At 46.5% G+C, this 57,671-nt stretch carries 46 protein-coding genes (2 of these 46 cut by a window edge); 9 read left to right on the top strand and 37 right to left on the bottom strand.

The genetic code is table 11. The features are described 5' to 3' along the window. Positions 1 to 89: the final stretch of a DegV family protein gene (locus PTQ21_RS14635; RefSeq protein WP_063564278.1), read on the top strand. It extends 760 nt beyond the left edge of the window; only the last 89 of its 849 coding nucleotides appear in the window; the start codon falls outside the window, past its left edge; the stop codon is at positions 87 to 89. A 135-nt stretch (positions 90 to 224) separates the two neighbouring features. Here PTQ21_RS14635 and pdaA read toward each other — a convergent pair whose 3' ends face one another. Further along, positions 225 to 1,004: a delta-lactam-biosynthetic de-N-acetylase gene (pdaA, locus tag PTQ21_RS14630; protein ID WP_072734009.1), complete on the bottom strand. Its 780-nt coding sequence runs from the start codon at positions 1,002 to 1,004 to the stop codon at positions 225 to 227. Positions 1,005 to 1,161: 157 nt separating this feature from the next. Further along, a complete protein-coding gene (locus PTQ21_RS14625) occupies positions 1,162 to 1,551 on the bottom strand; it encodes a hypothetical protein (protein ID WP_274570335.1) in 390 nt (129 codons plus the stop codon). 148 nt (positions 1,552 to 1,699) lie between these two features. On the opposite strand from PTQ21_RS14625, the gene cysC reads away from it, so the two are divergent. After that, positions 1,700 to 2,338 (top strand): adenylyl-sulfate kinase, encoded by a 639-nt coding sequence (gene cysC, locus PTQ21_RS14620; RefSeq protein ID WP_063564275.1) that lies wholly within the window; start codon positions 1,700 to 1,702, stop codon positions 2,336 to 2,338. Positions 2,339 to 2,447: 109 nt separating this feature from the next. Here the strand turns inward: cysC and PTQ21_RS14615 are convergent, their stop codons facing one another. From PTQ21_RS14615 to PTQ21_RS14575, 9 genes are all read right to left on the bottom strand, one after another. After that, positions 2,448 to 4,349, bottom strand: a complete 1,902-nt coding sequence (locus tag PTQ21_RS14615; protein WP_371121668.1) for an ABC transporter ATP-binding protein — start codon at positions 4,347 to 4,349, stop codon at positions 2,448 to 2,450. Between the two features lie 6 nt (positions 4,350 to 4,355). After that, complete coding sequence (locus tag PTQ21_RS14610) at positions 4,356 to 5,552, bottom strand: nucleotidyltransferase domain-containing protein (protein WP_269054985.1); 1,197 nt, start codon at positions 5,550 to 5,552, stop codon at positions 4,356 to 4,358. Next, positions 5,536 to 6,018, bottom strand: coding sequence for a lasso peptide biosynthesis B2 protein (locus PTQ21_RS14605; RefSeq protein WP_269054984.1), 483 nt, complete (start codon positions 6,016 to 6,018; stop codon positions 5,536 to 5,538). The genes PTQ21_RS14610 and PTQ21_RS14605 overlap by 17 nt, the downstream gene beginning before the upstream one ends. Positions 6,019 to 6,022: 4 nt before the next feature. Further along, on the bottom strand, positions 6,023 to 6,322 hold the full coding sequence (locus PTQ21_RS14600) for a lasso peptide biosynthesis PqqD family chaperone (RefSeq protein ID WP_269054983.1): 300 nt from the start codon (positions 6,320 to 6,322) through the stop codon (positions 6,023 to 6,025). Further along, positions 6,319 to 7,266 carry an aldolase gene (locus PTQ21_RS14595; RefSeq protein WP_274570334.1) on the bottom strand — a complete coding sequence of 316 codons (948 nt, stop codon included), beginning with the start codon at positions 7,264 to 7,266 and terminating at the stop codon, positions 6,319 to 6,321. Before PTQ21_RS14595 ends, PTQ21_RS14600 begins: the two co-directional genes overlap by 4 nt. 144 nt (positions 7,267 to 7,410) lie before the next feature. Then, entirely contained in the window at positions 7,411 to 7,548 is a 138-nt protein-coding gene (locus tag PTQ21_RS14590; RefSeq protein ID WP_175383968.1) for a paeninodin family lasso peptide, read from the bottom strand. Between the two features lie 77 nt (positions 7,549 to 7,625). After that, positions 7,626 to 9,557 carry an asparagine synthase-related protein gene (locus tag PTQ21_RS14585; protein ID WP_274570333.1) on the bottom strand — a complete coding sequence of 644 codons (1,932 nt, stop codon included), beginning with the start codon at positions 9,555 to 9,557 and terminating at the stop codon, positions 7,626 to 7,628. Continuing rightward, positions 9,554 to 10,822, bottom strand: a complete 1,269-nt coding sequence (locus tag PTQ21_RS14580) for a sulfotransferase family protein (protein ID WP_274570332.1) — start codon at positions 10,820 to 10,822, stop codon at positions 9,554 to 9,556. The genes PTQ21_RS14585 and PTQ21_RS14580 overlap by 4 nt, the downstream gene beginning before the upstream one ends. Positions 10,823 to 11,203: 381 nt before the next feature. Next, entirely contained in the window at positions 11,204 to 12,544 is a 1,341-nt protein-coding gene (locus PTQ21_RS14575) for an MFS transporter (protein ID WP_274570331.1), read from the bottom strand. A 263-nt stretch (positions 12,545 to 12,807) separates the two neighbouring features. On the opposite strand from PTQ21_RS14575, the gene yhbH reads away from it, so the two are divergent. After that, positions 12,808 to 13,974 (top strand): sporulation protein YhbH, encoded by a 1,167-nt coding sequence (yhbH, locus tag PTQ21_RS14570; RefSeq protein ID WP_053780501.1) that lies wholly within the window; start codon positions 12,808 to 12,810, stop codon positions 13,972 to 13,974. Continuing rightward, positions 13,971 to 15,410 (top strand): SpoVR family protein, encoded by a 1,440-nt coding sequence (locus PTQ21_RS14565; protein ID WP_063564267.1) that lies wholly within the window; start codon positions 13,971 to 13,973, stop codon positions 15,408 to 15,410. Before yhbH ends, PTQ21_RS14565 begins: the two co-directional genes overlap by 4 nt. 65 nt (positions 15,411 to 15,475) lie before the next feature. Here PTQ21_RS14565 and PTQ21_RS14560 read toward each other — a convergent pair whose 3' ends face one another. From PTQ21_RS14560 to PTQ21_RS14530, 7 genes are all read right to left on the bottom strand, one after another. Further along, positions 15,476 to 17,947 carry an EAL domain-containing protein gene (locus PTQ21_RS14560; protein WP_274570330.1) on the bottom strand — a complete coding sequence of 824 codons (2,472 nt, stop codon included), beginning with the start codon at positions 17,945 to 17,947 and terminating at the stop codon, positions 15,476 to 15,478. 299 nt (positions 17,948 to 18,246) lie between these two features. Next, on the bottom strand, positions 18,247 to 19,908 hold the full coding sequence (locus tag PTQ21_RS14555) for an ABC transporter substrate-binding protein (RefSeq protein ID WP_274570329.1): 1,662 nt from the start codon (positions 19,906 to 19,908) through the stop codon (positions 18,247 to 18,249). Positions 19,909 to 20,024: 116 nt separating this feature from the next. Beyond that, the gene (locus PTQ21_RS14550; RefSeq protein ID WP_338020320.1) at positions 20,025 to 21,794 is read right to left on the bottom strand and encodes a sensor histidine kinase; all 1,770 of its coding nucleotides are present in this window, start codon (positions 21,792 to 21,794) and stop codon (positions 20,025 to 20,027) included. Between the two features lie 12 nt (positions 21,795 to 21,806). After that, complete coding sequence (locus tag PTQ21_RS14545) at positions 21,807 to 23,417, bottom strand: response regulator (RefSeq protein ID WP_274570328.1); 1,611 nt, start codon at positions 23,415 to 23,417, stop codon at positions 21,807 to 21,809. 236 nt (positions 23,418 to 23,653) lie between these two features. Beyond that, positions 23,654 to 24,658: a LacI family DNA-binding transcriptional regulator gene (locus PTQ21_RS14540; RefSeq protein ID WP_064639398.1), complete on the bottom strand. Its 1,005-nt coding sequence runs from the start codon at positions 24,656 to 24,658 to the stop codon at positions 23,654 to 23,656. Positions 24,659 to 24,787: 129 nt separating this feature from the next. Continuing rightward, the gene (locus PTQ21_RS14535; protein WP_063564262.1) at positions 24,788 to 25,792 is read right to left on the bottom strand and encodes a globin-coupled sensor protein; all 1,005 of its coding nucleotides are present in this window, start codon (positions 25,790 to 25,792) and stop codon (positions 24,788 to 24,790) included. A 244-nt stretch (positions 25,793 to 26,036) separates the two neighbouring features. Continuing rightward, the gene (locus tag PTQ21_RS14530) at positions 26,037 to 27,932 is read right to left on the bottom strand and encodes a PrkA family serine protein kinase (protein ID WP_063564261.1); all 1,896 of its coding nucleotides are present in this window, start codon (positions 27,930 to 27,932) and stop codon (positions 26,037 to 26,039) included. 362 nt (positions 27,933 to 28,294) lie between these two features. Between PTQ21_RS14530 and PTQ21_RS14525 the strand changes: the two genes are divergently transcribed. Further along, on the top strand, positions 28,295 to 29,143 hold the full coding sequence (locus PTQ21_RS14525; protein ID WP_063564260.1) for a DUF2161 domain-containing phosphodiesterase: 849 nt from the start codon (positions 28,295 to 28,297) through the stop codon (positions 29,141 to 29,143). Positions 29,144 to 29,243: 100 nt separating this feature from the next. Here the strand turns inward: PTQ21_RS14525 and PTQ21_RS14520 are convergent, their stop codons facing one another. The 3 genes from PTQ21_RS14520 to PTQ21_RS14510 all read right to left on the bottom strand — a co-directional run bounded on the left by PTQ21_RS14520 (position 29,244) and on the right by PTQ21_RS14510 (position 32,131). Further along, the gene (locus PTQ21_RS14520) at positions 29,244 to 29,870 is read right to left on the bottom strand and encodes an FMN-dependent NADH-azoreductase (RefSeq protein WP_063564259.1); all 627 of its coding nucleotides are present in this window, start codon (positions 29,868 to 29,870) and stop codon (positions 29,244 to 29,246) included. A gap of 239 nt (positions 29,871 to 30,109) precedes the next feature. Beyond that, positions 30,110 to 31,333: an aminotransferase-like domain-containing protein gene (locus PTQ21_RS14515; protein ID WP_063564258.1), complete on the bottom strand. Its 1,224-nt coding sequence runs from the start codon at positions 31,331 to 31,333 to the stop codon at positions 30,110 to 30,112. Between the two features lie 141 nt (positions 31,334 to 31,474). Then, a complete protein-coding gene (locus PTQ21_RS14510) occupies positions 31,475 to 32,131 on the bottom strand; it encodes a response regulator transcription factor (RefSeq protein ID WP_063564257.1) in 657 nt (218 codons plus the stop codon). Positions 32,132 to 32,572: 441 nt separating this feature from the next. Here PTQ21_RS14510 and PTQ21_RS14505 point away from each other — a divergent pair, with 441 nt between their 5' ends. Both PTQ21_RS14505 and PTQ21_RS14500 read left to right on the top strand, forming a co-directional pair. Then, positions 32,573 to 32,983: a hypothetical protein gene (locus PTQ21_RS14505; RefSeq protein ID WP_063564256.1), complete on the top strand. Its 411-nt coding sequence runs from the start codon at positions 32,573 to 32,575 to the stop codon at positions 32,981 to 32,983. After that, entirely contained in the window at positions 32,980 to 34,044 is a 1,065-nt protein-coding gene (locus PTQ21_RS14500; protein ID WP_274570327.1) for a phosphodiester glycosidase family protein, read from the top strand. Before PTQ21_RS14505 ends, PTQ21_RS14500 begins: the two co-directional genes overlap by 4 nt. A gap of 346 nt (positions 34,045 to 34,390) precedes the next feature. Here the strand turns inward: PTQ21_RS14500 and PTQ21_RS14495 are convergent, their stop codons facing one another. The 7 genes from PTQ21_RS14495 to PTQ21_RS14465 form a co-directional block, all read right to left on the bottom strand. Beyond that, on the bottom strand, positions 34,391 to 35,407 hold the full coding sequence (locus PTQ21_RS14495; RefSeq protein ID WP_063564254.1) for a LacI family DNA-binding transcriptional regulator: 1,017 nt from the start codon (positions 35,405 to 35,407) through the stop codon (positions 34,391 to 34,393). 99 nt (positions 35,408 to 35,506) lie between these two features. Beyond that, positions 35,507 to 38,878 (bottom strand): GH36-type glycosyl hydrolase domain-containing protein, encoded by a 3,372-nt coding sequence (locus tag PTQ21_RS14490; protein WP_274570326.1) that lies wholly within the window; start codon positions 38,876 to 38,878, stop codon positions 35,507 to 35,509. 124 nt (positions 38,879 to 39,002) lie between these two features. Further along, positions 39,003 to 41,168: a beta-glucosidase BglX gene (bglX, locus tag PTQ21_RS14485; protein WP_274570325.1), complete on the bottom strand. Its 2,166-nt coding sequence runs from the start codon at positions 41,166 to 41,168 to the stop codon at positions 39,003 to 39,005. A gap of 134 nt (positions 41,169 to 41,302) precedes the next feature. Beyond that, positions 41,303 to 42,901: a type 2 periplasmic-binding domain-containing protein gene (locus PTQ21_RS14480; RefSeq protein WP_063564251.1), complete on the bottom strand. Its 1,599-nt coding sequence runs from the start codon at positions 42,899 to 42,901 to the stop codon at positions 41,303 to 41,305. Between the two features lie 54 nt (positions 42,902 to 42,955). Next, positions 42,956 to 43,858: a carbohydrate ABC transporter permease gene (locus PTQ21_RS14475; RefSeq protein ID WP_063564250.1), complete on the bottom strand. Its 903-nt coding sequence runs from the start codon at positions 43,856 to 43,858 to the stop codon at positions 42,956 to 42,958. 18 nt (positions 43,859 to 43,876) lie between these two features. Next, the gene (locus tag PTQ21_RS14470; protein ID WP_063564249.1) at positions 43,877 to 44,836 is read right to left on the bottom strand and encodes an ABC transporter permease; all 960 of its coding nucleotides are present in this window, start codon (positions 44,834 to 44,836) and stop codon (positions 43,877 to 43,879) included. Between the two features lie 11 nt (positions 44,837 to 44,847). After that, positions 44,848 to 45,612, bottom strand: a complete 765-nt coding sequence (locus PTQ21_RS14465) for an alpha/beta hydrolase (protein ID WP_274570322.1) — start codon at positions 45,610 to 45,612, stop codon at positions 44,848 to 44,850. Between the two features lie 464 nt (positions 45,613 to 46,076). Between PTQ21_RS14465 and PTQ21_RS14460 the strand changes: the two genes are divergently transcribed. Beyond that, complete coding sequence (locus tag PTQ21_RS14460; RefSeq protein WP_090808690.1) at positions 46,077 to 46,994, top strand: serine hydrolase domain-containing protein; 918 nt, start codon at positions 46,077 to 46,079, stop codon at positions 46,992 to 46,994. Then, the gene (locus PTQ21_RS14455) at positions 46,991 to 47,422 is read left to right on the top strand and encodes a GNAT family N-acetyltransferase (protein WP_274570321.1); all 432 of its coding nucleotides are present in this window, start codon (positions 46,991 to 46,993) and stop codon (positions 47,420 to 47,422) included. The genes PTQ21_RS14460 and PTQ21_RS14455 overlap by 4 nt, the downstream gene beginning before the upstream one ends. 94 nt (positions 47,423 to 47,516) lie before the next feature. Here PTQ21_RS14455 and PTQ21_RS14450 read toward each other — a convergent pair whose 3' ends face one another. The 9 genes from PTQ21_RS14450 to PTQ21_RS14410 form a co-directional block, all read right to left on the bottom strand. Further along, positions 47,517 to 47,771 carry an AbrB/MazE/SpoVT family DNA-binding domain-containing protein gene (locus tag PTQ21_RS14450; protein ID WP_024629045.1) on the bottom strand — a complete coding sequence of 85 codons (255 nt, stop codon included), beginning with the start codon at positions 47,769 to 47,771 and terminating at the stop codon, positions 47,517 to 47,519. 170 nt (positions 47,772 to 47,941) lie between these two features. After that, entirely contained in the window at positions 47,942 to 48,406 is a 465-nt protein-coding gene (gene trmL / locus PTQ21_RS14445) for a tRNA (uridine(34)/cytosine(34)/5-carboxymethylaminomethyluridine(34)-2'-O)-methyltransferase TrmL (RefSeq protein WP_064639422.1), read from the bottom strand. 137 nt (positions 48,407 to 48,543) lie between these two features. Further along, complete coding sequence (gene serC / locus PTQ21_RS14440) at positions 48,544 to 49,653, bottom strand: 3-phosphoserine/phosphohydroxythreonine transaminase (protein ID WP_170867852.1); 1,110 nt, start codon at positions 49,651 to 49,653, stop codon at positions 48,544 to 48,546. Between the two features lie 212 nt (positions 49,654 to 49,865). Further along, a complete protein-coding gene (glnA, locus tag PTQ21_RS14435; protein WP_063564243.1) occupies positions 49,866 to 51,290 on the bottom strand; it encodes a type I glutamate--ammonia ligase in 1,425 nt (474 codons plus the stop codon). 414 nt (positions 51,291 to 51,704) lie between these two features. Further along, positions 51,705 to 52,769 (bottom strand): 3-deoxy-7-phosphoheptulonate synthase, encoded by a 1,065-nt coding sequence (aroF, locus tag PTQ21_RS14430; protein WP_063564242.1) that lies wholly within the window; start codon positions 52,767 to 52,769, stop codon positions 51,705 to 51,707. Positions 52,770 to 53,001: 232 nt separating this feature from the next. Continuing rightward, positions 53,002 to 53,955: a 4-hydroxy-3-methylbut-2-enyl diphosphate reductase gene (locus tag PTQ21_RS14425; RefSeq protein ID WP_163759640.1), complete on the bottom strand. Its 954-nt coding sequence runs from the start codon at positions 53,953 to 53,955 to the stop codon at positions 53,002 to 53,004. Between the two features lie 68 nt (positions 53,956 to 54,023). Next, positions 54,024 to 55,484, bottom strand: a complete 1,461-nt coding sequence (locus PTQ21_RS14420) for a sensor histidine kinase (protein ID WP_274570319.1) — start codon at positions 55,482 to 55,484, stop codon at positions 54,024 to 54,026. Between the two features lies 1 nt (position 55,485). Beyond that, positions 55,486 to 56,175 carry a response regulator transcription factor gene (locus tag PTQ21_RS14415; RefSeq protein WP_063564239.1) on the bottom strand — a complete coding sequence of 230 codons (690 nt, stop codon included), beginning with the start codon at positions 56,173 to 56,175 and terminating at the stop codon, positions 55,486 to 55,488. Positions 56,176 to 56,370: 195 nt separating this feature from the next. Further along, positions 56,371 to 57,671, bottom strand: partial view of a S1C family serine protease gene (locus PTQ21_RS14410; protein ID WP_090808685.1) — the 3' portion only. 397 nt of this gene lie beyond the right edge of the window; only the last 1,301 of its 1,698 coding nucleotides appear in the window; its start codon lies beyond the right edge, outside the window — the gene reads right to left on this strand; it ends in the stop codon at positions 56,371 to 56,373.

The raw sequence follows: 57,671 nt of genomic DNA, 5'->3' as shown, positions 1-57,671 counted from the left end.
CACGAGTGGAATTAACTACGGCTGGTTGCGTTATATGTAGTCATTGTGGTCCCAAAACGATCGGTATCATTTACAACACGGTTTTATAAAAGGCCTCTCATCACACAGCATGTTTCCTTAATGATTAGAATCATGTCTGCTGAAACCATTAAAGACCAAGCCAGAAAGGGCATCCCAAGCTATCGTAGCTCAGGATGCCCTTTTTCTATTGTAAACATGTAACATTAATAACTTTTTGTTTTCAGGTCATTCAAACTTTTGAACGCATATCCTTGCTTACGTGCCTCATCAATGATGGAGGCTAGCGCCTCTGTGTTATCCTTCGACACAGAGTGAAGCAGAATGACTGCTCCCGGATGAAGCTGTTTCAAGACTTGCTGACGTGCATACTCTGTCCCACGTTGCACTTTGGTATCCCAATCTTTATAGGCAACGGACCAAAACACATTAACGTAACCTTGGGCGTGGCTCTCTGCAAGCGTCCGGTTGTTAAAAATGCCACGTGGTGGCCGCAAGAAGGTCGCTTGCTGTCCAGTTAACCGATTGATCTCAGAACGTACCTGATCAAGCTCTGTTCTTATTTTTTCATTGGAAACTCGGGTCATATCGGGATGGCTCCAGGAGTGGTTACCCACAATATGGCCTTCAGCCGACATTCGCTTCACCAATTCAGGCTGGTCTTTCAGATAATGTCCGGTGACAAAAAAAGCAGCTGGCACCTTTTTGTCGCGCAGAACATCCAATATAGCTGGCGTAAACCCATTTTCATAACCGTTATCAAACGTAAGATACAGCTCTTTCTGTTTTGTATCCCCCAGGAAAATGGCATCATTATGCTGCAATATCTCCTTAAATCCTTCCTGATCAATGGAAGGCAACTGGCCGTTTTGGCTCTTTTTGAAGCCAAAATGATAAGCTCCATTTATTGGCGATGCTTCAGTATGTGCCGGTAATGTACCGAACGTCAATACAGCCAGCAGCATGTAAAGAACCATTCGCTTCATTGCTATCCGCTCCTGTTCCTGAAAAATTCGGTTTGTCGTTTCCTATCACGAACACCTTCAGGTAATATGCCACAGGAACAGCTAATGTATGTAAATTTCGATTACAGATCGCATCACATACTTACACACCATGGAGCCCCGGTTCTCATTTCTCCGTTCAAAACCGTTTATTGTCTCGCTCGGGATGATGAAACAATTCAAGTAAGGTCTGAGGTTTTCCACTGGAAGCCAACCATTCTCTAACCATCTCTATTGCACGTGTCTGACCATCACCACTATCCCGCCAGGTTAGCAGCTCAATTACTTTAATAATCAGGGCAGACATATTATGATTATCATGCTCAGAGCGATCTGCGCGCAATTTATGATATAGAGCCTCCTGCTCCCAATCAAGTAAAATCTCGTCACCAATGGTAGGCTTCATTAATGTGTATGCTCTACCACACTCTGAACAGCGAACCGCACTCACCTGCTCTTGAGCAAAGATTGCCCGAATATCCTGATCGCAATCCGCGCACTGAAAATATACCTGTATGTTATTGTTCATGTTGGTCTTCCTCCTGCTATGTATGTACTACATCTATACCCGAATTGTCGTTGATTCACGCTAAATTCCGCCAAATTCAGAAGGTGCTATAATCTTGTAAATATGTTAAAATATTATACATGTCATAAGTAGGAAGAGGCGGATATTCATGTCAAAGGAAGAGCGTAATATTACTTGGCAGCAATCCAGCTTAAACAGGCAGGACAGGGAAAAACATAACGGTCATCGCAGTCGTGCCTTATGGTTCACCGGCTTATCCGGTGCAGGAAAATCCTCGCTTGCATTTGCCCTCGAGCAGTATCTGTACGAAAAAGGGGTTCATTGTTACGTACTTGATGGGGATAACGTACGTCATGGACTGAATCGGGATCTTGGGTTCACGGCCGAGGATCGGCAAGAAAATCTCCGCCGGATTGGTGAAGTATCCAAGCTAATGGTAGATGCCGGGTTATTTGTTCTTTCCGCCTTTATCTCGCCAGATGCACAAGACCGGAATATGGTTAAACAGCTCTTTGAAGCGGATGATTTCATTGAAATTTATGTTCGTTGTTCGATCGAAGAGTGCGAACGCCGTGATCCGAAGGGGCTTTACAAAAAGGCCCGCAGCGGCGCTATTCCACATTTCACAGGGATTTCTGCCCCTTATGATATTCCAGAAGATCCTACACTGATTATTGATACCGAAGAGCTGTCCATCGAAGAGGCCGTGCATGAAATTGTGCAGCATCTGGAACGTGTTGGTGCTTTTCAGCTGCCGCAACCTGTTAGTAATGCCATCGTTCACTAAATGCAAATGGCAATCAGATTGAATTACTTCCCTACTACACATAGATCAAAGGCGCTGCCTCTAATGGCGCGCCTTTTTGCTTTATTCATTTCCGGATTTACCGAGAGACTCATTGCCCCACGACACCTGCCTGCATGTTTAACAGTTTGCTGAACGTGCCTACCGGATCAGTAGACAATTGCTGATAACCCCCTTGTTGGATAACCCGGCCCTCATCCAATACAATCACTCGATCTGCTGTTCGAATAGTGGATAGTCGGTGGGCGATAACAATAACCGTCACATGCCCTTTCAGGCGCTCGAGAGCCTCATGAATGTGCTGTTCATTCTCACTATCCAGCGCACTCGTCGCCTCATCCAATACCAGTACAGAAGGGTTCCGAAGCATGGCGCGGGCAAGCACCAAACGCTGACGTTCACCGCCGGACAGGCGGATGCCCCGATCACCGATAATGGTATCCAGTCCTTGGGGAAGTTTGCTGACAAACGCTGCAGACGAAGAAAACTGTAGTGCTTGCCACATCTGTTCCTCACTGGCATTTGGATCTACCAGACGCAAATTTTCACGAATACTCGTATGGAACAGAAAAGGGTCCTGAGAGACATAACCGATTGAACTTCTCCAGGCTAACAATCGATTCTCGGTTAACGGCACCCCATCCACCAAAATCTGACCACTCTCCGGACGTATGAGTCCCATAATCAAATCAATCATCGTGCTCTTCCCGGCTCCAGACTTGCCTACAATGGCTGTCATACCTCTCGCAGGGATGGATGCATACGCTTCGAATAACGAGTAGGTATCGCTGCCTTCGTAGCGATAATTCACTTGCTGACACTCGATGGACTCCTTAAGTACCAGGGGTTCAATAGGTAGCATATTGCCATCTTTCTGCTGCTCATTCAGCTTGGCCTGGGCCTTCATTCTAACCGAACGAGGACCGGGAATCGTTGACTCCTCATCATATGGTTCACTAGCATTACCCGTTTTTTCGCTAATCTCACGGCTTTTCTCGGTCTCTGTCTGTAACTCTCTGACAATCTGAAACGCGGGCAGCATCGAACTCATATACTCCAGATTGGATTGAATGGATGTAAATCGTGGCCACAACCGTGAAAAGATCAGAATGATGAGCAACAAACTTGCCGGAGGCACAGCGAGCACATGCAGGGATAAATAGATAAAAGCAGCAATAATGACAGCCGCCGATATTCGATGAATCAATTGTGTGCCACTGTTCAACTGGCTGAACTGAATCACATTACGTTCAATCCGCCCACACATACGTTCAAACCAGCTAATATGTGATTTTTCAAGCATATTGCTTTTAATGTCCTTGATTCCGTTAAAGTGCTCTGTAATGCCGTTATAATAGCTCTGGGAATATTCCGACGTCTGATCCCCAATCTGTTTTGCTCGTTTCACGAATTTTCTCAATACAATAAACAGCACCAATCCGCAGACCAAGACAAGGGTAGTTAACTTGGCAGACAACCAGAAGGCCAGGCCGATTTGAATGCCGGTGAAGATCAAGGAAGCAGCCATTTGCAGCATAATATTCGTTCCCTGACTGACACGGGCGAGTTCGGTCGTTAATATATGATTAAAATCGGATTTTCGTTTTTGGAGAAAAAAAGACCACTGCGCCATAATGATGGCACGATAGGTTTCCATGCGCAGCGTTCGAACAAATTGCTGCTGAATTCGAGTGTTGCGAATCGTCTGAAGACGTTGTAGCCACGCCTGTCCAGAGACAATGAGAACAAAGGTCAACAATACAAGCAGCAACCGGCCATTTTCCGGAAAACGATTTAAAAATTCAGATATCCAGGGTAAGTGCAGACCTGTTGAACCCATTTCAAAAATACCAATAAGACTTAACATCGGAACGAGCATATAAATGCCTATTCCTTCCATCAGACTGATGCAGATCATGCCCAGCAGGTTCCAATATAACACTGGGCCCGTTACACGATGCAGTTTCCGCATAAAGAATTGTAATTCCGAAATCATACGTTATCCCCTCTCCGTCATCGTGTTCCTTTTGATTCGCCGCCAGAACCAGAGAAACGGACGTAACGGAAAATACAAAAAATGCAGTGAACGCGGAAGTGGTAGTTGGTCTACATCCCAGGTACTCGGATACAAACGTTCGATAAAGAAAAACAGCTTCTGCCTTGTGCTTCGCAGTGCGAACAGATAGGAACGATAACTCTTTACATCTGCCGGGCTCTCAATCATCTCATTCATGAACACTACGCCGCGTCTGGCTAATTTCTCTCCCGCACGTTCGTGAGCAGACAACAAAGCAAGATAATTGGCATCCAAAGGGGTGTCCATTAATACCGAAGCCAGATGAAGAGCTTGTGAACCGATAGATAATCTGCCTTCTGCTTTCAGGCGTCGCTCCACTTTTTTGACATCCAGTGGCATATTGCGAATCATCTGGTCGATATCCAGTAACCAGCGCATTCTGAACCACCCGTGTCTTGCGCCGTGCGTCACCAAATATGCCCACAGATCCTCCCTTTCCAGCATACGGACAGGCGTATGGGTATAGGTGCTGAATCGACTGCGTTTCCACAGTAATTCAAAATCGGTTTCTCTTCCGGAATCCGGGTTAAGCCGCCAATGGATTTCGACTTGGGTTCTTTTTACAGGGTGTTTGTAACAGATATGATGTTCCCGCCATTTCCAGCTGGCAACAGTTGGTGTTCTCTTGCCTTCCTTTGATTCATAACCAAGCGATTCAAGGATCTCTTCCGCAGACTCCACATCATCAAAGGGAATGAGAATGTCCAGATCTTTAGAGGTCCGCAATGAAATATCTCCGTATAAATCATGTGCCAGCGCGGGCCCTTTGAGCGTAATATTCCGAATGCCTCGTTCACGAAAAGCACCACACACCTGCTCCATTTCGGCTGTCAGATGTAACATGCGGAACGTATTGACTGTATATTGCTGCTTCAGGTTTTCCACTACAAAAGCGGGAATAAGCGCTGAATCCAACTCTTTTATGTTCAGATAGAGTACAGAGTACAGTCGATGATGATGGGCAAGCTGCAAAAAGAGCTGCCAGTCCATGTCCTTCATCCGTATTTGGGCATCCTCAGGGGTTATTGCTGTTAGATCGCCTTTAATCATGCTCAAAATCAGCTTAAGCTCCTGCGGAAAATCCGCTGTATATTGTTCCCACTCATGAATCGTAAACAATCTCCCCAGCTCCCTTCTCAGGACACCGCTTGCCAAACACCCCGACAACCGTATATTGGTCCATTGTATCTGCTCCGGTCACAATCAGTTTCCCACTGCGCAGCCATGCATGAGCCATCATTTGGCCTTGTTTATTCCGTGCAGTACCCATATATAGAGTACTCTCCACTTTGCGGCGTTCCAGCATCTTCATCGCTGCAATTGCCATGACAAGGCAACGACTCTCCCATAATGTATACCTGCTGGCAATGAGTATAGCTTTAGAAATATTTCGTATTGTCGTCACATCACTTCGAATGAGTCCCGTCATTGGTGTTTCGTACATCGGTGTACCGAGACCAGGAGCAATCTTGGCAAAAGGCATCGCCTTTAGTATTCGTGCCCATCCAAGGTGGACATAGGCTTCCCATACCAATCCACGAATTTCACGAGGCAATGAACGATATGCTTTTATTTTTCGCAACATGGCTCTACTCTCCGCGGGTAACGTCAATTAATCCTTCATGCGTCAGATGCTCAAGAAATTGAATAACCTGCTCACGGCATAGGTCTAGTTCAATCTCATATTCTGAGGCTAACACTTCAACCAATTCGGTCAATGTTCGTTCTTCACTGATCAGATCCCAGATTCGTCCACCCGTGCTGCCCAGATTATAGTACTTTCCGTTATGGATGCTCATCATGACTTTTTCCCCGCCCATGTCACTGACAAGATTGCCTTCCTTACGCAACACACGGTCTTCCCCATTCATTGGCTTCGTTGCTGTCATTGTCCCGTATACACTCCTTTGCGCGCATATTCTGTAATTCGGTCAGCCATCTCAAATGCCGTAAAATCAGAGCCTGACCTCGTGATTCTGAAAACTTCAATACCGGCGGACAGCCGTGAAACCGTCTCGAACAGCCATTGTGCCAGACCCTGCCTGGAAACAAGTCCACTACGAAATGTATGAGAGCACAGCATGTGAAGGCGTTCCAATCCGGCAACTTCCTTCAGCTGTACGGGTTTCAGCATCTCTTCCGGTTTCGGATCAAGTTCAAACACAGCCGCAAGCGGAACAGGTCTATCATGAAAATAGTGCTGAACCGGTATCGCGTATTTCGTAATCTCCGCATGAACCGTTGCGTAATCCTGTTCCTTCATGCCGAATCCGTCCAGACTGGGCTGCCATAACTTTTGCTGCGGATAACCCGGTGATACGATTGCTCTTCCTCCTGCATCCCATGTCAGTGCCACGACATCATCCGTTAAGAGTGGAAAGCCGCGTGAGGCAAGTGCAGCTGATAAAGTGGATTTGCCTGCACCCGAGTGTCCAACAAATGCATAAGCCCAACCATCAATGACCACCGCACTTCCGTGGAGCGGAAGAATGCCGCGCTGCATCATAATGACGGCCATACATGTGCCCAGCACAAATAATCTAACCTTTTTGTCATCTGCTCCCACTTGAGGGGATACCACGATACGGCGTCCTTGTTCCATGAGAAACAGACCTGTATCTTCGATCCGAAAAAAAAGACTGCCATTCCGGGATACAAAGTTATCACTCCCCACATCCCACGCTTCCCACTGTGCCGCCAAATCAGCTATTTCAATGTTTACGTCCGTATAGGCAGCTAGAGAATCTGTATCGTTCTGTACGATTTGGAGTTCAGGCATTGGGAATTGGCTCAACCAAGACAAGCCATACGCTTTATACTGCACAGGCAACAATGAATGACTCCTCCTTCGCAATTCTGCATGTAAGTAAAAAAGCCCTTATATTCGTAATGCTCAATATAAGGGCGGAGGCGAAAAGTTGGAATATTGCCCTTTCCGCCCTTCTAAGTATGATGGCACATGTTAAAACTAAACAACTTAGGAAGTTGGATCGTAGAGATCAGCATCGTGGACAGTGATCCAGTCGATCTGTCTGTAACCTACTCCTGCCATCGTTTGGTTCACTTCCAATACTTCCAGTGCTGGTGCTTGCCATTCCTTTTTTTCCATTTGCATCGTGTTCACCTCCTCTCGTGAGTCAACTGATTAATGAACCTGTAACCCGGTTCATATCGCTACGCCCACTAGCTACATCAGAACTTTCGGATGAATCGATACACGATCAGGCTATGCATCATCAACCGCAAGTCGGGGTGGGAAGCGAGCTCCGGCCGAGGGTTTGGAAAATTCGCAAGTGCGGACTTGATTCGCTCTGTGTTCAATATGCCAGCGACCCGGCTGTCAGAACATAACGCACGCAATTCGGCAGTAAAATCACCCCAATTGGGAATCATGCGGTGCAACCAATCCGCGGGCTGAACACCGCGCACTCGCTGGTTTAACCTCACTTTGTCAGGCAGCTCAGGCGATGTAGCCCTCCGAATCAAAGCACGGTCCGTTCCTTGATTAACATATTGTTCAATCGGTACAGACAGACAGAAACGAATCACTCTGGCGTCACTCGTAGGATCACGCTCCCACGCCCGATAACGAAGGGAGCATTTGGTCGCGACAGCACCATTTTTGTTCGCAATGGCCAGGTTGTTGAATTTCTCTGCCCGTACTTTGAGCGCATCTGCCTGCGCACCACCTTGCAGAACGATAATTGATTTGAGCCGATCCAATACGCCTGTTCTTCTAGCAAACTCCGGATGGATTAATTGCACCGATGCGGCTTGGGCAGCTCCCTTTGACATGGATTTAAACAATTCCGGATACGCTTTACGGCCCGTAATTTTGGCAATTCGTGAGAACTTCATCCCGGTTCGTTCACTGTACTGCTGCATTTCCCGTAGCCACCGGAACCAGCGTCCGCTTTTTAGCAAACTGGCGTAATAATCTAGTGCTGGTCCCCAGGAGACCGTGAAGTTACCCCGGGCTCCAGTCAGTAGAATGCCTGCATCCTGCTGGCTCGCTTTTTCATAAAAACCACGAATCCAGAAGGAATTCTCAAAGTATTTATAAGGCATTTCCATAATATCAAGCCAGGTGTCCACTTCACTAAGTGGGCTTCTTCCCGCAAAATCAAGATAATTCTCTGTGATATTACCCACATGATTAACCGTAGACTGGATAAACGGTCGTTCATCTGCTAACAGTGTTTTCGATGTATAATCCGTGAAGTCAGGCACCGGAACATAGCTATACGCATTTAACGTTTTTCCCTGTCTCCGCAGTGTTCCTGAGGCAAATCCAACCACAGCTCCGGAATCCAGCCCTCCGCTTAAAGCAGCAGCCACCTGTCGATGCGTTCGCAAACGCGATCCAACAGCTTGACCAAATACCTCGCGGAATGCTTCTACATATTCCCCATCGGACTTGAGCCGTAAAGGCTCCACTTCGTCCCAGCGATGATATTGTTTCTGTTCCAGCCTTCCATCCCTGAAGCTAAGCGTATGGGCAGGGGGCAGCTGGCTCACTCCGCGATAGACGGTAGAATGGATATCTGCTGAGTCATGCATGTCGGGAATGGCAAGAAATTCGGACAACCAGATCTCATCCAGTTCTTTATGTACACCTTCCAATTGCAGCAGCGGATTCATTAAGGTACAGAAGGCAAACCGCTCACCATCATGCCGAAAATAAAAGGATCTCATGCCCGTAATATCTCTGGCAGCGAAGAGTCTGCGCTTGCGATCATCCCAGATTGCGAAGGCGAAATCGCCAAGCAGTTTCTCTGCCATATGTTCATCCCACCGCAGATAGGCTCGCAGGATCAGTTCACTATCCGACAATCCTGCTAACTCCGCTCTTGATATGGACAGTTGGTCTGCCAATTGCTCCCGATTATCCAAAATGGCATCCGACGTGATAGTCAGACCGCTCACTTCATCATATAAGGGCAATTGCTCGCTGACCGACTCCGGCGTAATCCACTGGGCGTGGCAGCTCAGAAAAGCTTCATTTCCTTTCCAGACCCCCGTTGTATCCGCTGGAACGTGGCCTAGACTGGCATATAGGCGCCAACTGTCCTCCCACAACGCTTGCTGACCATCGGTGTGAACAATTCCTGCTATAGCGCTCATGACTTTCCTCCCCGGAGTATCTTGCGCTGTGAAGCCCAGGCGCTTATCTGGTTACCAAACGGAATCAAGGATTTGATACGCTGAATCTTACTGTGAGCAGAGGCAAGCTGTACCTTCAATCGTTCCCGCTCACTGTACCCTCGCTCCAGCCGATTATCGGCTGCACGTAATGCGGCTTCCAACTGCCTGATCGTTGCCAATGCGGCCAGTGTCGGGTCAATTGCATCGGGTTCATTCGCTGCCTGATTATCCCTGTTTTCATCTGGAGTATTGCTCACTAGGTCTACAGGCTGCATCCGGTAACCTTGCTGCCAGCTGCTGCCCGTTGCTTCGGAGAATTGACGCGTTAGCTTGGATATGACTTCCTCATCCGGGCCAGCTTCGTAACGTACACCCGTCCATCGCTCGGCTTCTTCGAGCTGTTCACTGTAGCCCATCCGATGGAACAGATCTGCGCCTATCACTCGGCAATAGAATTCAACTTCCTGTGGATCGAGTATTTTTTTCCAGTTGTTAACAGAATCTTGATGAGCTTCCTGATGCGAGGACAGAAATGGATCACCGACACCCATACTATAGAACATATTGGACTTTGTACTGTCCACAAAGCGTCCATATTGCTCAATTCCCTCTTCATATCCGATGCCAAGAAAACCGCATATCTTTTCCATTTCGTCCCGAGGGTTGGAGACAAGTTGTTCGTACTGAACTTCATAGGCATTCGTGTGTTTGTCCGCAAAATAATCGTTCAAACGGAGCATACCCAGTGTGAGATCAACTGCTTTCATATTAAGGTTCGGACTCTGCAAGCTGCCAATCAGTTCGAATCCTTCTCCTGTATGGCGGTTTACCTTTTTGTAGGAAGCAGCTATGGCAAGGGGGTTACGCTGGAGATGAATGCGCTTGGACTGTGGAAACAGGCGATCAAGCCATTCCAGCATATAATAGTAACGAGGAGATTTATCTACGATGAAGTCTGCCCCACTCCCCTCCAGAAATCCGTTATAGATTTCAAGAGCAAAGCTTCTGCACGCCTTCTCAAAACCTTCGTCTGATACCATAGCGCTGTAAAACTGACGGATAATTGCACTTCCACCATAGGGGCGGGAATCAGCCTTCTGCAAATCTACAAGATTCATCAGAAACCACATCTCCTGTGTGGCAAATACACGGCTGTGATTTTGCAGCATCACGGTGGATAGCGAACTTCCACTGCGAGGTACACATAGTAGTAAGACAAGTCCGTTACCATGAACATCTACCAATGGCAGCCTCTCCTCTGTAAAATTAAAATAAGCATGCAGTTGGTATAGCTCTTTATATCAAAATCCGCTAATAATCCTACTTGGGAATAGGTAATATGGATGATGTACTTTCGACAATTTTTAGATACGATATGTATTCATACTTTTACTCTATGATACAAAATGTATCATGTCAATCTTTTATTTTCACCTTTTCATAATATCTTTCTATCCACTCTATTCTGTTCTCTGTCGTTTAAGCACTTATACTTATTCTATGACCCTCAACATCTATAACTGTTGCATAAACATGAAAAAGCTCCAGAGCAGTTTACGAATAAACAGGCCCACGGAGCTACTATTATTAATGATGAACATTAGCTATAAAACGTTAATAACTACTCATCCAGTCGATCTTGCCTCTGAGCTTTTCCCCGATATGGGATGATGCATCCAGCCCTGCCCTTCTTCCTGATCCGCCTGAATCGCATCCGACATCCCCTGCTGCACTTTCACAGTCACTAGCACTGCAATCCCCACAGCGAAAAAGAAAATTAGAGACAGAATCCCCCAACGGGTTGACCCTGTTAATTGGCCTACCCAACCAAATACAAACGGCCCAAAAATGGAAGAAAATTTGCCTGTAATATTTACAAATCCAAAATACTCTCCAGTTCTGCCAGCAGGCATCAAATTGCTAAACAAAGAACGCGCTGTCGATTGACTTATGCCCTGCACTACGCCAACCAGCCCAGCGAGCAGATAAAAATGGATGGCAGATGTCATGAAATATCCTAAGATAACGATGCATATGTAAATGGACAAGCTTACCATCAACACCTGCTTCGCGCCCCAACGCTGTGCCCATGCCCCCAGCAACAATGTACAAGGAAATCCGATAAACTGGGTCAGTAACAAAGCAAGCATCAGATCTGCTGTCCCGATCCCAATGCTTGTTCCATAAATCGTTGCCATCAGGATAATCGTGTTAATGCCATCATTGAAAAACCAGAAAGCAACCAGCATGCGCATCAGCTGCGGAAAACGCCGGATCTGGCGAAAAGTTTGGCCAAGTCTGCGCACGCCCACACCGGCATATGCTTTCCATGACTTGGGCATGTCCGGTGCTGCAGGACGACGTGGTGCATGGCGGAATAACGGAATGGAAAATACCAACCACCACAACTCTACGGAGATAAAAGCAAGTCTTGTTCCCGCAAGTGTGCTCGCCATCCCAAACCACCCAGGCTGCTGAATCATGAGCATATTGATCGCAAGCAACAATCCTCCACCAATATAACCATAAGCATAGCCTTTAGAGGAGACCATATCTCTTCGGTCCGCTGATACCAGATCAGGCAGCATCGCATCATAGAACGTGTTACCACCCGCAAAACCGATTGTCGAAATGACCAGCAGTGCAGAAGCGAGCAGCCAGTCTCCCTCCCCAATGAAGCTGAATCCGAGCGTTGCAACGATACCAATGATGGAGAATACTCGCAGAAAATCACCTTTGCGCCCCGATAAATCCGCTAATGTCCCCAGCAAAGGGGTTAACAGCGCTACACATAACATGCCGATGGAATGGGTGTATGCCAGATATGATGCTGCAGTATCTGTATCCAGTGTAGCTGCAGCCACGGAAGCGTAGAAGACGGGAAGAACGGCTGCAAGTACCGTCGTCGCATAGGCCGAGTTGGCCCAATCATACATAATCCATGCCTTAACTGCCCGTTTATTCAAATGGGATCCTTCCTTTGCACACATCCCTCTGAGGGATGCCAAGTAAACACCTTGTCCCTATTGTAAAGGAAGTTCGTCACACTTGTTCATCGTTTCTGTAAAAAAGTTCCGGACGATCGGTACAATTTTAGTTGATCCAGGAAGGCAAACTTGCGTAATTGTATCATTTTATCTACTCACGCATCACATATCGTCCCCGCCCGTGAATATACTTAATTACCGACAGGCCAAACTGTGCCGCGTAATCAATGGGGGGTGCCTACATGTCAAATTCACACCAGCCTTACTCGTTCGTCGTATCCCGGGAAGATTGGTCGCTTCACCGCAAAGGGTACCAGGACCAGCAACGCCATCAGCAAAAGGTTAAAGATGTCATCAAGCAGAATCTGCCTGATTTGATTACTGAAGAAAACATCATTATGTCCGATGGACAACAAATCATCAAGGTACCAATCCGCAGTCTGGATGAGTACCGTTTTGTGTATAACTACCAAAAGCAAAAACATGTGGGGCAGGGAGACGGTGACAGTCAGGTCGGGGATGTCATTGGTCGTGATCCCGCTTCGAAGAAACCAGGCAAAGGTGAAAAGGCCGGAGATCAGCCCGGGCATGACATTGTTGAAGCCGAGGTGAGCATCGAGGAATTGGAAGATATGCTTTTTGCGGAACTGGAGCTTCCGGATCTGAAGCAAAAAGACAAGGATCAGATTGAGACACATACAGTGGTATTCAACGATATTCGCAAAAAAGGCATGCAGTCCAATATTGACAAGAAACGCACCATATTGGAGAACTTGCGCCGCAACGCCACTACCGGCAATCCGGGTATTCACCATATCAGTCCGGATGATCTGCGTTACAAGACATGGGAAGACAAAATCATTCCACAGTCCAATGCGGTCATTATCGCTATGATGGACACTTCCGGGTCTATGGGCTCCTTTGAGAAATATTGCGCACGCAGCTTTTTCTTCTGGATGACCCGTTTCCTCCGCCGTCAGTATGAGAAGGTCGAGATTGTTTTCCTTGCCCATCATACCGAAGCCAAGGAAGTGACCGAGGAGGAATTTTTCACCCGCGGCGAAAGTGGAGGCACCATCTGCTCCTCTGTATATATGAAGGCACTGGAAATTATTGATAGCCGCTATCCACCTTCCAGCTACAATATCTACCCTTTCCATTTCTCGGACGGGGATAACCTGACCTCAGATAATGAGCGGTGTGTCAAACTGATTGGTGAATTGATGAAGCGCAGCAACATGTTTGGATATGGCGAGGTGAACCAGTACAACCGCAGCAGTACACTAATGTCCGCCTATCGTCATATCAAGATCGACCAGTTCATGTATTATGTGATCAAAGAAAAAGGCGAAGTGTACAAAGCTTTGCGCAGCTTTTTCCAGAAAAGGGAAGGAGGTAGCGTAAGATGACAGATGAAATCCGAGACCTTGAATACGCCATTGCCGAGATTATGGAGATTGCCGATGGATTCGGCCTGGATTATTATCCGATGCGTTATGAAATATGCCCTGCCGATATCATCTATACCTTTGGAGCGTATGGTATGCCGACCCGGTTCAGTCACTGGAGCTTCGGGAAAACTTTTCATAAAATGAAGATGCAATATGATTTTGGACTCAGTAAAATTTATGAGCTCGTAATCAATTCCAACCCTTGTTACGCCTTCCTGCTGGATGGCAACTCGCTGATCCAGAACAAGCTGATTGTCGCACACGTGCTGGCTCACTGCGATTTTTTCAAAAACAATGCTCGCTTCTCCAAGTCGAATCGTAATATGGTGGAGAGCATGGCCGCGACGGCTGATCGGATCAGCAACTATGAGATGGAATATGGTACAGAGGCTGTTGAAGCGTTCATCGATGCCGTTATTGCGATTCAGGAACATGTTGATCCACAGTTGATCAAACCCCGCCATTTGGACAAACAACGTTATATGGAGATGAAAATGCGGGAGCAGCGTGGGGAGAAAACGCCAAAGCCGGAAGGTCGCTATGATGACTTGTGGTCCCTTGATGATACCCAGCCCGAGGAAACACCTGCGGAGGGAATACAAGTGCATCACTTCCCACCAGAACCGGAAAAGGATGTCATGTGGTTTATCCAGGAATTTTCCGAAGTGTTGACCGATTGGCAGCGGGATATTATGAGTATGATGCGTGAGGAAATGCTCTATTTCTGGCCGCAGATGGAAACGAAAATTATGAATGAAGGCTGGGCCTCCTACTGGCATCAACGTATTATACGGGAGCTGGACCTGAACAGTGAGGATACGATTGAATTTGCCAAACTGAACTCTTCCGTCGTGCAGCCATCCAAGCAAAGTTTGAATCCCTACTATTTAGGGCTGAAAATATTCGAAGATATTGAACGTCGCTGGGATAACCCGTCCCGCGAAGAAAGAGAACGTTTTGGGCGTCAACCAGGGCAGGGTCGTGCCAAAATGTTTGAGGTACGCGAATTCGATTCCGATACCTCATTTATCCGCAACTACATGACCAAGCAATTAACCGAAGACCTCGACCTCTACGTATTCGAGAAAAAGGGCCCGGACTGGAAAATTACCGACAAGTCCTGGCAAAACATACGGGATCAGCTTGTATTTTCACGCATCAACGGTGGTTCTCCGTATCTCGTCGTTCAGGATGCCGATTACCTGCGCACAGGAGAACTCGTGCTCAAGCATCAATATGAGGGCATCGAGCTGGATCTGAAATATATGGAACGGACCCTGCCTTATCTGTACCGGCTTTGGGGGCGTACCGTCCATGTGGAAACACGGGTGGAAGATAAACCGATCTGGTTCACATATGATGGCAAGAAGCACCACCGCAAGTTTTTATCATAAGAACACAAAAAAGCGGCAAGTCCCTGGCATAAGGCGGGGACTTGCCGCTTGGCATTTCAGTGAACTTAGAGAATCGATGGAGTTCCATGCAGCCGCAGTGGCACAAAAAAGTCATGCTCCACTTCGCTTGCCGGCAATGGACGACTGAAATAATATCCCTGAATTTCGCGGCAATCATTTTGCATCAGAATATCCAGCTGTCCTTTCGTCTCGATCCCTTCCGCGATCACTTCCATCTTCAGATTTTGAGCCATCGATATGATCGTGGCCACAATCGCCTGATCACTCCGGCTCTCCGTAATATCCGTCACGAAGGAACGGTCAATCTTTAACTTATGAATTGGAAAATGCTTCAAATAACTCAGCGAGCTATATCCTGTCCCGAAATCATCCAGGCTGATTTTGACTCCAAGCGCTGTAAGTTCATTCAGAATACCTGTGGATACGGATGCATCCATCATCATGCTCTCTGTAATTTCCAATTCAAGATAGCGGGCATCGAGGCCCGTCTCCGTGAGTGCATTTTTGACCTGCTTCACTAGGTTGGATTGATGAAACTGCTGACTAGACAAGTTAACGGATACCGGAATGAGTGGACCGCCACTGGCATGCCAAAGTTTCATCTGTCTGCACGCTTCGCGCAATGTCCAGTTCCCGATCTCATAGATCAGGCCTGTCTCCTCAGCTAGTGGAATGAACACATTCGGAGACAGAACGCCTTTGTCTGGATGATTCCAGCGAATCAAAGCCTCCACGCCGATCATACGGCTGTCTTCTGTACGTATCTGGGGTTGATAATACAAGACCAGCTCATCTCGTTCCAGTGCCTTGCGCAAATACCCTTCCAGTTCAATTCGTTCATACAGCTCCGAATCCAGTTGGGCCGTGTAAAACTGAAAACCGTTCTTGCCGTTTTTCTTGACTTCATACATGGCAGAGTCTGCATGCTTCAACAACGCATCCGCTCCTGTTCCATGATACGGATACATTGCGATCCCGATGCTGGCTGTAACGTAAAAGTCATTTTCCTTTAATCGATAAGGTAGCTGAATCGCTCGAACAATCCGTTCGGCCAGTTCGGCCACCCGTTCTTCATTCCCCTGCTCATTGGTAACAACCAGTGTGAATTCATCGCCCCCCATACGAGCAAGCATGACATTATCCGTCGCGTTGGGGTCTGAATCTTGGATTGCACTCATAATTCTGCTGCTCACTTCTCGAAGAAACACATCTCCAATGGAATGTCCCAGAGAGTCATTAATCATTTTGAAACGGTCAATATCCATCACCATAACCGCAAATGAACTTCCTGCTGCCCCCGAAGTCGCGATCGTGCTCTCCAGCACATCATCCAGCTTGCGTCGATTAGGGAGCCCGGTCAGCGGATCGTGCAGAGCCTGATGGCGGATGCTTTCCTGAGCCTGTTTCTCCTCGGTGACGTCTTTAATCAGGATATGGCTTCCCTGATGTTTACCATCAATCAGTACAGGTACTACAGCGATACTTAGATCAAGAAGATTTCCCTGAACGTTTTTCATTTTGCCCATGAAATGCTGCTGTTCACGGCTATCATCATCCCACACCACATGCTGCATTTCACTTGCCCAATGAATATCAACATGCTTTGAAATCTCATCAATAGAATGATGAATAATCTCTCTTTCTTGGTACCCAGTAATTCGTGTGACTGCAGCATTAATCCCCTTGATAGCCCCTTGCTTATCCACCGAAATAATGGCATCTGAATGGTTTTCGTACAAGGCTTGATACCACTGTTCATTTTCATGAATCCGGCGATCCTTCTGAGTTAGACGCTGATTAATGAAGATGCCGAACAAGGTTAACCCCAATGCAATAAAAGTACCCGCAGCGATCAGATATGCGAGAAGTGAAGGTTCAATCTGCATCCCCGAACCAGCCATTGCATCATGTGCATGATGAAATTGTGCAGCTGACATCCCTGTATAATGCATTCCCGAGATGCCCAGCCCCATAATGAGTCCGCTGCCCATCTTGTACACCCATGTATAACGTGACTGATGCTGCCGGAAGAAAAACATGAGCCACAAGGCAGCAAATGAAGCTAAAGCTGCGATCAGGATGGATAACAACACTATGCCTGGTTCATATGTGATGGTAACCGACATGGCAGCCATTCCGATGTAATGCATGCTGCTAATGCCTGCGGTCATGAGCACCCCTGCGATCAGGAGTTTGCTTATTTTACCTGACTGCTGACCTGCAATATTTAACGCAACACCAGATGCAATGATTGCAAGCAGAACGGATAGAAAGACCTCACCTGTGGAATACGACACATGCATGGGAAGAACAAAAGCCAGCATGCCCACAAAATGCATGGACCAAATTCCCAAACCCATAGAGACTGCGCCGCAGGTAAGCCAGACATTTCGGGACATGCCCTTAGCCAGACTTACTCGACCCGCAAGGTCAAGCGCTGCATAAGAAGCCAACGCTGCAATAATGTAAGATAAAATAACCAGTTCTAAGTTGTACGTTCCATGTAGGTGCTCCACTCACTTTGTCCTTTCAACCGGGAAATGCCTTGTATGTATGCAAAATGTAAAAAAAAGCGAGTGCGCTGTCTGGATGACAGGCACTCCCTCCACATCATTTGTCTGGAGACCACCGACTTGTTATAAAGCCAAAGTCATACATCTCTAACCCGTTAATATTGATGTATATAGTCTAAACGTCCCAGACGTGAAAATCAACACTTTTTTCCAGATAAAACGAATGTTTAGTATTGTCGAATTCCCATTCACCACGCGCCTTGCAGGCGTTTATCCCTCCGTGCCATCCTTTCCTCGCCACCTTATTCAACTTTGGCCAATTTTGCCTTCTTGCGAACTTCTTCGGTCATCGTCTGTTCATAGCCCTTCACATCAAGCTTGTTGAATTCCTTCACATATTCATCCCAGACTTTGTTAAAGTCAGACGGACTGGTGAGGACTAGTTTGGGTACATATTTCTTTTGCAAATCTGTACGTTTCTGTCCATAGATATGGGCTGGGGAACCTTGATCAAAAGCAATGCTCCAAGCCGGGTACCATGGACGTTCATCCGGCGCAGCGAACAGTTGAGTGAACGTCTCCACGCCATACTTCTCCAGAATGAGCTTATCTCCATCCGTATAGGAGAATTGGGCAACTTCGGGTTGTCGTTCTACACCGACAGAATTACCGTCAGGCAGAGTCGATCCATTACCGTAACGCGGCCAGCTGTACTCAAAATATTTGAATCCGAACGATTGACGGAACTCATCTGAATCTGTTTTCCGGATCATTTCCTCAGAGCGCGTAAACCACCCCTTGTCATCCACTTCGTAGGTTTCTCCTTCGATCCCCCAGTTGGACAGAATCTGATTCTCATCCGTTAGTAGGTTATCGAAGAATTGGATGATACGGACCGGATCTTCTGCGCTTACGGTAATGCCAATCCCCCGGTTATTAACAAAGCTCGGCGGATCAGTATACTGATCCTTGATGTTTGCGTCGTACACAATCGGCAGTGCCATATAACGCAAATCGTCATTACCGGCTTCCTTCAGATTGTTCATTTCCTGCCCTACCTGCCAGGCATAATCAAAGAATCCAAGCACTTTCCCACTGGTCACTTTCGCAAGATACTGGTCATAGTTATCGACAAAGGAGGACTTATCAAACAGCCCTAATGAATTCATTTCATTCAGTTTCTGCATCCAGCGTTTGGTCTCTTCGGTAAGCCCATAGTCCTGCGCTTCCTTTGTCTGCATATCCACCATAATGGCTCCATCATTCGGATAACCTGCAAGATGCATGGCCGGGTTAGTGATCGTAAAAAATTTATCATCATACGTCAATGACAGGAATCCAGTCAATCCTTCATCTTTGTGTTTGTCAGCGTATTGTTTAATCAGATCCATGTATTCATCCAGTGTGGTGATCTTTGGATATCCAGCCTCCTTCAATACACGCCGCTGTATCCAGAAGGCACCTTGATCCACATTCGGATTAGGCAGATAGTCTCCAACCACTGCGCTCATGGGCAGAAAATAAATGTTGCCATCTCCCTCTTTCATCAGGTTGTAGTACGACTCATACACCCGTTTAATGTTGGGGCCATACTGATCAATCAGATCGTTGAGAGGAATAAATGCACCGGCATCCACGATTTTGTCAATAGCCCCGTCCGGGACCATCACATCCGGGTACTTGTTGCTTGCAATCATCGTTCCAATTTTGGTATTAATATCACCAACCAGGTATTCAATTTTGAAATTAACCCCGGTTTGTTCCTCCAGCTTTTTGCCGATTGTGGTTTCATTTGTATTGATGTCCTTGCCTGAACCCGCTTTAAAATACGAGAATGTCACTTTCTCTGTGCTTACTTTGCCGTCTCCCCCCGCTCCAGCTTCCGGTTTAATCTCACTTCCTCCCCAGGAACAAGCCGTCACCATGGTTAAAGCTAATACTGCCGGCAGCCAGCGCTTCAGCATGTGATTAACCAATATGAACGCACCCTCTTTCCCCCCTTTAATGTAAGCACTTTTATTATAAGGTTGATGACAAACTTTGTTTACCGGATAAACTATAGGTTTATGCCTTAGAATGTTCAATGCTTTGGTGGATTGGATGAATCTTCAAGGGGTAAACCAATTTCCACACGTGTGCCTGCCCTAGGAGCGCTATCGATCTGAATATGGAACCGGCTATCGTAGATCAGCTTCAGACGATAGATGACATTCTGTACACCTACGCGATCACCCATAGCGTCTTCCGTTTTCACGTAAGAGAGCAGCTGCTTTCTTTTGTCCTCTGTCATACCTGCCCCGGAATCCTCCACCACACAGATCAGTTCTGTACCTGTTCGTCGAATACAAAGCCGAATTTCCCCGCCTTCCTTCAGTGGTTCGATACCATGAATGCTGGCATTTTCAACAAAAGGCAACAATGTCATCTTGGGAATGGAACAATTCGCAGCCTCTGGGTCCAGATCAATCGTATAATCCAGCTTGTGACCAAAACGATATTTCTGGATTTCAAGAAAACAGGTCACATACTCCAATTCCTCCCGTATGCTGACTTTATCCCGATTCCAGGTGAGGGCATTCCGAAAAATTTTAGCCATATGATAAATAATTCGTGCCGTCTCATCCTCATCTTTCATGAGGCTGCGCATGCGGATGGTCTCCAGCGCGTTAAACAAAAAATGCGGATTAATCTGGCTCTGCAATGCGTTTAATTGGGCATGCCGCCGCTGTAACTCCAAATTTTTATGTTGAATGTCTGCTACATAGACGTCGTTAATCAAACGATGGATCGTCATCGTCATGCGATTGAATTCGGCTGTCAGCTGCCCAATCTCGTCCGACGATTCCGGCTGTCTAATCGGTTCAAATCGCTGATGCTTCACTTTTTCCATGTGTTTCAGTATTCGAGCCAGCCTCACGTGGATTGTGCGTGTCATCCAGATAATAATCCAGGTCGGCAGGATCAGATTGATACAGGCCAGCACAACGACAAGGTGACTGGGTTTGCCCAGTTCCTTGTAAATCTCGGATTCATCGAACACTCCGTTGATTTTCCATCCCTCCATTTCACCGGACAATGGATAGGCCATTTCGAACTCTTTCTTACTTTGTTGATCCATGACATCACTATAATTCACGAGTTGACTGGACCATGGGATACCAGAATCCGTCGAGTAGTCTATTTGTCCAGCCGGATTAATCAGATACAGGTTGCCCTGTACATTAAGGTTGGTGAAAATCTGGCGAATCGTCGATGGCTTCAGATCCAATCGTACGAACTTTTCCTTCCACCCGGGCAGAGCTTCATAATAATTGAGTTTGCGTAAAATGCTGAACGTCTGCCGATTCCCTTCAGGACCGGATCTCATCAGAATGGGTGCGGAATGTTTACTGTTTGCCAGCAGCCTGTATGGCTCGGACTGTCGAACCTCTTCGGTTAGAAACTCAACTCCCCCGGAAGGCAGTACACTTTTGTTATCCACATATATCGTCAAACCTTGGAGGGAGCGGTAACCGGAGTAATAGGTATTCAGGATTTTGCGAAGATAAGAATCGTAGGCTTCGATATACTGAACCGGATTTGTATAATTCACATCCAGCATGTCATTTAATATACTGTCCGTATAAAAGCTTGAGGAAAAATCGGCCGCATTGCGAATCTCCCCCATAAATTGACTTCGAATCTGTTCCATTCCTTTGGAGAGGTCTGCCATTCGCTGGGATTTTACGTTCGCTATGGTCACCTGATAGAAAATAACATTCGTCAGGATAACGGGTACGAGTACAAAGAAAAGATACAAAATCAGCATTTTATCCCGTAGGCGGATATTATTAAAAAAGTTGAGCTTCACGGTGTCATCTCCCTACCCTTCATCCAGGATGCGATTTCGATATTCCGTAGGGGAACATGATTCCTTTTTCTCAAATTGAGTCGCGAAATAGTCACTGCTTCCGAACCCAACCCTCTCGGCAATTTCATATACTCGCATATCCGTCTGACGCAGCAGCTTCTTGGCTTCCTCCATCCGAAGCTGAAGCAGGAAGTCATTGAAATACACGCCATACACCTTGCGGAAGCGTTGACCCAAATAGACCGGGTTCATGTAAAATTCGGAGGCAATACTTCTCAAACTAATATTGCTGCTGTAGTTGGCTTCAATATAATGTTTGATTTTAGTCATGGCTCCCCTGTGATTGTACTGACGCTGTTCCGCCAGTTTACGTGCTGAATCCAGCATAAAAACCGTCAACAACCGTCTAGCCTCAGCCAACGTTCCCCGATCTGCTTGCCATGCCAAAATTAGCTTGAACGAAGGTATCTCTTTCACATTCGCCTCAGCGGATTTCAGAATGGATAGAACCGCTGAGATCAATTGGTGAATTGCTGACGTCACGGCAACAGGAGCGTAATTGGCCTTTCTCATTCCGTTGAACCATTCACCCACTGCATTCTCCAACGCCTCAACCCGTTGTTCCTCCATAAGTGTCAGGAGTTCCTGCTCCTTTTCATGATCGGTATGCACCCACTGTACAGGTTCATGCTGCATGTCATCATACAGGACGATCCCACTCTTCTCTGAAATGAATTTATAGGAAATAGCCTTGAGTGCGGTCTGATAGGCATGTCCAATAAGTAAAGGTTCATAACAAACTTTTCCGATATATATGCTTACAGAGTCATGACCCATTTCGGCGAAGCAAGATTGCATTTGCCTGGCAACCTCATGAAGATTCATTGAATAGGGGTGCAGATGTTCCGCAGTTAAGAGAACTCCGATACGTTCGCCATGCTCTTTTACATGAAGATACGAGCGATTTGCATACATCTTTCCAAGAACAGACTGCACAATCCGGCCAAAATTCTCTCCGTTCCTGGCTCCCGGCTCCTCTTCTTGAGTATTATCCGAAACCCGGAAAATGTGATTCTCAAACAGCAGATATGCCAGCGGATCGTTAGCACTTGTACCCGTCAGTTCAATCCATTGTTCAACCGTTTCCAAATCCGATTCGCCATAAATAAACTGATTAAGTAATCTGACGTATTCCTGCTCACGTCGGGTTTGTTCAGCATGCTTGCGTCGATTCAACTCCTCCGCCAGCTTGCGTAAAGTCCCTTCCAGTTCAATCTCATCAATTGGCTTCAAAATATAATCCTGTACCCCGTACCTCACGGCCTGCTGGGCATAAGCAAAATCATTATATCCACTCACGATGATAAAATAGGGCTGTTTGCACTTATTTAGAACCTGCTCATTACGCTCAACCGTGCGCCGGATCAATTCCAGTCCATCCGTCTCCGGCATACGTATGTCCGTAATGACAACGTCAGGCTGTAGCTCTTCGATCCGGGTACTAGCCTCATCCCCATCATTCGCCTCTCCAGCCACTTCGAACCCGCATGCTTCCCAGCGGATCAGTTTTCTAAGTCCTTTTCGTGCGTATACTTCATCATCAACCAGCAGTACCCGATGCATGCCCATCACCCTTCCCTTTGAATGACAATTGCAGTGTCCCTATATTCATCAGTAAAAAGAAAGCGATTACATAAAATTTTGTATTATTCTGCCTTTTATTGTTAAGGTCTGTGTGGTAAAAAGTCAACAGCTTTTCCTGCAAGCATTGCACAACAACTTCTGATCTCCGTTATTTCCCAAAAAGAAATGGCATACCAAAAAAGCACAGCCCATAGGCTGTGCTGGTTCGAAGACCTTTACGCTTGCACAGGTGCAGTCGTTTGGCGAATCACCAGATTGGATGGCTCCGTAACGACTGGAGGAGTATATGCAGGATTCTCAATCATGGCGATCAGATATTCGATGGATTTGATTCCAATGGAATGAATATTTTGATTAATCGTGGTCAACCCTGGTTTGAACACTTCCGCATAGTATGTGTTATCAAATCCGACAACAGATACATCCTCAGGCACCCGTAAACCATGCTTCTCAATTTCGTGGATCGCACCAAAAGCAGACATATCTGAAGCACAGACAATCCCCGTAGGCTGGTCCTTCAATGCAAGCAATCGGCGAGCTGCCTTACTGCCACCATCGAAAGAATAGTCACAGACCTCCAGATACACCGTTGAATATGGAATGCCGCAGACTCGCAAACCTTCCCGATATCCATCCAGTCGAAGATTCGCTACGGCAGGCCCAAGTGTACCTGAAATATAGGCAATTTTCTGGTGACCCAGTTCATGCAAATGCTTCACACTCATAGCTATGGCATTTGCATTATCCGTCGTTATGTATCCTGCCCGCTTGCCAAACAAGTCGGTATCAACGAACATCGTCGGAATCTCAGCAGTAACCAATTCCTGAATACTCTCGTTGTCTCTTCCTTCCCCGAATACAACAACGCCATCCACATTTCGGCTGCGGCAATGTTTAATAAAGGAGTATGTCGGATCATCAAAACGTGTAGATAAGCGAACAAGATCGTATCCGCTGTTTTCCAGCGCTGTTTTGATTCCTTCAAGCAACTCCGATACAAACGGATTGGTAAAAGGAACCGTCAACAATACACCTACCGTCCAAGAACGGCGTTTTACAAGTCCACGTGCAACCACATTCGGTTGATATTTCAATAGTTCGATGGCTATATTGACTTTTTTGCGAGTTTTGTCACTTACATCGGGATAATCGTTCAGCACTTTGGAAACGGTTGCAACAGATACGCCCGCCTCTTTGGCCACATCATGGATAGAAGCCACCTGATCACCTCAACCTCTTTCAAATCCCCTGTCTCCGGCTGCATTCACTATAACATCGGCAGGTTTGTCTACCCATTATAGCTTAAAACAGCCAGAAACGGTATCTCAGCTTCCAGCCAGTATTACCGCCTATTCCTGTTGATCTAATTTCCTGAGATCAAGTGCCAGTTTCTCCATAGTGGTAGCAAAAACCGCAAGCTCTTCTGAACGGGATGCCTGACGCCTTGCTCCCGAAGCAGTGTGCTCTGACTCCTGTTGAACACTGCCCAGCTTCTTCATGATCTGTGCCAGGTTCGACTGAATTTTTCCTTGAGCTTCTCGGGAACTAGCCGCAAGCTTGCGAACCTCACTGGCAACCACCTCGAATCCCCGTCCAAATTCTCCTGCATGTGCAGCTTCAATGGCGGCATTCAAACCCACTAGATGACTCTGATCCGATATTTCACGAATGATCTCACCCATTTTGCCAATCTGATGAATTTCCTTAGTCAGCTCTTCCAACAGTCCATTGGCCTGATCCTGAGAGGCAGCCGTTTCTCTGGCCACATCAGAGATCGCCTGAGCATTTTCGTTCAATTCACTAATCATGCCCGTCAACTGCTGGGTAATCTGCGTGATCGCCAGCAACGTATGCTGCTGATCTTCAGCGAGTTGATTTAATTTTTCCTTTTCCTTCTTCTCGTAAGCCTCCAATACAAGCTGTGAGTCGAGGTTGAACATTTTACTAAGGGCCTGAATGACCACATGCCAGCGTTCAGGAATGACTTGCTGGAATATGCTTGTTGCAATATCGAGATAAACCATATACGTGCCCAAGTAATAATCTTCGGACAAACCAATGCGGGAATGGACTAGTCCGATTGCAATGCGCTGTTCAATGTATGCATCATCAACTACACCATCGGTCATGGATAACCAGTATAGCTTTTGTGTCTCCTTCAAACGATCGATGGAAGAGAAGCGGGCAATCAGATCGACCAAATTCGGATAATTGCCCACATGATTGTAGAAGTGGTCCACCACTTCGTCCACGACTTTCTCAAAAGCAGGTCGATGATCAGCAAGCAATTGCAGATCTCCGGCGGTCAATCCAATATAATCAAGTTGTTGTTGTCTTGCTATAGCAATACTCATAACTAGTTCTGTCAGCTCCTTAATAACCACAAAAAATATTAAATTGTAAATATCTGTATCGATTATAGACTAAATGACCTAATTTAACATATACCATAAGAACTAATTTGTCATGGAATTGACCTTCTTTGTCAGTTTATTAGTCTTAATTGTACATCTCCCCATATAAAAAGACCCCTGACCCTGCTGTGAAGGAGCCTCACAGCAGGCGTCAGGAGCCTGATCCGGAATGGTTCGTTGCAGATCAGCGATTCAACAGGCTGCCCACATAACGGAGCAGTTCATTCGCGCTGGCTGCGGTATATCCATGTTCTTCAATCAACCGTTTAATCACTTCATTCATTCGTTTCAGTTGCGTCGCATCTGGTGTCTTGGTTGAAGTTGTAATCTTCACAATATCCTTCAAGTCAGTGAACAGTTTCTTTTCAATCGCTTCACGCAAACGATCATGACTGCTGTATTCAAACTTCCGTTCCTTGCGGGAATAAGCCGAGATGCGGATCAATATCTCTTCCCTGAAAGCCTTTTTGGCATTTTCGGAAATACCGATCTGCTCCTCTATCGAACGCATCAAGCGCTCATCCGGGTCCATCTCCTCATCCGTCAGTGGATCACGAATTTTGGCCCAGTTGCAGAATGCCTCGATATTATCGAGGTAATTTTCGAACAGCGTTCTGGCCGACTCTTCGAACGAGTATACAAACGCTTTCTGCACTTCCTTCTTCGCCAGCTCATCATATTCTTTCCGAGCCAGGGCAATAAAGTTCAGATAACGCTCACGTTCCTCTTTTGAAATCGAAGCATGCTGATCCAGACCATCCTTGATCGCCCGGAGAATATCCAGCGCGTTAATGCACTGAAGGTTTTGCTTAATCAAAGCACTGGATATCCGGTTGATGACATAACGCGGGTCAATGCCCGACATGCCTTCATCCAAATATTCATTTTGCATCTCACGCAGATCAGCTTCTTTGTACCCTTCGACTTCTTCACCGTCATACATCCGCATTTTTTTGACCAGATCCATGCCTTGTTTCTTCGTTTCTTTCAAGCGGGTAAGTATGGAGAAAATGGCTGCAGTCCGCAGGGCATGCGGTGCAATATGGACATGCTTCATATCACTTTGCTGAATGAGCTTACCATAAATCTTCTCTTCCTCGGAGACCTTCAGGTTGTAGGGAATTGGCATGACGATCATCCGGGATTGCAAGGCTTCATTCTTTTTGTTGGAAATAAATGATTTGTACTCGGATTCATTCGTATGCGCCACAATCATTTCATCCGCACTGATCAAGGCAAATCGGCCTGCTTTAAAATTTCCTTCCTGCGTCAGTGATAACAGGTTCCACAGAAACTTCTCATCACATTTCAGCATTTCCTGAAATTCCATCAATCCACGGTTGGCCTTGTTCAATTCACCGTCAAAACGATAGGCGCGTGGATCGGACTCGGAGCCGAATTCAGTAATGGTTGAGAAGTCGATACTTCCCGTCAGATCGGCAATATCCTGGGATTTGGGATCGGATGGACTGAATGTTCCGATTCCCACCCGGTTATCCTCGGAAATGGTGACCCGTTCCACTCGCACCTTGCTAATATCACCGCCATATTCGGTCCGAAGACGCATCTGGCAGGATGGGCAGAGATTGCCCTCAATGCGGACACCGATCTCCTTTTCCACTTCGGGACGAAGCTCCAGCGGAATCAGATGCAAGGGCTCCTCATGCATTGGGCATCCGTCAATGGCGTATATAGCACCCTTCTCTGTGCGGGAGAATTGTTCAAGGCCACGTTTCAGCAGCGTTACCAGTGTTGACTTACCTCCGCTGACCGGACCCATAAGCAGCAGAATCCGTTTGCGAACATCCAGACGGCGTGCTGCCGAGTGGAAATACTCTTCCACCAGCTTTTCAATGGACCGATCTAGCCCAAAAATCTCCTGTTCAAAAAACTTGTACCGTTTGTGCCCCCCAACTTCTTCCACGCCAAATGATTCAATCATCTGGTACACTCGTGCGTGAGCCGTCATTGCCGGAGTCGGGTCCTCTCTCAGCAGTGCAATATAATCTTCAAATGTCCCGTTCCATGATAAACGGTCACTCTCTGCCCGATGTTCCGCAACGCGTTCAAAAATATTCATGCTTGGTACCTCCCATGGCTCCTTTAGTGTGATTGTCAACCATTCCGAATGGTATGAAGAAATCAATAGAATTACGGCTTGTGCTTGAATACCAATCTTGCGGTCCGGATTAGTCCCGCCACCCTCTGTCCAAACATCGTGTATTGTTGTGAAAAGTGTATTACATACCTATGCGGCAAATCGGATAAGTTGACCTCTTTTTTTTCAATCTGCGGGTCTTAATTTGAGGCTTTCCCTGTTCTATCAGACATCTTGTGCGCTCAGAAAAAAAAGAACGGATATGATATAATGAAGGTTCTAAATTCAGAAAACGGAACAATAGATGGCCAGAGACGAGCCACTTCAGGAAAGGAGCAGAAACGATGGCAGTAAAGTACGAAACCGAGTTATATTCGCCTGTAAAGGCTTTTTTCGAACGACGCGGCTACGACGTGAAGGCTGAAGTCAAACATTGTGACCTGGTTGGGGTCAAATCGGATCAAAATGAACCACTCATTGTGGAGATGAAAAAAACATTTAATCTGTCTCTGCTGTTACAGGGAATGCAGCGCCTGAAGCTCAGCCCCTTCGTGTATCTGGCTGTTGAGCGGAACCGCAGCAAGCGTGGTGCCGTGAACCAGCGCTGGGGCGAATTGACCGCACTGTGCAGACAACTTGGGCTAGGGCTTATCACCGTTACGTTCTACAAAACCAAATCACCTCTGATTGATGTGCTGTGCGAACCTGCTGCCCAAGCTCCTATGTCTGGTAGCGGCAGCACCGGTGTCCGTAAAGGCGGTATACGGCGGCAACGACTGCTGAAGGAATTCGACGAGCGAAGTGGTGACTACAACACAGGAGGAAGCACACGCAGGCAGCTGGTCACCGCTTACAGGGAAAAAGCATTACGTGTAGCTTCCGCCCTTCGCGCTCAGGGAGAAGCCTCCCCCGCCTCGATCAGTAAACAGACAAGTGTGGGTTCCGCTGCGGCCATTTTGCAAAAAAACTATTATGGCTGGTTCGAGCGCTTATCCCGTGGACGATATGTGCTGACGGTTAAGGGTGTGCAGGCACTAACTGAGCATGCTCACATGCTTGAGGATAATGATATGATTGAACGGAGTATAAATGAACTAGAAATGGATATTTCCTTGAATCAACATGACGACAGTGAGCTTGAGTTTATTGCGGAAGTAGCGGAGCCCTACCTGATCCATGGAAAGAATGACTGAGGCAACAGGTAACGTAGCTTCATGCAAAATGAAGATGCGAAAAAGCCCATCATCTCTAATGGAGATGATGGGCTTTTTCGTGTTTCTATATATTAGGCTATTAGAAGCTTGCTGCTACTTCGGAAGCCAATTTCAGACCTGCTGCTACGATCTCTTGGGAACGGTCAGGTGAAGCATTGTGGCCTTCAACGATAACCAGTTCAGGGTTTTGGATACCCCAGAAGTTCAGTACATTTGTTACATATTTAACGGACATTTCAGCGGATGCCATAGGCTCTACGGAGTAAACTCCGCCACGTGCGTTCAACAATGCCACTTTTTTGTCGCCTACCAGACCTACAGGGCCTTCAGCAGTGTATTTGAACATTTTTCCAGCTTGGCTCAGGTAGGAAATGTAGTTTACCAGTGGTGCTGGAACAGTGAAGTTCCACAGTGGGAATGCAAATACTACTTTGTCTGCTGCCAAGAATTGATCTTGCAATTGTGCTGCCAGTGCAGCTGCTTTTTGCTCTTCAGCAGTTGCTTCGATACCATTAGCGGCTTTGTATCCACCTGTAATTACAGTGTTGCCGTAGTATGGAATATCTGTATTGTAGAGATCCAGTTCGGTAACTGTGTCACCTGGGTGGGATTCTTTGTATGCGCTCAAAAATGCATCGTACAATTGTACGCTGACTGCTTGATCTGCAGGACGGTCGTTTGCTTTGACAAATAAAATGTTAGACATGTTCGTTCCCCCGTTAGTTAAAATATATGAGTGCTTCTCCTGAACTTGCAATGATTGCAGCTTATATAAAGAAAACAACAACTCATTAATACATATTATATATAAAAATGTTAGTGGATGCAATAACGTAATTACTTTGGGGGTAACCTATTTGCTTCCAAATCCAATGCCTGGAACTTCTGCTGTCCCAAGTTCCAGGAATGAATTTGACCCTACATTCTTTCTTTTCTAAATCCGGTTTAGCTCCGGGCTGTAAACTCTGTTATGGACTCACTGATCAGATTCATGCCAAGCAGCAACTCATCCCGGCCGGGATGACTGAAGTTCAACCGGATGTACCGATGATCCTGTTCACCCGTGGAGCAGAGGGAACCGGGAAGGAAGGACACCCCTTTTAACAGCGCTGCTTTGAGCAGAGCTCCGCTGTCCAATCCATCCGGTAACTGTACCCACAGATACATCCCCCCTTCAGGAATGCTATACTGACTGCCTTTCCAACCCGGGCGCTTCAACAATTCGAGCATAAGCTTGAGTCTGGTCTTATACTCCCTGTTCAGCATGGAGAGATGATCACTCCACTTAAAAGGAGAATGGGCAAGCAGTTGATACAATAACCGCTGATTCATGGGACTGGACTGTCCGTCTGCTATCCGTTTCACGGAGGCCATAGCCTGGATCAAGGCCGGATGTCCGGCAGCCCAACCTGTACGCAGGGCAGGTGCTACAGTTTTGCTAAACGAACCAATGTAGAGAACATGTCCACCCTGATCCGCTGTATCCAGCGCAAAGAGGGAAGGATATTTCCGGTAGAAGTCTGCTGGTTCCAATCCATCGAAATGAAGTTCACCATAGGAGTCATCTTCCACGAGCAGCACTCCGTAGCGTGAACACAGATCAAGCACAGCCTCACGCCGTTCCATACTCCAAAGCACGCCGGTTGGATTGGAAAAACTGGGTGCAGCAAAAAGCAGCTTCGGTCTCACCTGCTGCATGTGATGCTCCAAAAGGTCAGGCAAAATGCCATCCCCATCGCCTGTGACGGGCACGATTTTGGCACCTTGCATCTCCAGAACCTCGAGACAGCCTGGAGAGGTAGGATGCTCGACCAGTACGGAATCTCCAGGCTCAAGCAGCAAACGCATCACAAGATCGATGGCCTGCTGAGTCCCTGTGGTCAATAAAATCTGCTCCGGGACTGTCCGTATGCCCTTGCGAGCATTCCAATCATTGTCCAGCCATTCTCTCAACGGTCTGTACCCTGCCGGCTCGCCATACTGCAATGCGGAGGGTCCGGAACTAAATACAGACACCGCTGCTTCTTCCAGCAGTTTGAATGGAAACAGCTCCTCCGCAGGCAGTTCTTCTGCCAGAGAAATGAAATAATCCCGACCAGACATCTCACGTATGTCCCTCAGCGGTGATGTCAAAAGCCTGTTTGTACGGGAGGCGAAGAAATACTTCATCGGTCCGTTCCCCTTTCATCCCTAATCCGAACTGTGCTCGCAGTCCGTAGCCCCTACAACCTATTCCTGTTGGACACTGAATATGACCAGACCGGAAACTTGACGAGTCATCGTATATAGGGATTCATGGAACCATGCTCGTCAGGATACGGTTTTGGTCTGCCTCGCATATAAAGCGTAACGTTCAATCGCCTGTGCCCTGCTGCTTACATCCAGTTTCACGTATATTTTACGCAGGTAATTATCAATCGAACGTCTGCTAACGTTAATCTCACTGGCTATTTTATCATAGGTTACGCCCTGAACAATTCTTTCCATGATAAAAGTTTCGGTTTCTGTTAATTCAACAATAAGTTCTTCTGCAGGAGATTCGACGGGCTGAGCCCACTCTGAACTGGCTAACCATGATAAAGGAATGGATACACATCCCTCACGCAACCCGGAAATCAGATGAATCAGCTGGCTAGGGGAAGCCTGTTTGGACAGCATACCACTAGCACCAAGACTGATCAGATGACGAAATAATTTTACATTGTCCTCGTCCGTTAGAATAATGATGTGACTATGAGCCGACAGATTTTTCATTTGGGATATATACTGATCCGCCTGGCCCTCAGGAAGCCGGTAATCCATCAAAATCAGATCGGGCTGGTGAATGTTCACCAGGTCAAGACCTTCGGACCCGGTCGAAGTCATCCCCCGTACCAACAGATCCTGCTGTTCTTCCAAAATCAATTTTGTTCCCAGCATGCTGGTGGGGTGGATATCTACGATGACCACCTGCCATACTTTTTTCATTGTTGTTCCCCCTGTTATGTATTGGACAAATTCCTTTTCTACCATCAGCCATGATAATGCCTCTATCCTTGCGACAGTCCGTGTATAGAAGAAGTAAAAGTCGGATAATGTCGAAAAATAGAAAAACACTTGATACAGCTGTAAGAACAGCTCTATTTCTACTGTATTTTGCTGTCGTCACATCAGGACTTTTGTCTTCCCAAGCGAAGAAAGATCAAAATATAGTATAAATTTCCTGCATTTCTATCTAAAAAAGTCGAAAAACTTGCCCAAAGTTCCTACTTATTGCATCTATAAGAAATTGTATCCTAGGACTTCCTTCCGATGCAATCTCTTTTTATCCTATTACTCAAAGAATTTCATTTTTGCGTAATCAATAGTGGCATGATAGAATGAGGACTGGAAAATTTTTTGTACCTATAAATAACCAGGAGTGATGATATGAAACCTTCTGTCCAACCCTCTGACATCCATCACACCCGGAGCGCCAAAGGTAAGGCCGGATCTTCAGTCAAGCTGTTTCTGGTCATGTGGATTGTTCTCATTGCACTTGGAGTACTCGGAACCTACTATTATAGTAACCACCTCCAGCAACAGATGATTAATCAGCTTCAGACCCATAATCAACAGCAGATTGCAGCGCTCAAAGCCGACTACGAAAAGCAGCTAACAACGATATCCAAGGAAGTAGCGGACCTGCAGGGCCAGGTGCAGTCCTTTAATGAATTACTGACTTTCACCAAGGATAATGCAAACGATAAAACCGACAACAGCAACAAATTGTATACCCAACTGAGCGAAGTCAAAAAACAACTGGAGACACTCCAGAAAAAGATGGACCTGCTCAAATGATTACACCCGTAAAAAAGGTTAATCGTTTATTTATGCTTGCACTTGCTCCTTTTGTTGGATTGATGTTATGCATGCTGCTGATTCGTCCTCCGCTTGAACCGGGAGACTTCATTCATTCCGGTCTGGCTGAAGAGAATGTTACACCCCGGACCCAGGCAATTAGCCAAGAGCTTGCAGGGGCAAAAGAAGCTGCTGTTCAGACTTCTTCTTCTATTAAAAGAACAACACAGCTGTACAATCAGACAACGAGTACGATGTCGACGCTTGTACAGAAGGCTACGGTTCAAGCCGCTCGCCCGGAAACGATCTACAATCAACGGATCTCATCCAAGCTGGGCGTTCCGTTTGAACGGATAGACAGTGATCGAGTTACGATTGAACTCTATAGGGTCAATCCAGGCGCCTATAAGGGCTATGCGATGAAAATCAAGCTAAAAGACCCCACGGCCATGAAGATGGCTCTGGACAGCGAGCCAGGCCGATCTGAGACAACTATGCAGGCGGTCAAGCGCAGCGGTGCCATTGCCGGAATTAATGCCGGAGGATTCGCCGACAGCGGCGGAAAACGGTATCCGCTGAGTACTACCGTTATGGACGGCAAGTATGTGAATGGTTTTCAGGCCAGCTTTAAGGATCTGTTTTTTGTAGGTCTTGATGATGCCGGTAAGCTGGTAGGCGGTAAATTTTTCGACAAAAGTTCCCTGGATCGCCTACAACCCCAATTTGGTGCCACATTTGTACCCGTGCTCTTGCAGAATGGACAAAAAACGGTCATTCCCGCCAAATGGAAAGTCTCACCCAAGCGGGCTCCACGCACCGTGATCGGCAACTACAAGGACGATCAATTGTTGATTATCGTTGTTGACGGGTATAACGAAGGGGGCAGCTCAGGAGCCACCCTGGAAGAGCTGCAAGGACGTTTGTACAAACTTGGCGTCGTGGACGCCTATAATCTGGATGGCGGCGGATCGTCCTCACTCATCGTGAACAACCGGGTTGTGAATAACCCTTCGGATGGGAGCCTCCGACCGGTACCTACTCACTTTTTATTTTACAAATGATGGAGTGAAGCATTTCTTTTCTTCCTATAATGGTTATAATAGAAGTAAAGATTTTGCAGGAGGTGCTATGGTATGTCATTTTCACTGACATTTTGGATTATTGCAATTGTATTGGCTCTCTTCCTTACAGGCATTCTCACTTCATCCTACAACAATGACAAAACTAAGGGCCTTTAAGGGCCAAGCCTCTCCTGGTGAGAGGTTTTTTCATTTTATAATGGGTCAAATAAACAAGCTAAACAAGAGACAAGGCTTAAAAGAATGCTTCAATTCTTCTAAGCCTTGTCTCTTGCTGTACAGTCGTCGTTTAACACAACATGCATGGAATGAAGAGGGGGCAGCGTCGTCAATAGCTAACCGCCTTTTCACCTTGGGCTTGTGCAAGATATGCTGACTGAACCTTGCTGTTTACCGACCCGCCCTCCACCAGTGTCACGTAGATGCGTTCATGATCAACAGGCTCTCCGGCAATAATCTTGATTAATTGTTCGGCTGCCAGTGCGCCCCATTTTCGTTTGGAATAATCAATCGTGACCAGTCTTGGCTGCACATATTTGCTAAGTTCAATATTATCAAATCCGATAATATCAATCTCCTGACCAATGTTTAACTCGCTATCAGCGAGCCGGTCACACATCCCAATCGCCATCTCGTCATTGAGACAAAACACCCCAACTGGTTGAGTATATTCCTGAATAATACGTTCGGCTGCCCGTTCTCCGCCACTCTTCTCGAAATCTCCGGTAATTTCGATCCATTCCACATTCGCTTCCCGCTCCGATACTTGCCTCACAGCCTTCAACCGCTGAGCCGAGTCAAATGAACCTTCAGGACCTGTCACGACATAGATCTTCGTGTGTCCCTGTTCGATCAAATGCTCCATCGCAAGGGTTGCTCCTGCCTTGTTATCCAGTAGAACCTGATTAATATTGGGGTGATCCAGTTCCCGGTCAAGAACGACAATCTTGTGTCCTATGTCTGCATATTGCATTAGTTCCTTGCTCGCAAATGTATGATCCAGAATGACAGCACCATCAATCATTCGCTCCGGAAGCATTCGATGAGATTGTTTCCCGCTGCACACAATCAGGTCGTACCCTTGCGCGTTACATACAGATTTCATACCACTAAGTAAGTCTCCATATACATCCCCGCTAAAATCCGTCAGAAATACACCCAGAATTTTGGATTCTCTCTTCTTCAATGTTCTGGCAGCAGCATTGGGAACATAGTTCAGCTCTTTGGCGATAGCCAAAATTTTGGAACGGGTCTCATCTGTCACTTTGTTGCTACCATTCAGAGCGTATGACACGGTAGAGATCGAAACTCCCGCCTGTTTGGCGATATCCTTGATACTGACCACATTCTTCGCTCCCCTGTTATGTTCATCAGGCCCTTCGAAATCGAAGGACCTGACATCTAAAATATTTATACTTGATAAAATAGACTAACGTTTACACGATTAACTGAAAATCTCAATCACGTTATTCTCGCTCAGGCTCTGTTCAAGCTCCTTACGTGAAATACGCAGTCCACCAAGACGATAAGGTTGTTGCAACCTAGTCGCATCCAGTTCCTTGCCATTCAGCACAATACGTTGTACGACCTCTCCGCTGAGATGATAGACAAAGGTTACTTTTTTACCGGCAAATTGGAAATCAAAATGCAAGCCATCCAAGCTGACAGGTAACACAGGGTCCAGAACCAGATCTTCTTCCTCCTGACGAATACCCAGGGCGTTCGAAATGAGCTGATTCATGTAGATTCCCGGTCCACTGGAGTAGATTCTCCAGCCGCCCTTCACCTGCACATCTCCGGTGCGAAGCTTATCGAACTGCTCCTGCGCTGCATAACGGTTGTTGAATTTCCCGTCAGAACTGCTGAAGTAGGCATTACTCTGGCGTAGATCTGCGTTAGGAACAGCTTCCTGAATACCCACTGGATTGATAATGCCCAGCCCATTCCAGACCTCATCCGGGTTGCCCAGCTTCGCCATGGCTTCAATATAACGGATGTGAGCATGAACATATTGCAAGCCCACTTCACGTCCGAAGTTGGATGCCTGCTCTGCACGTTTGAAATGAGTGCTGACGCCGCCATCATATTGTGCTGGACGATTCATCAATCTGACACCATCCGGGCAGTACAGCTTGTCCTTGATCAGTTCATAATGGGATTGCGCTTGCTCAGGCTCCAGCAACTCGGCAATCATGCTGCGTGTCATCGGCAGCAAACGGTACTGAATACCTGTCTCGCTGTCATCCGGATGCAGCATGCGCTTCGCTTGTGCCGGATTTTCCATATATACAAAGCCCGGAATCACATCGGTATCCAACATATACTTGCTGAAGTCCCTTTTCACACCCGCTGCCATATCGCTTAATTCCGAAGAAAGCTCCGGTTTCACAGGCGCAAGCGCTCTGGATAGCTGCTTCAACGTTTGATAGGTGAGCGCCACAGTCCAGCTGCTGACCATATATTGCTTCAATTGAGCATTGGCAGGCTGTAATGTATCGTCCCAGTCCCCGTCACCATATGAAGAGAGGAATGTATCATGCAGGAAATGACTGCGGATATACTCCAGTTCTTTCTGGGCATGCTCCAGCACGCTGGCTGTCTGATCAGTAAAGTCAAAACCATGTTTTACGGTATAAGGTACTTCCTCATTCAGAATCGAATAATCCTTGGTGGCAATCAGATAATCACTTAGCACTTTGAGAGGCCAAACAATAATGTCACCATGGCTTTCTTCCTGCTGAACTTTGAAATAACGATCGAACATAAACCATTGCGGCCAGTTACCGTCATCCTCATACTGATGCGAATATACCGTCTTCAGAATGTCGCGAACCTGCTCATACTTTTGTGTAGCCATAAAGTATTCGACCGGACCCTGGCAGACATCCCGTGTACCCCAAGCTGCACCGCCATATTGCTCCAATCCGTGAGGAACAGAGTAATGCACCAGCATATTGTGGGTGTACCACCATGCAAGAGCATTCACTTTGAACAACTCATCTGCTCCTTGCTTCTGAGGTTGAGACAAATGGAACCCATTCATCACTTCTGCATAGAAGGTACGATAAGCTGCCACTTCCTCTTCGAAGCTGCGTGTCGAGGATGCAATCTGTCCTCCTTCCAACAGCCCTTGAATGGTCAATGTCCATTCAGCACTGCTGTCCAGTCGTAAAGTCGTCAGTGAGTCGTCGCCTGCGTTTACTCCACTAGCCAGTTCAGTCTCATCGCCAACCGTCACTCCTGCTCCGCTTACCCGCATGCGGTACTCCAGATTAGGATATACTTCGGCACTGAGGGAGCTGTGATCTGCCTTGAAGATCAATTCACCATTCTGCTCCGAAACATGAACAGGAAGTTCATATTCATTCACATTCATCGTAATCTGATTGGTAATCAGGTATCGATAAGCTATTCCTTTTTCCGACTTCACATGAAGATGTACTTCAGGAGTATCCAAAGTTGTATAATTCGTGATAATCAGCGTATCCTCAGCTGTTTTGTAATACCAGCGAACATAGTTGAAGCCCATTTCAAACAGGGAAGGCATCGTGAGTAGGTGGAAGATTCCTTCAACCTCGACGTAGATCCGCTGACCGGATGATTTGGGTATGTTGAGTGCGCTACGTGCATTGCTCATCATTTTATTGAAGTTCGTATTTCCCACAACCACATGGGAATTGAAGATACCATACATATAGGAAGACGTTGTGATTACGTTCTGACCTAGCTTCACATTGTTACCACTCATCAGAATGTGTCCATGCGGACGTTCCACACGCATTTCCTTTTCCTTGAGCACAATATGCTCATACGTATCTGTAAAGAACGCCAGCACTTTACCATCCGCGCGCTCTTCTTGATGTCTCTTCGAAGCCGGGAAACGGGAATTCACTTCTTCCTCGGTCATCGATAAAGTAGGCAAGGGTTCACCCACTACCGGATGGAGAGATACTTTTGGGAATACGTTGGATACTGCTTGTACCGTGCTTGCATTCTCTTGACGCTTCGCTTCATACTCGTCCCAAGCCTGTTGGAGGACATCCTGGTATTCGAGTTCCTTCACCGCTTCAGCGTGGTTAGACTGAAAGAGTCCATAGAACACAAAGCGAGCTTCGCCACTCAACACCACTTTTTCGGACTGCAGGGCTGTATATGCAAATTCATACTGGTACACTTCATTCGCAAGTGTTGGCTTACCCAGACTTTCAGGGAGATTCGTCTCCTTGTAACTCAAGCCAAAGAACTGAAATCCATCTGTGGAGTAACCTGCTGCACGGGTTAATGAACCCTGTTGAAGATAAGGAAAAGCCCCGCCCTGCGGTTGATTCTGCCGTGAAGCTACGATATATCCAAGTTTCGCATCCTCAAATACGGCTTGGTCAATATATTGCGACAAGTAAGCCTCATTGCTGCGTACCGCACCTGGATCGGCATTGCCGACATCCTGGCCATAGACCACGTCGACCTCTTCTCCATTACCGTTTACGGTTACATCCCAGAACCATACACCTTTTGTTGTTGGAGCAAATACAGCCTGATAGCCTACACCCTCAGCGGTACCTGTCCATACCATACGACTGCTGTCGGTGCTCACCTGGCTGTCGGAGTGAATGCCAAGCATTGGCACAAAACGAATGCCAGATTCACTGTGAAAACGCAAGTATAGATTGTTCATGGAGCCGTCCACCGGACTAGCCATCCACTGATTAATCATCGTTGTTCCACTTACAGCCTTGAACAAATCACCGCTTTCCCAGAACGTAAAGCACAGGTCGCCGGATTGTACGTTGATTTGAGATTTATTCATGGTCTTCATATATCTATTCATATCCTCCTATCCTGCCTTGTTCCCTGCTGCTGAACAGAAGAGAAGAAGGCAGTGCAGATTTGCTGCTTTTGTATGATGAGTTCAATCATTCATCGATATGAGGTGTATCCCATTACACCAGCTTGAACGTGCTCTCCAATGTATCGCGGCTATTCGGCCCTACGAAAATGTGGAATGTTCCCTTATCACTGCGATGACTCAAATCGGAATGATGATAACGAAGCTGTTCTTCGTTTAATGTAAATGCAGCCGTACCACTTTCACCCGGTGCGAGTGACAGCTTGACATACCCTTTCAGCTCACGCATTGGACGTACAACTTCACCAGTGACATCACGTACGTACAACTGAACCGTCTCTACGCCAGCACGTTCGCCAGCATTGGTTACACGCACTTGGATTGTCAGAGGTTGATCAGCAGTCATTTCATTGCTTGAAACTTCCAGGTCACCATACTCAAACGAGGTGTATGACAAGCCGTAGCCAAACGGAAGCAGCGGATCATTCGGACTATCAATATATTTGGAAACATAACGCTCTTCCGTCTTTTGCGGATTGAGTGGACGTCCTGTATTAAAATGATTGTAATATACCGGTATCTGACCTACAGATTGCGGGAAGGACATCGTCAGACGCGCAGATGGATTCACCACACCTGTCAATACATCGGCAATGGCCGCTCCACCCTCACTGCCCGGGAACCACGCTTCAAGCACAGCATCGGATTCTTCAAATACACCATGTAAGTCCAGAGGGCGACCGTTGAAAATAACGCTGGCGATTGGTTTGCCGGCTGCTTTGAGCTGTTTAACCAATTCCAGTTGAGCTGCTGGCAAACGAATATCCGTACGCGATCCACCTTCACCACTCATTTCGGAATCTTCACCAAGTGCAAGCACGATCAGATCGGCTTTGCTTGCTACTTCAAGCGCTTCAGCAATCTGTTCAGCGGTGATCGTGTGAACGTTGCTGCCTTGAGCCATATGAACTTTCCCGGCAGTAAGACGTTCCTGCAAAGCAGTTCCGAGTTTAACGGCATCTTCTTTGACACCTTCACAGGACCACCATCCGAGAATGTCTTCACTTTGGGCAAAAGGTCCAATTAACGCAACGTTGGCTTCTGGCTTCAGCGGAAGCACGTGATTATCATTTTTCATCAATACAGCGGATTTGGTTGCAAGCTCATACGATACCTGACGATGTTCTTTCGAGAACACGATCTCGCGCTCACGCTCCGGATCCGCTGCACGCAGTGGATTATCGAACAATCCCAGCTTTTCTTTCAGTTGCAAAATACGCAGCACCGCTTCATCAATGAGCTTTTCTTCCACTTCTCCGTTCTTGATCAACTCTGGCAGATGATGAACATAACAAGGTGTCATCATCTCGATGTCCACTCCTGCAAGAATGGCGCGGTATGCAGCTTCACGATCATCTTCAGCTGCGCCATGAGCAATCATCTCGCGAATGGAAGCCCAATCCGAAATCAATACACCATCAAAGCCCCACTCGTCACGCAAGATGTCACGCATGAGCTTCTCATTTCCGCTCGCTGGAATACCCTCTACGGTATTGAATGAAGCCATAACCATTTCAACGCCTGCATCCAGTGCTGCCTTGTAAGCCGGTAAATAGTACTCACGCAAGTTGCGTTCAGACATGTCGACCGTGTTGTAATCACGACCACCTTCTGCTGCCCCATATGCTGCAAAGTGTTTTACACAAGCCGCCAGACGATCCGGCTCATCCTTCAAACTGTCGCCCTGATATCCACGTACAAATGCCGCAGAGAACAGACTGTTCAAATAAGGATCTTCGCCTGTCGTCTCCATTACTCGACCCCAGCGCGGATCACGAACAAGATCGACCATCGGTGCAAAAGTGACATGGAGGCCAGATACGGCAGATTCACGTGCTGAAATCTCAGCACTTTTCTCAGCCAGTTCGGTGTCCCATGAACAGCCAATGGCTAGCGGTATGGGGAAAATGGTTTTAAAACCATGCACGACGTCCGCCATGAACAAGAGCGGAATGCCGAGACGGCTTTTTTTCAGGTAAGCTTGCTGTACATCTATAATGGCCTGTGCACCAGACAATCCCAGAATGGAGCCACTGGCATCCACGGACTGCTCCGTGATTCCCATCTCTTCCATTGGACCTGTGATCTGACCTTCAACATTGGTTCCTTCATAAAAGTTAGCGGTCAGCTGAAGCAGCTGGGCCGTTTTTTCTTCCAGGGTCATTTGGTTTACAAGGTCTAGCAACTGCTCGTTATTCATAGACATTATCCTCCACTACATGTTGTTGAAATAAAGAACCCGGCTGCGTTCGGGGAGAGACCGCGCACCGGGTTCGATTGGATGGGACAGACAGAACACACCTGTCATATCCCATCTTGCTAATTACTGAATGATTACTTGAATTCTTTGTTCAGTTCATCCAGATAAGGTTGAACCAGGGACATTTTACTGTTTACCCATTCTTTCCAGTTCGCTTCAAGATCTCCATTTTTGAGGATCAAGTTGGCATATTCATTCTGGTAGTCGAATGAAGCCTGACTTTTAGCTTTGGAATCGTACAGGTTGATATCCCAGTCGTATGTTGCGAGTGACTGACCTTCTGTACCGAGTTTTGCTTTTTCCTCGAACAGCTTCACAGCTCTATCACGGTAATCCTTTTTAATTGCAGGGTTTACAACACTGAAGTCGTCACCCAGCAGGTACAGACCTTCGAAACGTGCTGGGTATTTGTCTTCCAGAACAGTTCCTTCTGGCAGCAAGCTAACCAGTTCTTTGTTTTCATCATATTTCCAATCTTTACCTTCGAAGCCCATGTTGATGAGCAGTTGTCCTTCTTTGGTAGTCGAGTAGTCGATCAGATCCATGATCCGTTCGAATTTCTCGTCACTGATGTTCGGATTGAAGATCAATGCAGACCAGAAGTTCGCTTGCTCCATGTTGCGGTATTTCCCATCATCGCCCAATACGATTGCTGTGTGTACCAGGTCATCACTATCTACACCCAGATTCTTTCTCATATCGGAATCCAGACCTTGTCTGTACGAAGCCAGTCCGCCCAGACTTGTTACTGCAGCTGTACCTGTTACTTTGAAGTTGTTTTGACCTTCATTGTTTTTCCATGTGTAGAACTCAGGATTGAGCAAGCCATCTTTGTAGGCTTTTTGCATCAATTTAAGTCCTGTCAGAGTTTCAGGATCTGATGGTCCCCAGTGGAACTGGCCATCTTCTCCTTTATAGAACGGAGAGTCAGTCATGGCATGCACACTGTTCGGCATAATGATATTCGTCATGGCATCTGCCGCATTGTAGGACAGAGGTACAAGTTTGTTGCCCACTTTGCCTGGATCTTTTTCTTTCACAAGCTCAGCGTATTCATTCAATTCAGTAGTTGTATATGCATCTTTCAGTTCGAAACCAACCGCTTCAGCCCAGTCTTTGCGAAGCGCAATGACACCAATTTGGTTCGTCAATGGGTCAGCAGGTTTGTTCTCGAAATAGATTGGTCTTGGCAGGACGTATGTTCCACCCGTCAGTTCTTCCAGCTTGTCTCCCAGACCGGTCAACTTGTAGGCTGCTGCCACGTTAGGCCAGCGTTCTTTCCAGTCATCCGGGAATTTGTAGAACAGGCCTTGATCAATACTGTTCATGGCATCGCCATGCACGTAGTTCCATACTGCTACATCCGGCAAATCGCCAGAGTTGATCCACAGACGAAGCTTCTCGCCCCATGAATCCCAATCGATATAGTTGTAATCCCATGTTACATTGAACTTGTCTGTCCAGAACTTGTGGAAGTCATTATCCAAGTTCCCGTTTTTAATTTCTGTCAGGTTAGCTACTGAGATGGTCAGGTTGTCTTTGTAATTTCCCTCTGCATCTTTTTCGTTACCACCTGAAGCTCCTTGGCTGGAACAAGCGGTCACCATCAGCATAACTACACTAAGCGTGATGGCAAAGAGAGCTCTTACTGACAACTTTTTGTTCGTTTTCATGTTTTACCCCCATGTTTTTTAGTAGAATTTTAATGCAAAATCCTATACGTATAATCAGGTCTTGATAGCCCCTGTTAATACCCCTTTGGCAAAGTGTTTTTGCAGCATTGGGAAGAAACACATAATTGGTACCATGGTGACAAATACTGCCGCCATCTTCATACCCATTGAGAAATTGCTTGCTTGGGCAGCATCCACACTGGATGCATTGGATGCGTTCGTCTGGGAAGTGACGATAATGTTTCTGAGTACATTCTGGAGCGGTAACTGATCCGCTTTTCGAAGGAATATCATCGCATCGTACCAACTGTTCCAGTACGCCACACCATAGAACAATGTGATTGTAGCCATAATTGGTGTAGCCAGCGGAAGAACAACTGAGAACAGAATTCTCCACTCTCCTGCTCCATCCAATCTCGCCGATTCCATCAGCGATTCAGGCAAGGTATAGAAGTAGTTCATCATCAGAATCATGTTGAAAGCACTAAAGCTTCCCGCCAGAATAACGGACCACAGCGTACCTGTAAGGTGAAGTGATTTCATGATCAGGTACAGCGGTACAATACCACCATTAAAGATCATGGTGAACAGTACTAGGAAAAAGAGAAATTTCTTGAACGGAAATTTGTTGCGACTAAGGCCATATGCCATGCTTGTTGTCAGGAACAAGCTGAGTGGCAAACCGATGACTAGCAAAATAATTGTATTTTTGTACCCCGACAGAATCGTTCCGTCAGCGAACAACGCCTTATAGGAATCCAATGTCCATTCTTTAGGGAACATCAAAAATGGATTGTCAGCATATTCTTTTTGTGTTGCGAACGAGATCATGATGACATTCCAGAACGGAATCAGAATCATCAGAGCAAGCACAAGTAAAATGGCGAAAATAATGTAATCGAGAAATGTCATTTTTTCTGTACCAATTCTCGGTTTTTTGTTAGACTTCTTACTCATTTCATTTTTCCTCCTCTCTTATCGGAACAAACCGTCTCCGCCAAGCCACTTGGCAAATCTGTCTGCGAGAAGCAGCAAGACCATATTCACGAGGGAACGGAACAAGCTGACCGCTGTCGAGAATGAGAAGTCCGTTGAGGACTGGAACGTAATCCGATAGATATATACATCCAATACTTCCGATACATTTTTAGTTGCGGCATTTGCCAAGTTGAAGATCTGGTCGAAACCGGAAGACATCAATCCACCAACCGACAGAATGAACATGACGGTGATTGTTGGAAGTATGTTTGGCAATGTAATCTTGAACATCTGCTGCATACGGGAAGCGCCGTCAATCTGCGCCGATTCATACTGATCCTGATCAATACCGGAAATGGCTGCCAGGAAGATAATCGCACCCCATCCGCTTGATTTCCAAATATCCGTCAACAGCAGCATCGGTACAAAGTTAGACTCGGAACCCAGGAAGTTAATGGTTGGCAATCCAAGCAAACCAAGTGCGCTGTTTACCAGTCCGTCATAAGCCAAGACGTTGATGACTACCCCGGATACGATGATCCATGAAAGGAAGTGAGGGAACGTAAGAACCGTCTGGAACCACTTTTTCCCTCTGCGCATCCGCAATTCATTCAACAACAGGGCAAGAATAATCGGGAACGGGAACTGAATAATCAGTTTTAGAATGTTGATGTACAGCGTCCGCCATACCGCGTCAATAAAGGTTGGATCCCGGAAAACGTATTTGAAATTCTCAAATCCGCTCCATGGGCTTCCCCAAATCCCCAGGTTTGCCTTGTAGTCTTTAAACGCAAGAGACAGGCCACCCATTGGCATGTAGGCAAACAGGATCAGCCAGACGAGCCCTGGAATAAGCAGGGTGTACGTCATTCTGTGCTTCCAGATTTCACTCCAGAGCGAATTGCCTTTCAAGTTTCCCTTCAGCTTTTTGCTAGGTCCTTCGGCTGCAGGTTTCAAATTGCATCTCCTCACTCTACTTTGGTCTTGTCGTTATACAGAAAATCAAACATTGTTCTCAGGTGTTGCTCCCAGAATCTCCATTCATGGGTACCCGGTGTCTCCACATACCGAAACTCAAAATTCGTTTCCTGCATGTATTCCGCGAATTTGCGATTCATATCCACAAACGGATCAATGTCACCACAACAACTCAGAATATCCGGTAAATCTCCACCTTGCTTCAACAGCTTGGCAGACAGTGCGTACAGGTCCTGATCAGGTTTTACCTGTAACCGTTCTCCAAAAACCGCTTTCATTTCCTTGATCATGCCTGATGGCATCTCCGGATCGTGAAGCCGGGTCTGAATATCAGTTACACCTGATAAGGACACCGCTTTGCGGTACCTCTCGGGATATGTCAGTGCACATTTCAATGCACCGTACCCACCCATGGATAGACCGGCTACGAAAGTCTTTGCCGGGTCTGTATTGAGATTGAGCTGACTCCTGCAGAATTCAGGCAGCTCCTGAGTGATGTAATGGAAGTAATTCAGGCCGTATTCCATATCGGTGTAATAGCTTCGGTTCGCTTCCGGCATAATGATGGTACAGCCATATTGTTGCGCATACATTTCAATTGTAGTCAAACGTTGCCATGTACTTGCGTTATCGCCTGCCCCATGCAGCAAATATAGCGTACCGCCTGAAGTGTCTCCGGAGTCACTGGACACTACATGTATGCTTGTATTCATGCATAACGTAGGCGATCCGGTTTCGATCGTTATATGCGCCATATGTAACCCCTTTCATCGTCGGCTGCTGTCTGTAAACTTCTGTTTCTCTGCCTTTTTGTTGCAACTTCCAGTGATTCCCCCGTATTTCGCTCGGTTATCGAAACGATTTTCTCGAATCGTTTCAAAACATAGCCAACGTTGATTTACTTGGACTTGATTACAACACATTTTACGTGGAAGCGATTTCTTCGAATCGTTTCGAATAAATCATAATCCCGAAGTACAAACCCTGTCAATAACCTTTTTACAAATTTCGCGCTTTTTTCTCAAAAAACTGATTTTCTGTGATAAAATTTGCGTCAAAAGGCACTTTTAATTTGAAACAATTTCCTTTAAGTAACCGTTTGCACCTATTCATTGACATTGAACTTCGTTTGTACTAACATAAGTTCTAATTTTTGATCCAGATTGCGGAAACGTTTCACCAACAGTTAAAATTCTTCTTTTTTAGAAAGGATGTTAAGATGTCTAGTATTATTAATTCTTTTGTTCATCATATAGATGAGCAGCAGTTAAACGTTCATTCTGTTCGGGTATTGCAGAAAGGGGTTACAATCGGAGCGTGGGATCGCACCAGCGATATGCGCCGCTTACAGCATTCTGTCAGCAAATCGTTCACCTGCATGGCGATTGGACTTGCTTTGGATGCGGGCACACTTACACTTGAATCCAGACTAGGAGACTATTTCACATCACCAACACCTGCTTCCCATTTAACAGCCTTCCCTCCTGCGGACCTCACCCTGTACGATTTGCTGCGAATGTCATCGGGGCATGACGTACCTGTGTTATGGGCAGAAGAGCGAGCCACCCTTCCTGAGAAAGATTGGGCGAAATATTACATGTCCCTTCCTTTGAACAGAGTTCCTGGTGAAACGTTTACATACAGCAGTGCAGATACGTTTATGATCTCCGCCATGTTCCAGGCTGCCTCTGGTCAAACCGTTAAGGACTATCTGACTCCCCGGCTATTCGAGCCACTGGGCATTACGAATGTAGAGTGGGAGACTTCTCCCTTAGGCATTACATTGGGCTGTGCGGGCCTGCAACTCACCAATGAGGAATTAGGCAGGTTCGGTCAACTGTTGCTTCAGGAGGGCCACTGGAACGGCGAGCAGCTCATTCCTGCGGAATGGATCCGATTAGCGACAACACAACAGATCCCTACACCAGGAGACGGCGACTGGGGACAAGGTTATGGATATCAATTCTGGAGATGTTCCCATAACGCTTACCGTGCTGATGGCGCCAATGGTCAACTATGTGTTGTCCTACCGGAGCTGGAGTCCGTCGTTGCCATCAATAGTGATGAACAAAATATGCAAGCCATTCTTGATCATGTATGGTCAGATATATTGCCTATTCTGGAGGGGATCATTTGATTATACGAGCAGCCACTCAGGCAGATTATGCGGAGTTGAGAATCATCTATCTCGAGTCGCGACGTGCCCGGTTCCACTGGGCTAAGCCGGAAGAGCTGTCCCTACAGGATTTTGATACAGACACCGTTGAAGAATATATCCTCGTGGCTGAAAATGAAGAAGGACAGCTTCTCGGCTTCGCTTCGCTATATCTTCCCGAGAACTTTATTCACCTTCTGTTTATCCATCCCTGTTTTATCGGCGGGGGTACAGGTTCACGCTTACTTGATGCGTCAATTTCACTTATGCAGCAGCCTGTTCGATTGAAATGTGTATCTGATAATCATAAAGCAATTGGCTTTTACGAACGACAGGGTTGGAAAAAAGTCATTGAAGAAGGTACACCCGGGGAGAAATATTGGGTGATGGAATACAACACGAATAGCTGAATCCATTCGTTTGATCCCGGTAAATTGGAAGTGGACATGATTTTTCCACACAAAAAAAGTATCATGACCTTTAGAGGCCATGATACTTTTTATTTTACCCGTGCTGTGGAAGCTGGGTCATTTCATCTAAACATTGTGCGCATATGTAACGCTCTTTGAACTCATTGACTTCTTCCATCGATCCACAAAAAATACATTTTGGACGGTATCTCTCCAGAATGATATGGTCCCCTTGTACTAAGATCTCTACAGGATCTCCCTCATTCATTTGATACCTTTTACGCAAAGATTTAGGCAATACGATCCTACCCAATTGGTCAACTTTGCGAACGACTCCAGCTGGCTTCATAGCTACGGCACACCTCTCCTATCTTACTCTAAATTTCTAGGTACATTTGTACTATGTTTATTAATTCGCCAAGATTTTGTCGAATCCTGCTGGAAATAAACATTTTTTGTCCTTTTTTTTGAAAAATGTTTTTTTAGCGAATTCTAACCGTCACTTATACGCGAATTGGATTAATCAAGACCCGGGAAATTAAGTTGACGCAAAGCCTCATACACAATGATTGCTGCTGAGTTTGACAAGTTCAATGATCTGACATCACCTGTCATTGGCATCTTCATACAAGTATCTGGATTAGCAGCAATTAACTCTGGAGGAAGGCCTTTGGTCTCTTTACCGAACACCAGAAAATCTCCATCTTGAAACTTAAAATCGCTATAACGGTTCTTTGCCTTCGTGGTTGCGTAGAAAAAACGCCCATCTGGATACTGTTCCTGAACCTCGGCAAACGAATCATGATATTCAATATGAACGGCATGCCAGTAATCCAGACCCGCGCGTTTCAGTGTGGCATCATCCGTACGGAATCCGAGTGGACGCACGAGATGCAAATGTGTGCCGGTAGCCGCGCATGTACGAGAAATATTGCCCGTATTTGCTGGAATCTCCGGTTCAACCAAAACGATATGTAAAGCCATATGTGTTCAATCTCCTTTTCATTTCATGTAAACGACAATTCTCTAATCTTAAAGAAAAGCCCTCCACACGTCAATGTGGAAGGCTCTGGTAGAGCACAAGTGTGAATGCTTGAATTCACAACTCGCTGCCAGGTTATTTATCCATTTGTCTTCTGGAAGTGGCTCATGAAGTCCGTAAGTGCTTTAACACTTTCATATGGAGCAGCATTGTAAATGGAAGCACGCAGGCCGCCAACACTCCGATGCCCTTTCAGACCAACAAATCCTTCTTGCTCCGAAGCCTTGATAAACTGTTTCTCCAAGTCCTCGTTAGCTAAGCGGAAGGTCACATTCATCAGGGAACGATCTGCCGGATTTACACAGCCACGGTAGAAGTCTCCGGAGGAATCGATCGCATTATAGAGCAAATCCGCTTTCTTCACGTTCTTCTGTTCAATTCCAGCCAATCCGCCTTGTTCCTCGATCCATTTCAGAACCTCATTCACCATGTATACGGAGAAGGACGGTGGTGTATTATAGAGAGAATTGTTGTCCACATGTGTACTATAACGAAGCATCGTCGGAATCGTTTTAGGAGATTCACTAACCAGTTCTTCGCGAGCAATAACAACCGTAATCCCTGATGGGCCCAGGTTCTTCTGTGCACCCGCATAGATCATGCCGAATTGATTAAGGTCAAACGGTTTGCAGAAAATGTCACTCGACATGTCGGCAATAAGTGGAACTGAACCGGTATCCGGGAATGACTTGAATTGAGTTCCCTCAATTGTTTCGTTAGACGTCAAATGAACATAAGCTGTGCGATCCGGGAAGCTAAGATTCGACACATCCGGCAATTTCATATATTTATCCGCTTCGGAAGATGCAGCGACCTGCGTCTCCCCAATCAGTTTCGCCTCAGACAGTGCCTTCTTGGCCCAGCTGCCTGTCATGACGTAACTGGCTGTCTGCCCTTCCCCGAGCAGGTTCATCGGCAGCATGGCGAACTGAGTGCTGGCTCCGCCCTGAAGGAAGAGGACCTTGTATCCCTTGGGGTTGCCTAGCAGAGACAACAAACGCTCCTGAGCTTCATTATGTACAGATTCGTACACCGCTCCACGGTGAGACATCTCCATAATCGACATCCCTGTATTCCGAAAATCAACAAATTCTGCCTGAGCACGCTCCAGAACCTCAAGTGGCAACGCCGCAGGTCCTGCATTAAAATTATACGCTCTCTTTGTCACAAAATCCCCCGCCCTTTCCATCCGTAGCTGACATATGAAGTGAATATTATCGCTATGATATCAGTATTCCCTATCTGCTTCAAGGGCAATAAGCACCGAAGCTGCGAATCAGGGTTATCAAATTCCTTTATCACCCTGCAAAGTTAATGCACTACATCGTTCAATTCAAGGAAAAGCCTCCGAGAGCGAGTCCCGGAGGCTTTACATTGGGAACAGTTTCTGTTCCGACTGGATTAGCAGTCGAAGTAGAGGCTGTACTCATGCGGATGAATGCGAATTGCCACTGCTTTTGCTTCGTCACGTTTGAGGTTGATATAGTTTTCGATGAATTCTTTCGTGAAGACGCCACCTTCAGTCAAGAATTCGTTGTCCGCTGCCAGAGCGTCAAGCGCTTCTTCCAGGGAAGCTGGCACACTGCGGATATTTTCTTTGTCTGCATCAGACAAATCATAGATGTTTTTGTCGAGTGGACCATATCCAAGCTCAGTTGGGTTGATTTTGCGTTTGATTCCATCCAGACCCGCCATCAGCATTGCAGCGAAAGCCAGATAAGGGTTAGCTGTGGAGTCCGGTGTACGGAACTCGATACGACAACCTTTTGGTGTCACAGCTGCAACCGGAATACGTACTGCTGCCGAACGGTTACCTTTGGAGTAAACCAGGTTAACCGGTGCTTCATAACCAGGTACGAGACGTTTGAATGAGTTCGTACTAGGGTTAGTCAAAGCAATCAGAGCTGGTGCGTGGTACAAAATGCCTCCGATGTAGTGCAGAGCCATTTCGCTCAGGTTTGCATATCCCGCTTTGTCATAGAACAATGGGGAATCGCCATCGAAGATGGATTGGTGAACGTGCATTCCGCTACCATTGTCACCAAACAGTGGTTTTGGCATGAATGTTGCTACTTTACCATATTGACGTGCAGTGTTATGCACGATGTATTTGTATACAAGCAGGTTATCTGCTGTTTTCTTCAACGTATCAAAACGGAAGTTAATTTCGGCTTGACCCGCTGTCGCCACTTCGTGGTGATGACGCTCGATCGACAGGCCCGCTTCTTCCAAAATGCGACACATTTCACTACGAATATCTTGTTGTGTATCCACTGGAGCTACAGGAACGTATCCGCCTTTAGTGCGAACTTTGAAGCCCAGGTTACCGCCATCTTCCTTACGGTTGGTGTTCCAAGAAGCTTCTTCGGAATCTACGAAATAGGAAGAGCTGTTCGTGCCGCTCTCATAACGTACATCGTCGAAGATGAAGAATTCGGATTCAGGTGCGAAAAATGCTGCTGTACCTACTCCGCTTTCTTTCAGGAACTCTTCGGCTTTGACTGCGATACCGCGTGGGTCACGCTCATAACGCTCCCCATCCGGAGTGAAGATATCACACATAACATTCAATGTAGGGTGTGCTGTGAACGGATCGACAAAAGTCGCTTCAGGATCTGGAATCATAACCATATCGGACTCTTCAATTCCGCGGAAACCTTGAATAGAAGAACCATCAAAGGCTACTCCATTTACAAAAGTGTCTGCGTCAACTGCCGAAGCTGGTAACGAGATGTGGTGCGCACGACCGGATAAATCTACAAAACGAAAATCTACCCACTCGATGTTGTTCTCTTGAATTGATTTCAATACGTTTTCAACCGACATGTATTCGTCCTCCCAAATATTCCGAACATTAAACAACCCCGCTAAGAAAATGTCCATATTCGAATTTTTTTCTGTCGTCATTATAAAATCTCAAATGTGACATCGTCAATACTTATGTAAGGTATTTTTTGCAACTATGTAAGCTATGCTAACATTTTATAAACCTATTGATTTCACTTAACAACGTAAATAAACTATATTTAACTGGTTTAATGCGGTAAAGCAGGGGTATATTTAGCCTAAATTATGGGAATAACATTACATCATAAATGTTTCTTATCACCTATGATTAATAAATGCGTTCAAGGCTCCAAATAACATAAAAACCGGACATTTTGTCCTAGCCTCATTCTCATCGAACGGAGCCAGGGCAGATGCCCGGATGATATATATTACCTATATTATGAAGATCAGTTATACGCCTACTCGTGCTGGAAAGAACTCCGCCGGTTGTTTGGCTGTGTTGAATGTTTTACCCACGATTGGTGCCAATTTCTCCAGATCCTGAAGCAGGTTGGCAAATTGATCAGGGAACAAAGATTGTACACCGTCACCCGTCATGGAGTTATCCGGGTCCGTATGCATTTCGATAATTAGGCCGTTAGCACCAGCAGCAACAGAAGCCTTCGTCATCGGTTCAACCAGCTCACGGCGACCCGTACCATGACTTGGGTCCGAAATGACTGGCAGATGACTGAGAGACTGCAGAACAGGGATGGCCGACAAGTCGAGCGTATTGCGTGTGTAGGATTCGAATGTACGAATACCACGCTCACACAACATTACATTCGGGTTGCCACCCGCAAGAATGTATTCAGCCGCATTCAACAGCTCATCATAAGTTGCACTGAAACCACGTTTCAGCAGTACCGGTTTGCCACACTCACCCAATTTGCGCAGCAAATCGAAGTTCTGCATGTTCCGTGTACCTACTTGCAGAATGTCTGCGTACTCGGCACAAATATCCACATATTCAGGCGTCATGACTTCTGTAATGGTCAACAGGTCATGTTTCTTGCCTGCTTCAGCCATCATGATCAGACCTTCAACACCCGTTCCCTGGAAGCTGTACGGACCTGTACGTGGCTTAAATGCACCACCGCGAAGCACCTGTCCACCAGCAGCCTTAACCAGCCCGGCAATCTCATCAATCTGTGCAGCTGATTCAACCGCACAAGGTCCGCCCATAACGACGAGTTCTTTGCCGCCAATATCTACTCCTTTGATGGAGATTACGGTATCTTGAGGATGGAAGTCACGGCTTGCCAATTTGTAAGACTTCGAAATCTTGACGACATTCTCCACACCTTTCATTTGACGGAGATGCTCAGCCATTTTCGGCTCTACTTTACCAATCAAACCAATGATGGTGCGGTCCTCTCCACGCGAGATATGAACCTGAAGCCCTTCCTTTTCAATTGTAGCGACGATATCCTGAATATGTTCCTCCGGAGTAGCTTTACCTGCAATAACGATCATTATAAATCCCATCCTTCCTTGTATGAGAGCGCCTAAGCGCGTCTGATTTAATCTCCAAAACTCTTCTTCACTTAAACGCTTGTTCGCTTTTAAGCTTTTATCCACTAAAGTAAATATAACATATTCACCCTTTTCAGTCAAGCCGACTCTTATCCCCTTCAAAAAAAAGAATCCTACAGTCAGTCACCGGAATTCGGCTCTGTGCTGCAAGATTCTTATATTAATGTTTTGTTTACGTCGTACGAGTCTTTTCCCTTACAGGAGGCAGTAGCTTGCTCATATTCACCGTACGTTTGATTTCCCATGTTTCCGGCTTGTCATGTTCATACTGCTCCAGATACAGGATGACTTCCTTCGTGATCGGAGTTGGCGTAGAAGCGCCTGAAGTAACCGCCACCTTATTCACACCTTTTAGCCATTCCTGCTGTATCTCAGCCACATCTGATACACGATATGCCGTTACACCCGCAATTTCCTCCGATACTTGTGCAAGTCGGTTGGAGTTATTACTGCGAGGATCACCTACAACAATGACCAGATCTGCCTGCCCTGCCTGTTCCGCTACAGCTTCCTGACGGACTTGGGTAGCCAAGCATATCTCATTATGAATTTCTGCGCCTGGATACTTCTCCAGAAGACGGCTCATAATGTGTTTGATGTCCCATTGACTCATCGTTGTCTGATTTGTGATAAGGATTTTGCCAGGAGGTACGTTCAGTCCGTCAATCTCCTCTTCCTTCTCGATCAGATGAACATGATCGGGTGCAACACCAACCGCACCTTCCGGCTCTGGATGGTTCCTTTTCCCGATATAGATAATGTCATACCCTTCAGCCGTCTTCTCCCGAATAAGGTCATGGGTTTTGGTTACATCCGGACAAGTTGCATCCACTGTAGTCAGACCTTTATCACGTGCCATCTTGCGCACTTCCGGAGATACACCATGGGCTGTAAAGATCACTGTTCCGCTCTCTACCTGGCTCAAAATATCAATCCGGTTCGGTCCGTCCAGTGTAATAATGCCCTCATCTTCAAAAGAGTCCGTCACATGTTGGTTATGCACAATCATACCCAATATATAAATAGGCCGTGGTAGGTCCAGATTGCGTGCCGCCTGGCGCGCGAGCACCATCGCATCCACAACTCCGTAACAATATCCCCGCGGCGAAATTCGCAGTACTTCCACTTGGTTGCCACCCGCTTTCTTTCTCGGCAAAGATAGCCGATGTAATTGCAGTCCTGTCTATTATAACCTTATTCGATAGGCGGAGCAAAGACAACCGGCAACCAAATGATAAAGGTCGTTCCTTCTCCACGTCTGGTTACAACCTCGACAGACCCTTGGTGTTCCTCTATGATCCACTTGGCAATCGACAGCCCCAGACCTATACCTGGTGTGGCACCGCGCGACTCATCTGCCCGATAGAACCGGTCAAAGATAAATGGAACTTCATCCCGATCCATTCCTATGCCCGTATCACTGATGCGCAGTCCCACCTGACCTTTATAAAGTATTGCATCAAGCGTAACCGAGCCATCTGGAGTGTACTTGAAAGCATTCTCGATAAAAATAAACAACATTTGCTGCAAATAGTCCTTGCTCCCGTTCACATAAATGCCATTCAAAATCGATAGATCACTTGGACGCCAGTCAGCCTGGTGATCAAGGAATTGCGATCTGCGAGCCACTTCCTGCACCAGAATCTGCAACGGGATCGGATTCAGTTCGATTTTCTGTCCTGTATCGGCTCTGGCCAAAGACAACATGTCACTAATCAGTCTGCTCATGCGTTTGCCTTCATCCGCCATGTCCTCTATCGCTTCAAGCGACATTTGTTTAACCGTTTCTTCGTCCAGATTCGGTCGGTCCGTGCTCTCCTGATCCCATAGCTTCTTAAGGAAATCCACATTGCCACGGATCGTGGTCAGCGGTGTACGCAGCTCATGTGAAGCATCAGATACAAATCTGCGCTGAGCTTTATTCGTCTCCTCGAGCCCGCGGAATGACAGCTCTGTTCGTTCAAGCATATTATTAACTGTTTCAATCAGACGCCCAATCTCATCCTTGGGACCTGTGTATTGAATACGCACACTAAGGTCATCCCCGGATTGAATCTGATTGGCGGCATCAATCACATTGACGAGCGGACGCATGGATTTACGAGCCAGAATCAGACCCGAAGTAATGGCAAGTGCCATCGCTACAAGCCAGCCAAAAACCAGAATATTTCGCAGAGCTTCCAGCAATCGTTCCTGGGAACTAACATTGGCACCGACTTGAAGGAGCCCCCTTATTTCATTGGTCCCCTGAAGAGACAAGGGCTGTTGATTCACCAAGAAAGGGGTCCCATTGACATAGATCTTGGATATGCCACGCTTTTTCTGAATCTCATTGGATTTCACAACGGGAAATTGAATCTGAAGTTTCTCCATATTGCCTGAGATTTTACCAGATCTGCTCTGGTAGTCCCACAACTGGATGTATATCTGAGCTTCCTGAAGCTGACTTTCCGTAAAAGGGTCCAGGTCCAGCGACTGTGAGAGCGGATTGACACCAATCTGATTCGTAATTCGTTCACTTTTATCTTTCAGTTGCTGTTCCACTTCTTGATACGTATTAAAATAAACAAAAGCGTAGATCACAACTCCCCAAAAAATGAGTACGGCTGCCAAGATGCCTGAATACCACGCGGTTAATCTTAACCGAATGGACATGTCAGGAGTCACCCCTCAAAATATAGCCGGCTCCCCGGATCGTCTGGATCAAACGTTTGCCGCCGTATTCTTCGGTTTTTTGTCTGAGCATGGCAATATACACTTCGAGCACATTGGATTCACCACTGTAATCATAACCCCAGATTTTATCCATAATCAGATCACGGGACAGCACACGTTTCGGATTTTGCATGAACAGATTCAGCAATTCGAACTCCTTGGCAGTCAGTTCCAGACGCTGACCGTCACGCAACACCTCACGAGAATCATTATCCAGAATAATATCCTCATACATAAGTCGATTATCAGGCGTGTCTGCTATATCCGCTTTACGACGCAATAAGGCACGGACACGAGCCAACAGTTCTTCAAGCGCAAACGGCTTCACGAGATAATCATCTGCACCTGTATCGAGCCCAATTACCCGGCTCTGTACTTCATCTTTGGCAGTGAGCATTAGCACGGGCACTTTGCTCCCCGCTTCTCTGAGTCTGCGGCATACTTCAAACCCGTCAATTTGCGGCATCATGACATCAAGAACCACGATATCCGGCTCTTTATCCATCAGCTTACTGAGGCCCTCCGCCCCATTCGAAGCTGTCTGTACCTCATATCCTTCAAAAGCAAGTCCCCGCCGAAGCATGGAAACGATTTTTTCATCATCATCAACAATCAGAATAGTTGAGCGCATGGTCTTTCTCCTTTATCCCTTAACGTTTTAATCTTATTGTAACAGCCAAAAGCGCAATCTGCATCTTTCCAAACACCTTGTTGCTTTGCGAGTCAGACCTTGATGGAGTACAAACGAATATAGTGCAAAAAAAGCGAAAGGGCCCTCGAACCCTTCCGCTCTTCTAAACCTTATTCTATAACCCATAATTCGGCATTATGGTTGTTGTTGCTGTTGATCCGTCGTTTGTGTAGTATCATAATCGTTTTTGTTGCCGATTTTGAGTTTCACATCCATTTTTTTACCGTCCCGAACAACATTCAGTGTCACTTCACTGCCAATTTCCTGTTTCTTGATGAAATCAATCAAATCCTGACTTGTGCTGTATGCTGTGCCATTGGCACCTGTGATGATGTCATAAGCACGCAGGTCTGCTTGGTAAGCAGGGGATTGATAGATCGTGCTGGCTACAACTGAACCTTCAGTGATATCCGTTCCCATCTGTTTAGCCACTTCAGGCGTAAGGGCCATCAGAGATGCACCAATGAACGGTACGGGCTCTTTGGGAACTTCTTTATTTTCTTTCAAATATTTAACCGCATCCGAGATTACACTCGAAGGAATGGCAAACCCAATACCCTGGGCATCCGCGCTAACCGCAACGTTCATACCAATGACTTCACCATTCAGGTTAAGCAATGGTCCACCGGAGTTACCAGGATTGATGGAAGCATCCGTTTGTAACAAGTGGCTGTACTCACGAGTTTTGCCGGTTTCTTCGTCCGGAATGCTGATGGTACGTTCTTTCGCACTCAACACACCTGCAGTAACTGTGTGTTCAAATCCTTCCGGGTTACCAATAGCTACAAGCCATTCACCAACTTGAGTACTGTTAGAATCGCCCAGTGGAGCGACAGGGAAAGCATCATCGCCACTGTTTTTCTCAATTTTCAATACGGCAAGGTCAAGGTCGAAGCTGCTTCCCAGCAATTTTGCTTCATACGGTTTGCTGTTGTTCTCCAGCGTTACCTGAATCACATCTGCACCCTGAACCACGTGTTGGTTCGTCAGGATGTAGCCTTCTTTGTCAAAAATAAATCCGGAACCAATGCCGAGCGGAACCAACTGATTGCTGCTTTGTTGCTGTTGCTGCTGATTATTTTGGCCTTGGTAGCTATCTGTTCCACCATTGCTTCCGTTACCAAAGAAGTATTGGTACAATGGATCGCTCATCGTAGAACCACCCTGGCTGCTGCTGCGTGTAGACTGCTTGGCAAGTGTTTCGATTTTGACGACAGCCGGACTTGTACTCGTTACTACAGAGGATACATCCTCTTTGCCCGTTGGCAGTAATGACGCTGTCACGTTATTGCTGCTGCCTGAGTTAGTAGGAGAAGATGACTGACTGGAGCTTTCATTGTCTGCACTTGTCAGTGCTTCCTGTGGTGTAAACATGTTTGTTCTGTCCGCTGTATACATCAGCACTGTAATGACCAGCATCCCGGCGATAAAAGAGA

This window comes from Paenibacillus marchantiae, assembly GCF_028771845.1.
Taxonomy (GTDB): Bacteria; Bacillota; Bacilli; order Paenibacillales; family Paenibacillaceae; genus Paenibacillus; species Paenibacillus marchantiae.
This window is presented reverse-complemented; position numbering and strand designations above follow the sequence as displayed.

What these genes read in the sequence shown, in the direction of transcription:
- pdaA (WP_072734009.1), bottom strand. Translation starts at nt 1,004, where the DNA reads ATGAAGCGAATGGTTCTTTACATGCTGCTGGCTGTATTGACGTTCGGT.
- PTQ21_RS14625 (WP_274570335.1), bottom strand. Translation starts at nt 1,551, where the DNA reads ATGAACAATAACATACAGGTATATTTTCAGTGCGCGGATTGCGATCAG.
- cysC (WP_063564275.1), top strand. Translation starts at nt 1,700, where the DNA reads ATGTCAAAGGAAGAGCGTAATATTACTTGGCAGCAATCCAGCTTAAAC.
- PTQ21_RS14605 (WP_269054984.1), bottom strand. Translation starts at nt 6,018, where the DNA reads ATGTTGCGAAAAATAAAAGCATATCGTTCATTGCCTCGTGAAATTCGT.
- PTQ21_RS14600 (WP_269054983.1), bottom strand. Translation starts at nt 6,322, where the DNA reads ATGACAGCAACGAAGCCAATGAATGGGGAAGACCGTGTGTTGCGTAAG.
- PTQ21_RS14590 (WP_175383968.1), bottom strand. Translation starts at nt 7,548, where the DNA reads ATGCAAATGGAAAAAAAGGAATGGCAAGCACCAGCACTGGAAGTATTG.
- PTQ21_RS14585 (WP_274570333.1), bottom strand. Translation starts at nt 9,557, where the DNA reads ATGAGCGCTATAGCAGGAATTGTTCACACCGATGGTCAGCAAGCGTTG.
- yhbH (WP_053780501.1), top strand. Translation starts at nt 12,808, where the DNA reads ATGTCAAATTCACACCAGCCTTACTCGTTCGTCGTATCCCGGGAAGAT.
- PTQ21_RS14565 (WP_063564267.1), top strand. Translation starts at nt 13,971, where the DNA reads ATGACAGATGAAATCCGAGACCTTGAATACGCCATTGCCGAGATTATG.
- PTQ21_RS14555 (WP_274570329.1), bottom strand. Translation starts at nt 19,908, where the DNA reads ATGCTGAAGCGCTGGCTGCCGGCAGTATTAGCTTTAACCATGGTGACG.
- PTQ21_RS14545 (WP_274570328.1), bottom strand. Translation starts at nt 23,417, where the DNA reads ATGCATCGGGTACTGCTGGTTGATGATGAAGTATACGCACGAAAAGGA.
- PTQ21_RS14535 (WP_063564262.1), bottom strand. Translation starts at nt 25,792, where the DNA reads ATGAGTATTGCTATAGCAAGACAACAACAACTTGATTATATTGGATTG.
- PTQ21_RS14530 (WP_063564261.1), bottom strand. Translation starts at nt 27,932, where the DNA reads ATGAATATTTTTGAACGCGTTGCGGAACATCGGGCAGAGAGTGACCGT.
- PTQ21_RS14525 (WP_063564260.1), top strand. Translation starts at nt 28,295, where the DNA reads ATGGCAGTAAAGTACGAAACCGAGTTATATTCGCCTGTAAAGGCTTTT.
- PTQ21_RS14520 (WP_063564259.1), bottom strand. Translation starts at nt 29,870, where the DNA reads ATGTCTAACATTTTATTTGTCAAAGCAAACGACCGTCCTGCAGATCAA.
- PTQ21_RS14515 (WP_063564258.1), bottom strand. Translation starts at nt 31,333, where the DNA reads ATGAAGTATTTCTTCGCCTCCCGTACAAACAGGCTTTTGACATCACCG.
- PTQ21_RS14510 (WP_063564257.1), bottom strand. Translation starts at nt 32,131, where the DNA reads ATGAAAAAAGTATGGCAGGTGGTCATCGTAGATATCCACCCCACCAGC.
- PTQ21_RS14505 (WP_063564256.1), top strand. Translation starts at nt 32,573, where the DNA reads ATGAAACCTTCTGTCCAACCCTCTGACATCCATCACACCCGGAGCGCC.
- PTQ21_RS14500 (WP_274570327.1), top strand. Translation starts at nt 32,980, where the DNA reads ATGATTACACCCGTAAAAAAGGTTAATCGTTTATTTATGCTTGCACTT.
- PTQ21_RS14490 (WP_274570326.1), bottom strand. Translation starts at nt 38,878, where the DNA reads ATGAAGACCATGAATAAATCTCAAATCAACGTACAATCCGGCGACCTG.
- bglX (WP_274570325.1), bottom strand. Translation starts at nt 41,168, where the DNA reads ATGAATAACGAGCAGTTGCTAGACCTTGTAAACCAAATGACCCTGGAA.
- PTQ21_RS14480 (WP_063564251.1), bottom strand. Translation starts at nt 42,901, where the DNA reads ATGAAAACGAACAAAAAGTTGTCAGTAAGAGCTCTCTTTGCCATCACG.
- PTQ21_RS14475 (WP_063564250.1), bottom strand. Translation starts at nt 43,858, where the DNA reads ATGAGTAAGAAGTCTAACAAAAAACCGAGAATTGGTACAGAAAAAATG.
- PTQ21_RS14465 (WP_274570322.1), bottom strand. Translation starts at nt 45,612, where the DNA reads ATGGCGCATATAACGATCGAAACCGGATCGCCTACGTTATGCATGAAT.
- PTQ21_RS14460 (WP_090808690.1), top strand. Translation starts at nt 46,077, where the DNA reads ATGTCTAGTATTATTAATTCTTTTGTTCATCATATAGATGAGCAGCAG.
- PTQ21_RS14450 (WP_024629045.1), bottom strand. Translation starts at nt 47,771, where the DNA reads ATGAAGCCAGCTGGAGTCGTTCGCAAAGTTGACCAATTGGGTAGGATC.
- trmL (WP_064639422.1), bottom strand. Translation starts at nt 48,406, where the DNA reads ATGGCTTTACATATCGTTTTGGTTGAACCGGAGATTCCAGCAAATACG.
- serC (WP_170867852.1), bottom strand. Translation starts at nt 49,653, where the DNA reads ATGGAAAGGGCGGGGGATTTTGTGACAAAGAGAGCGTATAATTTTAAT.
- glnA (WP_063564243.1), bottom strand. Translation starts at nt 51,290, where the DNA reads ATGTCGGTTGAAAACGTATTGAAATCAATTCAAGAGAACAACATCGAG.
- aroF (WP_063564242.1), bottom strand. Translation starts at nt 52,769, where the DNA reads ATGATCGTTATTGCAGGTAAAGCTACTCCGGAGGAACATATTCAGGAT.
- PTQ21_RS14420 (WP_274570319.1), bottom strand. Translation starts at nt 55,484, where the DNA reads ATGTCCATTCGGTTAAGATTAACCGCGTGGTATTCAGGCATCTTGGCA.
- PTQ21_RS14415 (WP_063564239.1), bottom strand. Translation starts at nt 56,175, where the DNA reads ATGCGCTCAACTATTCTGATTGTTGATGATGATGAAAAAATCGTTTCC.